The organism is Streptomyces sp. NPDC091272 (genome assembly GCF_044757485.1).
GTDB lineage: Bacteria > Actinomycetota > Actinomycetes > Streptomycetales > Streptomycetaceae > Streptomyces.
On the sequence record NZ_JBIVVC010000013.1, the window covers coordinates 171,313 to 226,155 of the forward strand.

Genomic DNA, 54,843 nt, shown 5'->3' on the forward strand with positions numbered 1-54,843 from the left:
CCATCTGCGGCCGGCCCCGGTCGGTGCGTACCCGGCCGGCGAATCACCGCTGGGAGTACGGCAGTTGATCGGCGACGTGTGGGAGTGGACGTCGAGCGACCTGCTGCCCTACCCGGGGTTCGCCCCGTTCCCGTACCGCGAGTACTCGGAAGTCTTCTTCGGCCCCGGGCACAAGGTGTTGCGCGGCGGCTCCTTCGGCGTCGACCAGGTGGCGTGCCGGGGCACGTTCCGCAACTGGGACCTGCCGGTGCGACGGCAGATCTTCGCCGGCTTCCGCACCGCACGGGACGCCGCGGCGGGTGAGCTCTGATGTGCCGTCACCTTGCTTACCTCGGGCCCGAATCGGCGGTGCACGACATCCTCGTCGAGCCCCCGCGCGGGCTCTACCGCCAGGCCTGGGCGCCCCGGCTGCAGAAGTACGGCACGGTCAACGCGGACGGCTTCGGTGTCGGCTGGTACGCCGGAGGAGATCCGGTGCCCGCCCGTTACCGGCGCAGCGGCCCGATGTGGGCGGACGCCAACTTCGCCGATCTGGCCCGCGTCGTTCGGTCGGGGGCGCTGCTCGCGGCCGTACGGGACGCCACCGAGGCGGGCGCCGACGGGGAGGCGGCGGCGGCGCCGTTCACCTCGGGTCCCTGGCTGTTCAGCCACAACGGGGCGCTGCCCGGCTGGCCCGCCTCGCTGGCCGGGCTCGCCGCCGCCCTGCCCGCGGCGGAACTGCTGGCCCTGGAGGCACGCTGCGACTCCGCCCTGGTGTGGGCGCTGGTCCTGCACCGGCTGCGGGCGGGCGACGAACCGGGGCAGGCCCTCGCCGACACCGTCCGGGACGTGGCGCGGGCCGCTCCGGGCGGCCGGCTCAACCTGCTGCTGACCGACGGCACGACCGTCATCGCGACCGCCTGGGGCGACACCCTGTGGTACCTGGCCGGGCCGGACCGCCGCACGGTCGTCGCATCCGAGCCGTACGACGACGATCCGCTCTGGGTCGAGGTCCCGGACCGCACCCTGCTCACCGCCACCCGTACCGATGTCCTGCTGACCCCGCTCAAGGAGCCCGCCGCGTGAGCCCGTACCTCGTGACCCGCACCCTTCCGGTGAACGCCACCGACGCCGACCTGCGCACCGATGTGCTCCAGGGGCTCGGCCGGGACACCAAGTCGCTGCCGCCCAAGTGGTTCTACGACGCGCGCGGCAGCGAGCTGTTCGAGGAGATCACCAGGCTCCCCGAGTACTACCCGACCCGTGCGGAGCGGGAGATCCTGCTCGCGCGCGCGGGCGAGATCGCCGCCGCGAGCCGGGCGGGCACCCTGGTGGAGCTGGGCTCGGGCTCCTCGGAGAAGACCAGGATCCTCCTGGACGCCCTGCCGGACCTGCACAGCTACGTGCCGGTGGACGTCAGTGAGAGCGCGCTCCAACTGGCCGCCGAGGGGCTGCTGGCGGAGCGTCCCGCGCTCTCCGTGCATGCGCTGATAGCCGACTTCACCCGTGGGCTGGCACTGCCCGGCACGCCGGGTCCCCGGCTCGTGGCCTTCCTGGGCGGCACGCTCGGCAATCTGCTTCCCGACGAGCGCGCGGTGTTCCTGAAGTCGGTGCGCTCGATGCTCTCGCCGGGCGACGCGCTGCTGCTCGGCACGGACCTGGTGAAGGACGAGGACACGCTCGTCGCGGCGTACGACGACGCGGCCGGGGTGACGGCGGCCTTCAACAAGAACGTGCTGGCGGTGGTGAACCGTGAACTGGACGCGGACTTCGACCCGGACGACTTCACGCACGTGGCGCACTGGAACGTTGAGCGCGAGTGGATCGAGATGCGGTTGCGGGCCCGCTCCGCGCTGACGGTGAAGGTGCGGGAGCTGGACCTCGCGGTCTCCTTCGCCGCGGGTGAGGAGCTGCGCACCGAGGTGTCCGCGAAGTTCCGAAAGGAGGGCATACGCAGCGAACTGGCCGCTGCTGACCTGGAGTTGGGTCACTGGTGGACGGACGAGGCGGGCCGGTTCGCGCTGTCGTTGTCCACCCCCGTCTAGGACGCCCGAGCTCCCGGTGAGCCGGGGCGGGCGCGTGCCGCCCGCCCCGGCCTACTCCTCTTCCTCCCGGCCGATCCGCTGCAGGACCGCGGTGATCGCGGCCGAGGCGCTCTTCGCGGCGTCGGAGGGCTCGGCGCCGTTCAGCACCTTGGTCATGTACTTCTTGATCGGGTTGTCGGCCTCGACGTCCCCCCACTTCGGCGAGGCGGGCGTGGCCCGGCCCTCCACGGCGCCCTTCGCCATGGCGGCCACACCTTCCTCGCCCGCCACCGCCGAGGCCAGACTGCCCTTGTTGGGTACGTAGTTCATGGTGCGGGCGAGGTCGGTCTGCCACTTCTCGCCCGCCAGCGCCTGCACCACGTCGAGCGCCGCGCGACGCGCGTCCGTACGCTCGGGAACCACCAGGTCGGAGCCTCCGATGAAGACGGCTCCCGGCTTGTCCGCGCTCTTGCCGGGGAGCGGGAAGAAGCCGAGCTTGCCGCGCAGTGCCGGGTTCTTCTGCTCGACGAGCTTCGCGGTGCCGGGGGTGGAGATGATCTGTGCGATGTCTCCCTTGGCGAACATGTCCGCCTGCGGGGGCTTCTGTTCGTCCGCGTCCCGGGGCCCGCGGCCGAGCCCTTGCAACTCCTTGTAGAAGTCCATGCCCTTGAGCGCGGCCCCGGTGTGCAGCGCGCCGCTCCACTTGCCGCCGGCGTCGACGGCGAGGTCGCCGCCCTCGTCCCAGATGAAGCCCGACAGCGTGTACCAGTCCTGGCCGGCGAGGTAGATGCCCTGGTTGCCTTCGGTGTTGAGCGTGCGGGTGACGTCCAGCCACTCGGCGCGGTCGCGCGGCGGGGCCTTCACCCCGGCCTGCTCGAAGAGGTCCTTGCGGTAGATGACCACGCGGTTGGCGGCGTACCACGGAATGCCGAACTGCGCGTTGTTGATCCGCCCCGGCTCGGCCAGGCCGGGCAGCCAGTCGTCTCCGCCGAGGTCGCGGACCGACTCCAGGGTGAGGTTCTGCAGCCCGCCACCGTCGGCGTACTGGGCGACCAGGGTGTTGCCGACCTCGATGACGTCCGGCGGACTGTCGCTGTCGAGGGCCTTGGTGACCTTGGGGCCGATGCCGCTCCACGGCTGGATCTGGATGTCCAGCCGGGTGCCGGCGTGCTCACGCTCGAACTCCTCCGTGAACCGCTTCAGGAACTCCGGCGAGGCACTGTCCTGCATCAGCCAGACCGTCACGGTCCTCGACTTCGGCTCGGAGGAGGAGCCGGGCAGCATCCCGCAGCCGGCGAGCAGCGCTCCGGTGGAAGCACACACGATGGACACGGCTATGAAGCGTTTCTGCACATAGTTCACGGATCAAGAAATTGGCATGGACCAATCGGCGGGTCAAGGGGTTGAGAAGCATCCGGTGCGGGAATTGTGCGGGCGCCACCGCGTTGAAACCTCTGTGAGCACAGCAATCGCACAGACCCGGTTTTCCGTCCTGGACCGTTCCCGCACCCGCGAGGGGCACGACGGCCCGCAGGCGCTGCGCGACTCGGTACGCCTGGCGCAGCAGATCGAAGCGCTGGGCTACCACCGCTTCTGGGTCTCCGAGCACCACAGCGTGCCCGGGGTGGCCGGATCCGCCCCGACGGTACTGGCGGCCGCCGTCGCCGCGGCGACCTCCACGATCCGGGTGGGCACCGGCGGAGTGATGCTGCCCAACCACCAACCCCTGGTGGTGGCTGAGCAGTTCGGGGTGCTCGAAGCGCTGTTCCCCGGCCGGATCGACATGGGGCTCGGCCGCTCGGTGGGCTTCACCGACGGGGTGCGCAAGGCGCTCGGGCGGGACAAGGACGACGCCGACCGCTTCGCGGAGCAGCTGGCGGAGCTGCTGCTCCGGTTCACCGGCGGCGGCCCCGTGCACGCCTACCCGGCGGAGGGACTGCGGGTGCCGCCGTTCGTGCTGGCGACCGGCGAGGGCGCCGGGATCGCGGCCGCGGCCGGTCTGCCGGTGGTGGTCGGCGACCTGCGCGGCCGGGAGAAGCTGTTCGACGTGGTGGAGCGCTACCGCGCGCGGTTCCGCCCGTCCGTGTGGGCACAGGAGCCGTACGTGGTGCTCGCCGGGACGGTGGCGGTCGCCGAGAGCGAGGAGGCCGCCCGGCGGCTGCTGGTCCCGGAGGCCTGGTCGATGGCCCGTTCCCGCACCCACGGCACCTTCCCGCCGCTCTCCCCGGCCGAGGACATCGAGCGGCTGGCCGCCCCGGGCGGCTCCATGAGCGACAAGGAGCGGGGCCTCTACGAGAGCGGACTGCTCGGCCATGTCCACGGCACGGCCGAGCAGGTCGAGACGGCCCTCACCGAGGTGATCGAGGCCACCGGCGCGGACGAGGTGCTGGTCACGACCAGTACGTACGACCGAGTGGGCCTCCTTGACTCCCACCGCCGACTGGCGGACCTGGTCGACCGCGCCCGGCGGGCCACACCCGCGCACGCCTAGAATCGGAGTGTTTGTCCGGTGGCGGCGACCTCCTGCCCCGCCGTCGTCCCCGTTCGTACGGAGTCCCCGATGCAGAGCCCCCACGATGGTTACGTCCGTGTCCGGGGCGCCCGCGAGCACAACCTCCGCAACGTCGACGTGGACGTCCCGCGTGACGCCCTCGTGGTGTTCACCGGCGTCTCAGGCTCCGGGAAGTCCTCGCTCGCCTTCGGCACGATCTACGCGGAGGCGCAACGCCGCTACTTCGAGTCGGTCGCGCCGTACGCCCGTCGGCTGATCCACCAGGTCGGCGCCCCGCGGGTCACGGAGATCACCGGTCTACCTCCCGCCGTCTCCCTCGAACAACGCAGGTCGGCGCCGTCCTCCCGGTCGTCCGTGGGGACGGTCACCACCCTCTCGAACTCGCTGCGGATGCTCTTCTCGCGCGCGGGCACCTATCCGGCGGGCGCCGAGCGCCTGGACTCGGACGCGTTCTCCTCGAACACCGCAGCCGGGGCCTGCCCCGAGTGCCACGGACTGGGCCGCGTGCACGGCACCAGCGAGGAACTGCTCGTACCGGATCCTTCGCTGTCGATCCGCGACGGCGCGATCGTCGCCTGGCCGGGCGCCTGGCAGGGCAAGAACCTCCGTGACGTGCTGGACGCGCTGGGGTACGACGTGGACCGGCCGTGGCGGGAGCTGGCACAGGAGGACCGCCACTGGATCCTGTTCACGGACGAGCAGCCGGTGGTCACCGTGCACCCCGTCCGCGACGCGGGCCGCATCCAACGCCCCTACCAGGGCACGTACATGAGCGCCCGCCGGTACGTCCTGCACACCTTCGCCGACACCAAGAGCCAGTCCCTGCGCACCAGGGCCGAGCGCTTCCTGACCAGCTCGCCGTGCCCGGCGTGCGGCGGCAGCAGGCTGCGTCCCGAATCCCTCGCGGTCACCTTCGCCGGCCGTACGATCGCGGAGCTGGCGGCGCTGCCCCTGGCCGAACTCGCGGAAGTCCTCGCGGCCCACGAGGGCGGCACGACCGCCCGTGTCCTCACCGACGACCTGCGCGCCCGCATCGCCGTCGTCACCGAACTCGGCCTCGGCTACCTCGGTCTGGACCGCACCACGCCCACGCTCTCCGCCGGGGAGCTGCAACGCCTGCGGCTGGCAACCCAGTTGAGGTCGGGGCTGTTCGGCGTCGTCTACGTCCTGGACGAGCCGTCGGCCGGCCTCCACCCGGCGGACGCCGAGGCCCTGCTGGTGGTGCTCGACCGGCTGAAGGCGGCCGGCAACTCGGTCTTCGTCGTGGAGCACCACCTCGACGTCGTACGCCGCGCCGACTGGCTCGTGGACGTCGGCCCGGCGGCTGGCGAGCACGGCGGGCAGGTGTTGCACAGCGGGCCTCCCGCAGCACTCGCCGAGGTCCCGGAGTCCGTCACGCGCCGCTTCCTCCTCGACCGGCAGCCGCCGCCCCCGCGCACCGTACGCGAGCCGTCCGGCTGGCTGAAGCTCGGACCGGTGACGCGGCACAACCTGCACGGCCTCCAGGCGGAGCTGCCGTTTGGCGCCCTCACCGCGGTGACCGGTGTGTCGGGCTCGGGGAAGTCCACCCTCGCCGGACAGATCACCGACGAACTCCCGGGCGTGCAGCGGCTTGTGACGGTCGACCAGAAACCGATCGGGCGCACTCCGCGCTCCAACCTGGCGACCTACACCGGACTTTTCGATGTCGTGCGCAAGCTGTTCACCGAGGAACGGGAGTCCAGGGCGCGCGGGTACAAGGCGGGCCGGTTCTCCTTCAATGTGAAGGGCGGGCGCTGCGAGACCTGCCAGGGCGAGGGGTTCGTCTCGGTGGAACTGCTCTTTCTGCCCAGTACCTACGCGCCCTGCCCGGACTGCCACGGCGCCCGCTACAACCCGCGCACGCTCCAGGTCACGCACCGGGGGCTGAACATCGCGGAGGTGCTGGACCTGACGGTGGAGGCCGCGGCTGACTTCTTCGCCGGCTCCCCCGCCGCCGCCCGCAGCCTGCACGCGCTGCTGGAGGTGGGGCTCGGGTACCTGCGCCTCGGTCAGCCCGCGACCGAGCTGTCGGGCGGCGAGGCCCAGCGCATCAAGCTGGCCTCGGAGCTGCAGCGGTCCACGACCCGGCGCGGGCACACCCTGTACGTGCTCGACGAGCCGACCACCGGCCTGCACCCGGCGGACGCGGAGGTCCTGATGCGCCAGCTGCACGGGCTCGTCGACGCCGGGAACACGGTGGTCGTCGTGGAGCACGACATGGCGGTCGTGGCGGGCGCGGACTGGGTGCTCGACCTCGGCCCCGGCGGCGGGGCCGAGGGTGGCCGGATCGTGGCGGCGGGCCCGCCGCGCGAGGTGGCCAGGTCCGGGCGCAGCAGAACCGCGCCTTACCTGGCCAAGGAGTTCGCCCCCGCTCCCGCTAGGCCTGCTGCTGCGGCTCGATGAACTGGGCGTCGATCTGGATCTTCACCACGTCACCGAGCATCGCGTCGGCCGCCCCGAAGTTCAGGCCGAAGTCACTGCGCCGGATCTGCCCCTGGGCCTCGAACCCGGCGTGCTTGCCGCCGAACGGGGTGTCCACCACCCCGCCGAACTCCACGTCGAACGAGACGTTCGCGGTGACGTCCCCGATCGTCAGCTCGCCCTCCAGGGTCCACTCCTCCCCCTCCCCGTGAGCACCCGTGGAGCGGAAGGTCATCGTCGGGCGCTTCTCCACGTCCAGCAGGTCGGACGCCCGGACGTGGGCGTCACGCGCCTCGTTGCCGGTGTCGATCGAGGTGAGGGCGACGGTCGCGTGCACCGAGCTCTGCGCGAGCGTCGTGCCGACGACCAGCGCGGACTCCACCTCGGCGAACCGGCCCCGCACCTTGGAGATACCGAGGTGACGGATGGTGAAGGCGACGGAGGAGTGATGGGTGTCGAGTTCCCAGCGGCCCGGGGTCAGGGGGAGAGGGAGGGTGGCGGTGGTGGTCTGTGCGTCAGTGGTCATGTACCCAACCTGAGGCCGGCGGCCCTCCGGAGGAAGACCGGCCCGATGGTGGTAGTGGGAGGGACACCATCCGGCAGCGGGCGGAGGGTTACGATCCGGGGGTGAGCGACAACGAGCTGGGGGCCTTCCTGCGTGCCCGCAGGGAAGCGGTGACACCCTCCGAGGTCGGGCTTCCCGAGGGCCCGCGCCGACGCACCCCGGGGCTGCGCCGCTCCGAGCTGGCCACGCTCGCCGGCATCAGTGTCGAGTACCTCACTCGGCTCGAACAGGGCCGTGACCGCAATCCGTCCCCGCAGGTCCTGGCCGCTCTCGCCGACACCCTGCGGCTCTCCGGGGAGACCCGTCTCCACCTGGGCCGGCTGCTGAAGCACGCCAACGACCACAAGCTCCTGTGCCCGGCCGCGGAGACGCCGGTCCGCCAGGTGCGCCCCACGGTGCAGGCGCTCCTGGACCGGCTCGACCCCGCACCGGCCGTCCTGCTGAACCGGCTGAGCGAGGTCGTCGCCTGCACCTCGGGCTACGAACGTCTGTCCGGCCCGGTGGGGCTGCTCGACGGCGTCCGGCCGAGTCTGCTGCGTTACGTCTTCACCGATCCGCGCGCCCACGAGACCTATCCCGACTGGGGCCGGGTCGCCGACACGCAGTTCGGCATGATCGGTTTCGATCTGGGCCGCGACGACCCCCATGTCTCCCGTCTCGCCGACGAGCTGGTGGTGACCGCGGGAGCCGAGTTCACGGACCGGCTCGCCGCCCCGCCCCGGCTGCCGGTGCGCAGCGGGCTCGAACGCTTCGTCCACCCGGAGTCGGGCGAGCTGCGCCTGGCGTACGAGACCTTGGACCTGCCGGACGCCGACGGCCAGCGGCTGCTGGTGCACCTGCCATCCGACGAGTCGACGGCGGCGGCCCTGGACCGGCTCACCGGGCGCAGGCCGGGTGCCCTGCGCGCGGTGAACGACTGACGGCGCCGCCGCCGAGGACGTCCGGGCCCTCGCCCGGAGCACTCACCGCCGCCGGGGGGCGCTACCGCCGCGACTTCCTGTTCGCCCGCAGCCACTCCTTGTTCATGGCCGCGATGGACGGCAGCGGAATCCCCTTCGGGCAGGCGGTGGCGCACTCCCCGGTGAGGGTGCAGCCGCCGAAGCCCTCGTCGTCCATCTGCGCGACCATGTCCAGGACCCGGCTCTCGCGCTCGGGTGCGCCCTGCGGCAGCACGTTGAGGTGGTTGACCTTCGCCGAGGTGAACAGCATCGCCGAGCCGTTCGGGCAGGCGGCGACGCACGCCCCGCAGCCGATGCACTCGGCGTGCTCGAAGGCGAAGTCGGCGTCGGCCTTGGGCACCGGTGCGGCGTGGGCCTCGGGCGCGGCACCGGTCGGCACGCTCACGTAACCGCCGGCCTGGATGATCCGGTCGAAGGAGGACCGGTCCACGACCAGGTCCTTGACGACGGGGAACGCCGCGGCGCGCCACGGCTCGACGTCGATGGTGTCGCCGTCGGAGAAGGACCGCATGTGGAGCTGGCAGGTGGTGGTGCGCTCGGGGCCGTGCGCGTCACCGTTGATGACGAGCGAGCAGGCACCGCAGATGCCTTCGCGGCAGTCGTGGTCGAAGGCGACGGGGTCCTCGCCCGAGAGGATGAGTTCCTCGTTGAGGGTGTCGAGCATCTCCAGGAACGACATGTCGGCCGAGATGCCGTCGATGTCGTAACTGGCCATCGCCCCGGGGGTGTTCGGATTCTTCTGGCGCCAGACGCGCAGGGTGAGCCTCATGCGTAGCTCCGCTGGGTGGGGTGGACGTACTCGAAGACGAGGTCTTCCTTGTGCAGGACGGGCGGCCCCGGGGTGTACTCCCAGGCGGCGGCGTACGAGAAGCGCTCGTCGTCGCGGGCCGCCTCCCCCTCCGGGGTCTGGGACTCCTCGCGGAAGTGCCCGCCGCAGGACTCCTCCCGGTGCAGCGCGTCGAGGCACATCAGCTCGGCGAGCTCCAGGTAGTCGACGACGCGGTTGGCCTTCTCCAGCGACTGGTTGAACTCCTCGCCGGTGCCGGGCACCTTGATCCGCCGCCAGAACTCCGCGCGGATCTCCGGAATCCTGCCGAGTGCCTTGCGCAGGCCCTCCTCGGTCCGCGCCATCCCGCAGAACTCCCACATCAGCTCGCCGAGTTCGCGGTGGAAGGAGTCGGGGGTGCGGTCGCCGTCGACGGCCAGGAGCCGCTCGACGCGTTCCTGGGTCTCCCGTACGACAGCGGTGGCGGCCGGGTGGGAGGCGTCCACGGGTTCCTGGTGGGCGTGCCGGGCGAGGTAGTCGTTGATGGTGGACGGCAGCACGAAGTACCCGTCGGCCAGCCCCTGCATCAGAGCGGAGGCACCGAGCCGGTTCGCGCCGTGGTCGGAGAAGTTGGCCTCGCCGATCGCGAAAAGTCCGGGGACGGTGGTCTGGAGGTCGTAGTCGACCCAGAGGCCGCCCATCGTGTAGTGCACGGCCGGGTAGATCCGCATCGGCGTCGCGTACGGGTCCTCCGCGGTGATCCGCGCGTACATGTCGAAGAGGTTGCCGTACTTCTCCTCGACGGCCTTGCGGCCCATCCGGGCGATGGCGTCGGCGAAGTCCAGGTAGACCCCCTGGCCGCCGGGGCCCACTCCCCTGCCCTCGTCACAGACGTTCTTGGCGGCGCGGGAGGCGATGTCGCGGGGCACGAGGTTGCCGAAGGAGGGGTAGATGCGCTCCAGGTAGTAGTCGCGCTCGTCCTCGGGGATCTCGCCGGCGGGGCGCCGGTCGCCCTGGGCCTTGGGCACCCAGATGCGGCCGTCGTTGCGCAGCGACTCACTCATCAGGGTCAGCTTGGACTGGTGCTCGCCGGTGCGCGGGATGCAGGTGGGGTGGATCTGGGTGAAGCACGGGTTGGCGAACCAGGCGCCGCGCCGGTGCGCCCGCCAGATCGCGGTGGCGTTGGAGTTCATGGCGTTCGTCGACAGGTAGAAGACGTTGCCGTAGCCGCCGGTGGCCAGGACCACGGCGTCCGCGAAGTAGCTGTCGATCCGGCCGGTGATCAGGTCGCGGGCGACGATCCCGCGGGCCTTGCCGTCCACCACGATCAGGTCGAGCATCTCGGTGCGCGGGTGCATCTCCACCGTGCCCGCGGCGATCTGCCGCGACAGCGCCTGGTACGCGCCGAGCAGCAACTGCTGCCCGGTCTGGCCGCGCGCGTAGAAGGTCCGGGAGACCTGGACGCCGCCGAACGAGCGGGTGTCGAGGAGGCCGCCGTACTCGCGGGCGAAGGGGACCCCCTGGGCGACGCACTGGTCGATGATCTCGACGGAGATCTGGGCGAGCCGGTGCACGTTGGACTCGCGGGCCCGGAAGTCGCCGCCCTTGACGGTGTCGTAGAAGAGGCGGTGCACGGAGTCGCCGTCGTTGCGGTAGTTCTTGGCGGCGTTGATGCCGCCCTGCGCGGCGATGGAGTGGGCCCGGCGCGGCGAGTCCTGGTAGCAGAACTGGACGACGTGGTAGCCCTGTTCGGCGAGGGTGGCGCCCGCCGCCCCGCCCGCGAGTCCGGTACCGACGACGATGACGGTGTGCTTGCGGCGGTTGGCCGGGTTGACCAGCTTCGCCTCGAAGCGCCGGGTGTCCCAGCGCTCGGCGACCGGCCCGGCCGGGGCCTTCGTGTCGGAGAGCGGGTCCCCGGCGGAGTAGTCGACGTACGAAGAGGTCATGTGTCAGCCCACCAATCCGGTCATGACGGCGACCGGCACGGAGAGGAAGCCCACGGTCAGCACGAGGGCGAGGAGGTTCGCGAGCACCTTCAGCGCGCGCTCTCGGGCGGCGTTGCCCACGCCGAGCGTCTGGGCGGCGCTCCAGAAGCCGTGCCTGACGTGCAGGCCGACGGCGAGCATGGCCACGACGTAGATGACGTTGCCGTACCAGGTGGAGAAGGTGGCCACGACGTTCTCGTACGGATGCCCGGACTGTGCGTGCGTGTTGACGGTCAGGGTCGTCAGGTCGAGCAGGTGCCACACGATGAAGAGCAGCAGGATGACGCCGCCCCAGCGCATGGTCCGGGTCGCGTAGCTCGCGCGCCTGCGCCGGTGGGCGTACCCGACGGGCCTGGCCCGGATGTCGCGGCGGCTGAGCTGGTAGGCGGCCACTCCGTGCCCGACGACCGCGGCGAGCAGCAGCACCCGGACGATCCACAGCGCCCACTCGTGGTGCAGGACGGGGGCGCCCATGGTGCGCAGCCAGTGCGCGTAGCCGTTGAACTCCTCCGTACCGAAGAAGATCTTCAGGTTGCCGATCATGTGGGCGACGAGATAGCCGAGCATGATCAGCCCGCTGACGGCCATCACGGTCTTCTTGCCGACGGTCGACCCCCAGAAGGTGGGGCGCCTCGTGGGCGGTTTTCGGGAGGGCGCGGTGTCCTGCCGCGATGCCAGAGCCATGGATCAAGACGCTAGGGCCGAAGGACCCCAGTGGTCCAAGACATGGTGCGGCTCATCTCCATAGGGAAAATCTATCGAAGCACCTAGACTGGGTTCATGCAGTTCCAGCAGCTCCGCTATTTCGTGGCCGTCGCCGGGTCGAGACACTTCACCCGGGCCGCCGAGGAGCTGCACGTGGCGCAGCCCTCGCTCTCCCAGCAGATCCGGTCGCTGGAGCGGGAGCTGGGGGCGGACCTCTTCACCAGGGCCCGGGGCAACATCGCGCTGACCGACGCGGGAGAGGCACTCCTGCCGCTCGCCCGGCGCATCCTCGCGGACATGGACACCGCCCGCCACGAGGTGCAGGAGCTGGCGCAGCTGCGCCGGGGCCGGGTCCGCCTCGGCGCGACACCGAGTGTGTGCACGGGCCTGCTGCCCGATCTGCTGCGCGCCTTCCACGACGCCCACCCGGGGATCCAGCTCCTCGTCGAGGAGGGCGGCTCGCACGACCTCGTACGGGAACTGGCGCGCGGCGCCCTGGACCTGGCCCTCGTCGTCCTGCCGCTGCCCTCTCCCTCCCCCGCGCTCACCACGGTGGAGCTGCTGCACGAGGACCTGGTGGTGGTGTCGTCCCCCGCCGCCCGCGCGCCCCGCGGGCCGGTGCGCATCGCGGATCTGCGGGACGAGCCGATGGTGATGTTCCGGCACGGCTACGACCTGCGGGAGCTGACCGTCGGCGCGTGCCGTGCGGAGGGCTTCGAGCCGGTCTTCACGGTGGAGGGCGGCGAGCTGGACGCGGTGCTCGGGTTCGTACGCGCGGGGCTCGGCCTGGCCGTCGTACCGCGGATGGTGGCCGAAAGGGCCGGGACCGGCCTGCGGGTGACCCCGCTGGCCAGGCCGGGCCTGCACCGCACGATCGCACTGGCGCACCGGAGCGACGTGGCGCCGACCCGTGCGGCCAGGGAGCTGCAACGGGTGCTGCTGAGCCGGCCCGGCTGACCCTCGCGGGCCGGCCGGGCGGACATCAGGCCGGGGTCACGGACCTGGTACGCGGGCGTCAGACCGCGTCGGTGAGCACCAGGGAGTGGATGCGGTCCGGGGCGCCCGGACGGGCGTAGTACCAGCCCTGCGCCGTGTCACAGCCCAGCTCCCGCAGCCGGTCGGCCTGGGCGCCGGTCTCCACGCCCTCCACGGTGACGGCCAGCTCCAGGCTGTGGGCGAGCGAGACGATCCCCTCGACGATCTTGAGGTCGACGGGGTCCGCCGGGTGCCGCTGCATGCTCTGGGTGAAGGAGCGGTCCAGTTTCAGCACGCTCACCGGGAGGCGGCGCAGGTTGGCGAGGTTGGAGTACCCCGTGCCGAAGTCGTCCAGGGCGATGTCGACGCCCATCTCGGCGAGCTGACGCAGCGGTTTCAGCAGGTCCTCGTCGGCCCCTATCAGCGCGGACTCGGTCACCTCCAGGCACAGCGCGCCCGGCGCGAGACCGGCGCGCTCCAGCACCTCGACGGTGTCGGCGACCAGGCCGGGGTGGTGCAGCTGGGTGGGCGAGAGGTTGACGTTGATCCGCAGCGGTCCGCCGTCGGCGTGCTTCTCCTGCCAGAACTTGGCCTGGGTCACGGACTCCTGGAGGACCCACCGGCCGAGCGGCACGATCAGCCCGGTGTGCTCGGCGAGCGGGATGAACCGGTCAGGGCCGAGTACGCCGTGCTGCGGGTGGCTCCACCGGACGAGGGCCTCGGCGCCGTGCACGCTGCCGTCACCGAGGTGCACCAGGGGCTGGTACTCGATGAAGAACTCGCCGCGCTCCAGGGCGGCGGGCAGCGCGTGGGTGAGGCCGTGCCGGGTGATGGCGCGGGCGTCGGCCTCGTCGTCGGCGAACTCGAAGCGGTTGCCGCCGGCGGACTTGGCGCGGTACATGGTGATGTCGGCGCTGCGCAGCACGTCCGCGGGGCCGCGCTCGCCCGCCGGGCCCTCCACGATGCCGATGGAGCCGCGCACGGTGATCTCGCGGCCCTCCAGGTGGATCGGGGTGGCCAGCGCGGACAGGATCCGGCCGGCCAGGTCGTCGACCTCGCGACGGGTGTCGGGTCCGGTGGTCAGGGCCACGAACTCGTCGCCGCCCAGCCGGGCCACCATCTCGCCGGGGGCGGTCGCACAGCTCTGCAGCCGGTCGGCGACCTCCACCAGCAGGCGGTCGCCCGCCGAGTGCCCGAGGCTGTCGTTGACGGCCTTGAAGCCGTCCAGGTCGAGGTAGCAGAGGCCGAAGCGGGGGGCGCCGCCCACCGCCAGGGCCTTCTCCAGCCGTTCGAAGAACAGGGTGCGGTTGGGCAGTCCGGTGAGCGCGTCGTGGGTGGCTTCGTAGCGCAGACGCAGATTGAGCAGCCGGCGTTCGGTGGTGTCCTCCATGAGGGCCAGCTGGTACTGGGGGCGCCCCTGCGCGTCACGCAGCAGGGACACCGTGAGGTTGGTCCACAGGACGGTGCCGTCGCCGCGGTAGAAGGCCTTCTCGCAGCGGTAGTGGTCGCGTTCGCCGCGCACCAGTTCCCCGTACATCCGCCATACCTGGTCGGTGTCCTCGGGGTGCCCCCAGTCGCTGACCTTGCGGCCGCGCACCTGGGCGTCGAGGCCGCCGAACATGCGGGTCAGCGTCTCGTTGATCTCAAGGATCGTGCCGTCGAGCGCGGCGATGCCGATGCCGACGGCGGCACCCTCGAAGACCGCGCGGAAGCGCTCCTCGGTGGCGTGCAGTGCCTGCTGGGCCTCGCTGCGGGCGGTCAGTGCGGAGCGGGCGATGGCTTCCTGCTCGCTCAAGGTGCGCTCGCGCAGCGCCTGCGCGAAGCCGGCGGCGATGCCGTGCTGGAGCCTGGCGCAGCGGGCCCGGTTCTCCTCGGCGCCGGCCGGGGAGCCGTCATCGGCGCCGCAGTAGAGGACGAGGTACGAGTCGACCACGCCGAGGGTACGGACGAGGGCGTCGGGGTCGGTGCAGTGCGCGCCGACGAGCGCCGCGCCGATCTCGTGCGCGGGCGCCGCGTCGAACGGCCGCCGGTGCAGGGCGGCGCCGAGCCGCCGGGCGAGCGGCAGGAGGAGCAGCTCGAACTCGGGCCGGGTCAGGGAGGTGGCGGTGGCCGGGAAGATGGCCCGGCTCCAGATCGTGGCGAACCGCCGCAGCCGGTCCTCCGGCCCGTCGGGCACGGGACCGTCCTGGGCGGGGGCGTCCTGGGCGGGGGTCTGCCGCGCGGGGGCACCGTGGCCGGGGACGTGAGTCGCGGGGACGTGCGGCGCGGGGGCGCCACGGCCGGGCGCTTGCGGCGCGGGGACATGCGGTCCGGGGGCGCCACGGCCGGGGACGTGCGACGCGGGGACGTGCGGTCCGGGGACATGCGGCAGGGGCTGGTCCCTGGCCTGGGCCGCCGCACCCCGCGGCGGGGGCTGGATTCGGGGCAGGGCTGTGCCCGGCCGGTCGTCGGAGCTCGGGTCGCGCTCCCCGTCCGGTGCCTGCTCCTGGGCGCTCACGCCTTGCGCCCCACCCCTGCGAAGCCCGCGAACGCATACGGGTCCTCCTGCGCCACCGGGGTCTCGGGCCGCCAGTCGGCCATCGGCACGAGGCCGGGCGCCACCATCTCGTACCCCTCGAAGAACCGCTCGACCTCGGGGTGCGAGCGCATGACCAGCGGGTTCTTGATCTTCTGGTAGACGTCGACGGCGCCGCCCGCCCGCTCCTCGGTGACCGGGACGCCCTCGTACGAGGCGTGGGTGACGATCAGCAGGCTGCCGGGTGCCATCGCGTCACGCAGGGTGGCGACGGCGGCCTGCGGATTGTCGGCGTCCTCGATGAAGTGCAGCACGGCGACCAGCAGGAGCGCCACCGGCCTTTCCAGGTCCAGGAGTTGGCCCAGCTGGGGGTGGGCCAGGATCTCGCCCGGCTTGCGGAGGTCCGCGGAGACGACGGTGGTCAGTTCGTTGCCGTCGAGCACCGCCTGGCTGTGCGCCACGGCCACCGGGTCGTGGTCGACGTACACCACGCGCGCCCCGGGATCGGCGCCCTGGGCGACCTCGTGGACGTTGCCGAAGGTGGGGATGCCGGAGCCTATGTCGAGGAACTGGGTGATCCCCTCGGACACGGCGTGCCGCACGGCCCTGCGCATGAACGCCCGGTTCGCCTGCATGACCTTGGGCAGGCCCGGCATGAATTCCATCGCCCGGCGGGCGGCCTCCCTGTCGACCTCGAAGTTGTGCGAACCGCCCAGGTAGAAGTCGTAGATGCGGGACACACTCGGCATCGAGATGTCGATGCCGGGCGGGGCCCAGGCGGGACGCTCCATCAATGTCTCCAACAAGTCGCCACGACGGGAGCGGGCACGGCTGATCACCGCGCCCGGTTGTTCGAGCCGAGGCTACTGACCTGCCGCCAGCAGGGCGAGCGAAAACGGAAATTTGCCGTCCGTTCTCGGTCACACCCCGATGGCATGTGCGCCCCTGACGCACCCGCGGGGTGTCACCGGGGTGCGCCCACGAGTTTGCCCTGCGGGGACACGGCATACCAAGTCCCGCCCATACCTTGCCCGTTGGTCTCTCCCGGCACACTGTCACCCGAGAAGGTGTAGAGGGGCCAGCAGTCGATCGTCTGCTGCCTGACGCCGTCGGGGCGGTCGAGGACGACGAAGCCCTTACGGAGGATCCCCTCGGTGTCGTTCTTCGCCACGGGGGCGACGGCCGGCCACTTCGCCAGACAGTCGCCGGTACAGGCGGACCTCATGGGCCAGGCGGAGTCCTTCTTGAACCGGTAGACCGTGCGGCCCTTGCCGTCGACGACGATCTCGCCCAGTTCCGGGTCCTTGCGCACGGACATTCCCGGCAGACCCGCGGGAGAGGCCGGAGCGACGGCTCCGGGGGCCGGGGAAGCCTGCCCCGGAGCGGCCTGCGCCGCCGCGCCGGCCTTCTGGCCGTCGGGGGCGGACGCATACCAAGTGCCGCCCACTCCCTGACCGTTGAGCTCTCCTGATTTGGTGTCCTTGGCGAACCGGTAGACGGGCCGGCCGCCGAGCGTGAGCTGCTTGCTGCCGTCGCTCCGGGTCACCGAACCGACCACGGAGGCAGCCGTCCCGGGGGCGGGAGCGGCACCCTCGGCGGGCACCGCGGGCCAGGCCTTCGCACAGTCGCCGTCGCAATTCGAACGAGGCGGCGCGGCCGTGTCCTTGTCGAACCGGTAGAGGGTCATGCCGGCGCTGTCGGTGACGACCTCGCCGAGCTGCGCGGTGTTCCTGACGACGAGTTGCCCGGCCTTCTTCGGCGTGTCCGCCACGTCGTCGCCGTAGCCGTCGCCGCTGCCGTACCCGTCACCCGCGGCCGGGGCGGCGGCCCCGGCGGCCCGGGACCCGGCGGAGCCGTCTCCGTCGTCCTGACCGCACGCCGTCGTCAGTGCCAGCACTGCCGCCGCCGTCACCGCGAGCGAACCATTACGCCAGGTGCTCATGTCGTCTCCTGTTTCCCGGGAGGGGTGTCCGAAGGGCTACGCGCGACGCCGGAACGCGTCGCTCACGGCACTGGGTACGTGCGCGCCGCGCCCCGGTGTTCAACGTCCCGGGAAAAAGTTCACTCGACCAATTGCGCCGGTCCCGAACGCAAATTCGTGAAAGACCCATCCATCAGGCGAATCCCATACTTCTTTCGCGTGCCGCTCGTTGAGCAGATTCATGATGCCCCTCGTGCACGGATCACGCCGGACGTCCCGTCCGCTCCTCGTTCGACTGCTGTCCTCGGCCGCCCTCTGCTGGCTCCTCGCCGGTTCCGGGCCTGCTGTCGCTGACAGCTGTGCGTACGCGTCCACGGGCCAGGGCGGCGAGTCGGCCGCGGTGGCGGTGGCAGGCGGCGACCTCGCCGACTGCTGGCCGAAGCCCACGCCGACCCCGCCACCGCCCCCGAAACCCCCGCCGCCACCACCACCGCCTCCGCCACCACCGCCCCCGCCGAATCCGCCACCACCGGGCCCGAAGCCTCCGGCGCCTCCGCCGAAGCCGAAACCGCCTGCGCCCAAGCCCCCGGCGCCTGCCCCGCCGAGGCCTGCGCCACCGGCGCCCGCGCCGCCCGCTGCCGCCCGGCCCGCCCCCGTACCGCCTGCCCCGGAGCCCGTGCGGCCGGAGGCGCCACCACCGCCACCCGTACCCGCGCCACCGGCGCCGGCCGCGCCCACCCCGACGGCGCGGCCGGCGCCCGGCCCGCCCCGGGCCGTGGCGCTGCCCACCTATCGCAAACCGGCCCGCAAACCCCCCAAGGGCCGGACCTCGATGCTCACTCTCACGCTCATGATCACAGCGCCCGCGGTCTTCGCCGTCGCGGTTCTGCGCCCCCGCTCCTCACGCTGAGCGGGTCCATCGACGGAGGTTCCCTTGTCGGAATGGCTTGTTCTGACCATCGCGATGGCTGCTGCCTGCGCTGTCGTACTCACCATCGTGATCATCAACAACCGCCGCATCGGCGATGACGACGATCCGAGCGAAACGCCTGACGTCCTCGAATACATGACGATGATGATCGGCGTGATCTACGCGATCGTCCTCGGTCTCGCCATCGCCGGTGTCTGGGAGGGCCGTGGCGCGGCCCAGGAGTCCGTGCGTCAGGAGGCCCAGGCCCTGCACGAGGTCAGCGCCCGCTCCGAGGTCTACCCCGCCGAGGTCCGCGCCCGTGTCCGCGCCGACATCGACGCGTACGTCAGCTTCGTCGTGGACACGGAGTGGCAGCACATGGCCGACAACGGCGAGGTGACCGAACGCGGTGACGAACTCCTCGCCAAGGTCCGCCAGGACGTCACCCTCTACGCCCCCGCGACGGACCTGGAGGGCCAGGCGTACCAGCCCCTCGTCGACCAGGTGGCCGCCGCCGACGACGCCCGCAACCAACGTGCCCAGAACACCGAGGCCACCATGCCGCCGGTCGTCTGGTTCGGCCTGGTCACCGGCGCGCTGATCACCGTGGGCCTGATCTTCACCCTGCAAATCCGGCGCACGCCGCGGGAGTTGCTGCTCGCCGGTCTCTTCAGCGTGATGATCGCGTTCCTGCTCTTCCTCATCTGGGACCTGGACGCGCCCTTCGGCCACGGCATCGCCGCGACCCCGGACCCGTTCGTCGACATGTTCCCGGGAACCGGCTGACAGGGGACGCTCGGGACGGCACACCGCTCGTCGGGCAGGGCGTCAGCCGGTGAACCGGCGCCCTGCGGTGTCCCGTCCCGGCGCTCCGCCGCGTCACTCCCGTCCGCGACCGAGCGTCCGCAGGTGGTCCAGCACCGCGTTCCGGCCGTCCGCCCCGGTGATCATCGACACGTGGTTGTCGGGGCGGACCAGGACCAGCGCGTCACCCTCGACGCCGTACGCCGTCCTGGCGTGGCCGCCCTCGTCCCGCAGGCCGCCGTGCGGGCCGGCGTCCACCGCGAACGCGCGTACCGTCCCGGCCGCCTGGTCGGCGACCTCCTTCAGCGACGCGGCTCCCTCCTCGCCGAAGCCGAGGAGGGTGAAGTGCGGTCCTGCGAACGCTTCGAAGAGACGCAGTGGGGCGCCGGTCGCCGTGTCGACGCACGGTGCGTCCGGTGCCCGGTCACCCGCGTGGAGCGTGCTTGAGGTGCCCGTGCCCCGCACGGCGAGCGAGCTCCAGCGGTAACCGGGGCCGAGGGCGTTGGTCTCCTCGGTCATACCCGCGTCCAGGCCGCCGCCGGGCAGCTTGATCGCCTCCATGACCGCGTCGAGCCGAGCCGACGACGCGTCCAGGGTCCAGACGGCGACGGGCAGACGTTCCTCCTCGTAGGTGCCGAGGAGCCCCTCGCCCGCCTGCCCCGAGAGGACGGCGCCGAGTTTCCAGCCCAGGTTGAAGGCGTCCTGGATCCCGGTGTTCATACCCAGGCCGCCCGCGATCGGGTGGACGTGCGCGGCGTCGCCCGCGAGGAGGACGCGGCCGTCGCGGAAGCGGTCGGCCATCCGCACGTTGACGCGATAGGTGGTCAGCAGCGCCGCGTCGGTGAGGCGGAGGCCGGGGACGCGGGCATGCCGGTCGAACAGCCGCTGGAAGCTTTCCCGGGACGGGGGCACGGGGTCGCCGTCGGCGTCGAACTCGGGTCCCGCCTGGAACCACCACCGGTCGTCGGTGCCCGGGATCGGACAGAGCAGCACGGCGCCGTCCTCGTCGAACCACTGGTGCCAGCGGTCGCGGGCGAGGGGCTCGGCGCTCTGCACGGCGCGCGCTCCGGTGCTCCGGGGAGGGACGTCGTCCGGGACCTCCTGCGAGGTCCGCTCCAGCTGGACGTCGCCGTTGACCATGAGCTGGGTTTCGTGCGTGACGCCCTCGAAGGTGACACCCATCAGCTTGCGGACCGTACTGCGGCCACCGTCGCAGCCGACCAGGTAGCGCGCCTCGACGAGGGCGCCCCCGGCGGTCCGGGCGAGGACCCGGTCGTCGTGCTGTTCGTACGAGACGATCTCCGTGCCCAGCTCCACGTGCACGCCGTACCCGGCCAGCCGGGTCCGCAGGATCTCCTCCAGCCGCCACTGCGGCAGGAGCCGGCCCCGGTCGTAAGGGGCGGCGGGGGTCGGCCGCAGCGTTTCGTACGGGTCGGTGTCGGCGACCGCCACCCCGTCGCGGTACTTGCGCATGGGCAGCGGGGCGCAGCCGGCGGCGAGCACCTCACCTACGACGCCGAGGTCCTCCAGCACTTCGAGACTGCGCGGGTTGGGGCCCTTGGCCCGTGAACTCCGCGGGAAATCGGGAGACTTGTCGACGATCCGGACGTCGGCGCCGTGGCGGGCGAGGGCACAGGCGAGTGTCAGCCCGGTGGGTCCGGATCCCACGATCAGCACATCGGTCATGTCTGCTCCTTGTTCGTGTCCCGGTATCCCGGTTGAGTCTCGACCCCATGACGAAAACACAACCATGACTCAAACACAACTGAGTAACAGTATTTCGATGCGTGACGCCCCGCGCCTGCCCGAAGCGGGGCCGGGGCCGACCGGGCGACATCCGTGCCCCATTCGCCCGACTGTGATCGCGGCCCCCGCCCGGCGCTCCTAGCGTTCAGGCCATCGAGGCGCATTTCTGACACACGAGTGGAAACCGTTCCGCCGCTGCTCCTCGGGGACCCGGAGGACTCACCATGCGCGCGACACGGCTCGCATCCACCTCGGCAGCGACCGCCCTCTCCTTCGCCGCGCTGACCTGCGCACTCGCCCCCACCGCGGCGGCGGACGGCGACAACACCACGAGGGTCGGCGGCGCGTACGGGTTCACCGTGACACCGCCCACCGTCGCAGCGGGCAGCCAGGTCACGCTCACCGCGGCCGGATGCCCCGGCGCGGCCACGATCGCCTCCGGGGCCTTCGACACGGTGCTCGTCCCCGCCGGGAGGCCCGGCCGGGCGACCGTCGGCTGGAACGCCAAGCCGGGCGCCCAGTACGACGTGGCCTTCACCTGCAACGGCGCCAAGGGGTCCGCCCCGCTGACCGTCGCGGCCGCCACCAACGAGCCGACCACCAGTTCGACCTCCCTGCCGCCCCGGCCCCCCGCCCCCGCCCCCACCCGGTCGCCCTCCCCCTCCGTCTCCCCCACGGCCACCGCCACCGCGCCCCCCTCGCCGGCCACCTCCGCCTCCCCCGCCCGCGGGGTGCGCGGTGGCACCGGCGGCAGCATCGGCAGCATGGACAGCGCCGAGGTCGCCGGCGGGGCCGGCCTCGTCCTGCTCGCCGCCGGCGGCTCCTACTTCGCACTGCGGCGCCGGGCGGCGGCCAGGCGCCCGCACTGAGACCGCCGTGGGGCCGGGAGCACGTCCCGGCCCACGCACACACGCCGGTGGGCCCGAGTCCTGTGCAGGGACTCGGGCCCACCGGCGTTCCGTCACCAGGCGCGGCGCGCGGTGCGCGTCCGCCCCGGGTGCGGGTCAGGCGTTGTCGGTGGCGCCCGTACGGCGGCGGCGGGCCACGAAGATCGCGCCACCGAGGGCCGCCGAGGCCACCAGGCCCGCGCCGACCGCCACGTCAGTGTCGCTGGGGCCCAGCGAACCGCCGAGCCCGCCGTGTGCGCCGCGGCCCGAGAGGACGGTGAACTGGTGGGTGGCCACCGTCGGGTTGTCGCTGCACTTCACCGCGAGGTTGTAGTGCCCCGGGGTGGCGTGGTCGTAGATCCGGGCCGACGCGTACCCCCTCGACCCCGCCGAGAGGCTGGCCTGCGCGAAGGCGTTGGACGTCACCGTGCCGCCGTGGCCGCAGCCCGTGGCGGCGATGGAGATCGTGCTGCCCTGGTGGACCGAGTAGGGGTTGACCGTGACGTTGCTGGGGCCGTTGGTGGCGTATGCCGCCGGGGCGGCGAATCCGACGGCGGCGCAGGCGACAGCGGTCGCCGCGTAGGCGCGTGAAGCACGCATCGTAGAACCTCCATGGGAAGACGCTCCGGAGCGGTGCCCCGGGAAATTCGACGAGTACGTCTCCCATGACGAACCCTCACTTCGCGGTGTGATTAACGCATTTCGCACTGCGCCGGACCGGTGACGTAACGCCCCGTTCCAGTGACGTCCCGCACCCTTCGACCTGACGGCCCGACAGCTGACATGGCGTCAGCGACGTTGCGTGCCGCCACCCGTTCGCCCTTCGCACCTCGCCGCGTCGGCGCCGGGCGCTTAGCGTCCTTAACCGAGGGGCGGATCCGTGCACGGCGGGCGGGCGGGGCGCGACGAAGGGAGCAGCAACATGGGGCAGGAATGGCGCGGCGCGCACCCGAGAAGGCGTGCACCGTGGGGTGCCCTGGCGCTGGCGATGCTCACCGGGCTCGCTCTGCTGCGCAACGGCAGTGACGTCGGTTTCGGGCCGCCGCAGCCGGCCGCGGCGGCCGCCCGGGAGAGCGGCTCCGGCGCGACGGCCGGACAACGGCCCGCCGTGGCGCCGCTGCCGTACGCCCCCGCGGCCCGTGTGCGCATCCCGGCCGTCGAGATCGACGCTCCCGTGGTGGACGTGGGGCTCGACCAGGAGGGCTGGATCGAGGCCCCGCCCCCGCAGGACGCCAATCTGGCCGGCTGGTACCAGAACGGCATCGCACCCGGCCAGAACGGCACGTCGGTGGTCGTGGGGCACGTCGACAACGACGCGGGGCCCGCCGTCTTCTTCGGCCTCGGCTCGGTGCGGAAGGGCCAGCGGGTGGAGGTGCAGCGCTACGACGGGCGCAGCGCGATCTTCGAGGTGTACGGCGTGGAGGTGTACGCCAAGGACGACTTCCCGGGCGCCCGGGTGTACGGCGGCACCGGACGCCCGGAGCTCCGGGTGATCACCTGCGGCGGCGGCTACTCGAAGGACCGCGGGTACGCGGGGAACGTGGTGGTCTTCGCCCGGCTCGTGGCCACGCGCTAGAGACCTCGGCCCGGCCGCGCACCGGAACCCGGCCGCCTGCCCGTGTCCCGCCGGGGCCGGCCCGGCCGCTCACCCGCACCCGCCGCCGGGGCCGGCCCGGCCGCTCACCGGAACCCGCCGCCGGGTCGCGTCAGGCGTGCGGGACGGTGAGCCGGTAGCCCTGGTCGAGGAGTTCGGGGAGGTAGGTGCGCAGCGCGCTGACCGTGCCCGACCGGTTGCCGCCGGCGTCGTGCGAGAGGACGACGACACCCTCGCCCGCCCCGGCGCGCACCCGGCGGACGATGGCGGAGGGGCCCGGTTCGGTCCAGTCGAGGGTGTCGACGGTCCAGCCGAGCGGCTCCATCCCCAGGTCCGCGCCGATCTCGAAGGACGCCCGGTTCCAGGCCCCGTAGGGCGCCCGGTACCACCGGGGCGCCTCGCGCACCGCCTTCTCCACCACGTCGCTGGTGCGCTCCAGCTGGGAGCGGATGCGGGAGCGGGAGAGCTTGGGCATCAGCGGGTGGTCCCAGGAGTGGTTGCCGATGACGTGCCCGTCGTCGATCATCTCGCGCAGCAGGTCCTGGTTGTCGACGGCCATCTCGCCGCAGACGAAGAACATCGCGCGCACTCCGTGCCGGCGCAGCGTCTTCAGGATGTCCGGGGTGTAGTGGGGGTCGGGCCCGTCGTCGAAGGTGAGGACCATGGTGCGGCCCTGTTCGTCCATCCGCAGGAAGGGCTTGCTCCGCACCGGCGGGCGCGCGGGTCTGAGTCTCGGCGGGGCGTACGCGGTCATGGGCCGCAGCCGGTACGCGGACGGCTTGAGCCGGGCGGCGGCCTTGGGCGGGCCTGCGGCGGGCCGGGGTTCGCCAGGAGCGGGCGGCCCCGGTGTCCCGGCCGGGTCGGCGGTCAGTACGTGCACGCCTGCGACGGCTCCGACACAGGCGGCGAGGCGCAGCACGGCGCGGCGGCCCCGGAAGGACTGCTGATCTTCTTTCATGACTAATGCCTCGCACGCCGTCGCGTGCGAGGCATCCATCCACTCCGGGCACCGGCTCCGATTGCACCCGTTGGAACCACCGGGCGGTCGTTCCGGCGCCCCCGCGCACCGTCCGGGGCGGGCCCTCAGCGGCGCACCAGCGGGAACGGCAGGGTCTCCCGGATGGTGCGGCCGGTGAGGAACATGACCAGCCGGTCCACCCCGATGCCCAGGCCCCCGGTGGGCGGCATCGCGTATTCCAGCGCGTCGAGGAAGTCCTCGTCGACCTCCATGGCCTCCGGGTCGCCCCCCGCGGCCAGCAGCGACTGCGCCACGAGGCGGCGGCGCTGCTCGACCGGGTCGGTCAACTCCGAGTAGGCGGTGCCCAGTTCGGTACCGAAGGCGACCAGGTCCCAGCGTTCGGCCAGGCGCGGGTCGCTGCGGTGCTGGCGGGTCAGCGGGGAGACGTCGGTGGGGAAGTCCTTGTAGAAGGCGGGCAGCGTGGTGCGTTCCTCCACCAGGCGTTCGTACATCTCCAGGACGAGGTCGCCGCGGGTCTTCTCCGGGGTGTGCGGGACGCCCGCACGGTCGCAGAGCCGGCGCAGCACCGGCTCCTCGGTGTCCGCGTCCACCTCATCGCCGAGGGCTTCGGAGACCGCCCCGTAGACCGTCCTGACCGGCCAGATCCCGGAGATGTCGTGCTCGACGACCTTGCCGTCGCTGTCCGTCTTGCGGGCGATCGGGGACCCGAACGCGGCGGTGGCCGCGCCCTGGATGAGCTCGCGGGTGAGGTCGAGCATCACGTCGTAGTCGGCGTACGCCTGGTAGGCCTCCAGCATGGTGAACTCGGGATTGTGCTTGTAGGAGACGCCTTCGTTGCGGAAGGTGCGGCCCATCTCGAAGACCTTCTCCATGCCGCCGACGCAGAGCCGCTTGAGGTAGAGCTCGGGCGCGATGCGCAGGTGGAGGTCGAGGTCGTAGGCGTTGATGTGGGTGGTGAAGGGGCGGGCGTTGGCGCCGCCGTGGATCTGCTGGAGCATCGGCGTCTCCACCTCCAGGTAGCCGCGTTCCAGGAGGCCCTGACGCAGCCCCTGGAGCACCGCGGAGCGCGAGCGGACGACCTCGCGGGCGTCGGGGCTGGCCACCAGGTCGACATAGCGGCGGCGCACCTTCGCCTCCGGGTCGGTGAGGCCGAGGCGCTTGTCGGGCAGCGGGCGCAGGCACTTGCCGGTGAGCTGCCAGCCGGTGGCGAACAGGGTCAGCTCGCCGAGGTCGGTGCTGCCGATCTCGCCGGTGACGGAGACCAGGTCGCCGAGGTCCACGTCGGTGGTGAACCGGTCGAGCGTGCCGCGGCCCGAGCCGTCGCGGGTGAAGGCGATCTGGAGGTCGCCCGACCAGTCGCGCAGGTCGGCGAAGACGACTCCGCCGAGGTCGCGGACGACCATGACACGGCCGGAGACGGTGGCCTGCTCGCCGGTACGGGTCCCGGGGTCGGCCGTCGGGTGGGCGGCGCGGATCGCGGCGAGGGTGTGCGTGGCCGCGGGCACACCCACGGGGTAGGGATCAACGCCCTCGGCGCGCAGCCGCTCCAGCTTGCGGTGCCGGATGCGGACCTGTTCGGGCAGGTGCGCGGTCGGGTCGGGGTGCGCGCCGCCGGCGGGGCCGACCAGGCCGAGCGCCTCGATGGGCGGCAGCCCCGCGGTGCTCGCCGGATTGGTGAAAGTACGGCGCGGTGAGTGCCCGCGGCCCCACATCTTGCGCAGGCTGGGCACGGCGACGAAGCCTTCGGCGATGCCGGACGCCAACGAGACCCTGGCCAGGGACCCGGCGTCGCCGTAGCACAGGAAGCGGGGGTACCAGGCGGGCCGGTACTTGACGTTGGAGCGGTAGAGGGCTTCGAGCTGCCACCACTTGGAGAAGAAGAGGAGCAGCCTGCGCCACAGCCGCAGCACCGGCCCCGCGCCGATGCGGGCCCCCTCTTCGAAGGCGGAGCGGAAGACCGCGAAGTTCAGAGAGATGCGGCGGATGCCCAGCTTGGGGACCTGCGCGCAGATCTCGGCGACCATGTACTCCATGACGCCGTTGGGCGCCTGGCGGTCGCGGCGCATCAGGTCGAGGGAGATGCCGTCCTTGCCCCAGGGGACGAAGGACAGCAGTGCGATCAGCGTGCCCTGGGCGTCGAAGGCCTCGACGAGGAGGCAGTCACCGTCCTCGGGGTCGCCGAGCCGGTCGAGCGCCATGGAGAAGCCGCGCTCGGTCTCGGTGCCGCGCCAGGCGTCGGCGCGGTCGATGATCTGCTCCATCTCGGCGTCGGAGAGCGTGGAGTGGCGGCGGATGCGGGTGGTGGCGCCGGTGCGGCGCACCCGGTTGACGGCCTGGCGGGTGACCCGCATGTCGCGGCCGTCGAGGTCGAAGGAGGCCACGTCGAGGATGGCCTCGTCGCCGAGCTGCATGGCGCTGAGCCCGGCGCGGACGAACGCGGTGGCGCCCTCCTCGGAGGCGCCCATGACGGCCGGCGCCCACGCGTACCGTCTGGCCATCGCCAGCCAGGCGTCGATGGCCTGCTGCCAGGCCTCGCGGTCCCCGACCGGGTCGCCCGACGCCAGACAGACACCGGCCTCCACCCGGTAGGTGACGGCGGCCCGGCCGCTGGGTGCGAAGACGACGGCCTTGTCGCGACGGGTGGCGAAGTAGCCGAGCGAGTCCTGCGCGCCGTACGCCCCGAGCAGGGCGCGGATACGAGGCTCCTCGTCGCCGTGCAGGGAGGATTCCATGCGCTGCGAGCGGAACAGTGTGGCGGCGGCTGCCAGCAGCGCGAGCGCGCCGAACAGGCCGAACAGGAAGTAGAGGGCGCGCGGCCCGTGCCCGTCGAACTCGCCGTAGAGCACACCGCCGAAGATCCGGACGATCACCCAGGGCACCCGGTCCGCCGCGACGAGGGTCCCCGGGAAGAGCGAGATCAGCCCCCAGCCGACCAGCACGGCTGCCGCCAGCCCCGCCACCAGCACACCCAGCGCCCGGGGCACCGCCCCGTGCCGGGACGCCGCGTAGAACTCCTTGCGGGCCAGCACCAGAACCACCAGGGCGGCGACGCACACCACCGTGGACGCCAGCGCCTCCCAGTCCTGCAGGACGATGTAGAGGACGTCACCGGCAAGCAAGAGGATCAGATAGCCGACCACCAGCCACCAGGCGACCTTCTTGCGCGCGCCGACCGCGGCGGCGAGCAGGAAGAAGAAGACGGCGTACGCCAGGTTCGCGCTCACCGGGACGGTGAGGAACTCCAGCAGCCGGGTGAACGGCCGGAGCAGTCTGCGCAGTGGCTGACTGATCGCGAGCAGGGCGCAGTACAGACCGAGCAGGCCGAAGAAGGCCGCGAATCCGTCGGGCACCCGGCTGAGGAAGCGGTTGCGGCTGGTGGGAGTCTCCTCCACGCTGACACTCATGGAGGGCACTCTAGGGAGCCGGAGGGCCGGATGCCTCTCGGGGCATACCGCCTTCACCTGCGTGTGGGCGTCTTTTCGGCCCGGCCGTGGCTCGTTTCGGCACACCCGCGGCACGGGATAACCTCCGCTTTGTGACCGAACAGCCCGAACAGCAGCGCCACACTTTCGAACGCGGTACCGACGGCCCCAAGGTGATCGTCGCCGGACTGGACGGTTCCCCTTCGTCCCTGCGCGCGGCGGCCTACGCGGGAGGCCTCGCCAGGCGGCAGAACGCGCTGCTCGCCCTCGTCTATGTGCAGCCGCTGATCCCGTCGGGCGCGGCGCTCGGCGCCCCGGTCGCCGGGACCACCGAGGAGATCGCCGAGGATCTGATCGCGGAGATACGGCAGGCGGTGGCGCGGGTGAAGGGGATCTTCGACGTCAGGTGGGAGTTCCACACCTTCCGGGGCGATCCGTACAACGGTCTCGTCACGGCGGCGGACGAGCTGACGGCCGACGCGGTCGTGGTGGGCGCCTCGGAGTCGGCGGGGCACCGGTTCGTGGGTTCGGTCGCGGTACGGCTGGTGAAGGCGGGACGGTGGCCGGTCACGGTGGTGCCGTGACCGGCCGGACGGCCGGGAGTGGGCGGGGGCCTTCACCGGTAGGGGGTGTCAACGCCCCATCGTGAGACCGGCCTTCGCGGCTCCCCTGCTGAGGACGACATCGCGGATGTGCTCGCGGACGCCTCCGTAACCCCTGCCCTGCGCGCCGAGGTTGACGACCCGGTTCGTCTCGGGGTCGAAGAACTGCGGCACGAACTCCGCCTTGCTCACCTCCCACCGCCCGCCGGGGGCGGCCGGCGGCGCGAAGGTGAAACGGCCGATGCTGCTCATGTTGCCGCGCTCGTCCACGGCCCCGTCATGGTTGAACATCGTGCCGGCGATCTGGTCGCCCATGCCGTAGACGACGTACGTCCCGTTGACCTTCTCGTAGGCCTGCGGGACATGGGCGTGCGTGCCCAGGATCAGGTCGATGTCCGGGCGTCCGGCGGTGGCCGAGGCGGTGAGTGCGCGGCCGAGGGAGAGCTGCTGCTCGTCCGGCTCGTCCTGCCACTCCGTACCCCAGTGCAGCGAGACGACGACCACGTCGGCGCCGGCCTTCCGGGCCGCGCGGGCGTCGGCGACGATCTTCCGGCGGTCGATCAGGTTGACCGCCCAGGGCTGGCCGTCGGGCAGCGGGTAGTCGTTGGTGCCGTACGTGTAGGCGAGTTGGGCGACCTTGGCGGTGCCCGCCTTGAGCAGGGCCGGACGGGCGGCCTCCTGCGCGGTACGGGCCGACCCCGCGTGCGCCAGGCCTGCCTTGTCGAAGGCGGCAAGGGTGCGGCGGATGCCGTCGGCGCCCGCGTCCAGGGTGTGGTTGGAGGCGGTGGAACAGGAGTCGTAGCCGGTGGCCTTCAGCCCGGCGGCGACCTGCGGCGGCGAGACGAACGCCGGGTAGCCGGTGTAGGGGCCGTCCGCGTCGCCGTAGACGGTCTCCATGTGGCAGATCGCCAGGTCCGCCTTGGACACGACGGACCTGACACCCGCGAGCATCGGCGCGAAGTCGTAGCCGTCGCCGCCCGCGTCGGCGGAGCTCTGCCTGATGATCGAATCGTGCGGGAGCACATCGCCCGAGGCGACCAGCGTGAAGCTCCGCCGCGGGGCCCCGGGCGCGCCCGGCCGGGGAGCGGTGGCCACCGGGGCACCGGTTTCCCCGGCGCCGGACTGTGGGGCTGTGTGCTGCTGGGCGCCCGCTTCGTGGGCGATCCGGCCGGCCGGCTCCCGCTGCCCGCCGTCCGTCCGGTCCTGACCCGCCGTGCAGGCGGTGGCGGCACCTAGCAGGAGCGCGGCCAACGCCACCGTTCCGTACCTCTGCGGGCTCACAGTTCGCTTCGTCATCCGACCGGCTTCCCTCGCGGTGAAGACTCTCCGCCGGAGAATCTCGGGTGGAAATGTCTCGAACACGCACTGGACATGCGCATGGAGAATCCATCCGGGCGGGACGGCGAAGTCAAGAACATTTGTCATAAATGCATACGAGCTCGCCCGAACGGCCGCTCGCTCCCTTCGGTCGGAGCGACCGTTCGTCGTGCCACTCGTCGCGCCGCCCGACCGTTCGTCGCACGCACGGGCCGCCCGTTCGCTCGCCGTGCACCACCTGTCGGCGGATCCGGGCACGGACGGTTATCTTCGCCCCTGAGCTCGGCCCGCCTGTGACCGCCGTCACTCCCGGGCCGACCCGCCTTCCGCCTTCCGCCCTCCCTGCTCTCCCGCCCCCTCGTCCTGCCCTCCCGCCCTCCCGCCCGAAGGAGCGTCAACGGTGACCACCTCCCTGCCCCTCGCCCCCCGCACCGACGAACGCGCCCTGGCCGCGCTCCAGCACGAGCACGGCTCCGCCCTCTTCGGCTTCCTGCTCGGTCTCACCTACGGCGACCGGCAGCGCGCCGAGGACCTGGTGCAGGAGACGCTGGTACGGGCCTGGCAGCACCCGGAGGCCCTCTCCAGCGCACACGACTCGATGCGGCCCTGGCTGTTCACCGTCGGCCGCAGGCTCGCGATCGACGCCCGCAGGGCGCGCAGGGCCCGGCCCAGCGAGGTCGCCGCGGAGGCGCTCACCCACTCGGCACTGCCCGACGACCACGCCGAGCGCTCGGTCACCGAGCTCGACGTCCGCCAGGCGGTGCAGACGCTGCGCACCGAGCACCGAGAGGTACTCGTGCAGGTGTACTTCAAGGGACGTTCGGTGGCCGAGGCGTCAACAGCGCTCGGCATTCCGGAGGGAACGGTGAAATCCCGTACCTACTACGCACTGCGGGCACTGCGCGGAGTGCTCCCGGGGTACGAGTCGGCCGCCTGAGCCGTACGCGTCCTGAGTCACACGCGCACCGCCGGTACACCCCTTCCCCCCGCGCCCCGTTGAGGTCGCGACGATTTCGAAAGCACGGCGTCAAGTTCAGTAAAGTGGCCCCGCCAAACCCCCCGCAGCGTGAAAGCTCTTCGCCGGGGACACCCGTCCGGAGTCCCGCATACCGGAAGCACGACCGGAGAAGGTGGAATGCTGTGCTGCCCGAGAGCGCCAATGGCACCGGTGGAAGCAGTCTTGCCGTACCCATGGCATGGCTGTACGCCGAGTACATCGCCGACGAGCTGCTGCGTACCGGGCAGTTGATCCCGCCCGGCACGCTGGAGTTCCGCGCCGGGCGGGAGGCCCTCGCGCTGACCGTCTACCTGTCGGACTCGACGGACGAGCTGTCCGGGGTCGGGGTGATCTCCCAGCTCGACGAGTGGCTCTCGCTGACCGCCTACGGACACCCCTGGGAGCAGTGGGTACGGGAGCGCTTCGCCGCCCGCCCCGACGCGCCGGGCCCCGACCTGGAGCTTGCCAGGGCCTCCTGGCGGTGGCTGGAGTCGACGGAACTCCTGGCGACGGACCTGGCGGGGACGGGGGTCGAGGGCGGCGCGGGTACGCCCGGTGCGATCGGCCCGGACGCGGTGGACCGGGTCGACGAGAGCGCACGGGTCTGGCTGCCGGCCTGGCAGCTCGGGCTTCCGCTGGGACACCTCTCCGTACACCTCTTCTGACCCGCCCCTGGCGGACCGGATCACGGGGTGGGGCCGGGCGGCCCGGCGCGGTCAGCTCGGGGCGCGGGACGAACTGCGCCCGGCCCCGCGGTACTCAACTCGTGGCGCGGGGTGAACTGTGCACTCCCGCGCGGTACTTGGGGATCCGCACGGTGATCTTCATGCCCGCGCCGATCCCCGTCTCGATGACCATTCCGTAGTCGTCGCCGTACACCTGGCGCAGCCGCTCGTCGACGTTGGAGAGGCCGATGCCGGAGGCGGTCGGCTCCTGTCCCGCGAGGATGCGGCGCAGCCGGTCCGGATCCATGCCGACGCCGTCGTCCTCGATGGTGACGATCGCCTCGGCGCCCGCGTCCTGCGCGGCGAGGGTGATCCGGCAGTCCTCGCGGGAGTCCTCCAGGCCGTGTTTGACGGCGTTCTCGACGAGGGGTTGCAGACAGAGGAAGGGCAGGGCGACGGGCAGTACCTCGGGGGCGATCTGGAGGGTCACCTTGAGCCGTTCGCCGAAGCGGGCGCCGGCGAGCGCCAAGTACTGCTCGATGCAGCGCAGTTCGTCGGCCAGCTCGGTGAAGTCACCGTGCCTGCGGAACGAGTAGCGCGTGAAGTCCGCGAACTCAAGCAGCAGTTCCCTGGCCCGCTCGGGGTCGGTGCGTACGAACGAGGCGATGGCCGCCAGGGAGTTGAAGATGAAGTGCGGGGAGATCTGGGCGCGCAGGGCGCGGATCTCCGCCTCGACGATCCGGGTCCTGGAGCGGTCCAGCTCGGCAAGTTCCAGCTGTACGGAGACCCAGCGGGCGACCTCGGTCGCCGCGCGCACGAGGACGGCGGACTCACGGGAGCCGTAGGCGACGAGGGCGCCGAGCACTCCTTCCTCTCCGGTGAGGGGGGCGATGACCGCCCAGCGCAGCGGGCAGTCGGGGTCCGCGCAGTCGATGTGGAGGCTCTGGCTACGGCCCGAGCCGAGCATCTCCGCGACCTTCAGCATCACCTTTTCCTTGTGGTGGCCCGCGCCGGGGCCGTCCCAGGCGAGGACGGTGTCGCGGTCGGTGAGGCAGAGGGTCTCGGTACCGAGGAGCGAGCGCAGCCGGCGGGCGGCCTTGCGGGCAGTGTCCTCGGTGAGTCCGGCCCGCAGCGGGGGCGCGGCGAGGGAGGCCGCGTGCAGGGTGAGGAAGGTGGCGCGCTCGACGGGGGTACCGAGGTCGAGGTTCTTCTCGCTGCGGCGGGCGGTGAACCGGCCCAGAGCAGTGCCCGCGGCGAGGAGCAGTGCTCCGGCGGCGGCGAGAGCGGCGATCTCCATGGTGGTCACTGTTCACCGCCGGGAGCGGCGCACTGGACGGGGATCACCGCACACCTCCGAGAGCACTGCTCCGATTCGTGATCACCGTTCGTCAACTCCACTCGGTTTTTCGGTCAGTTCCTCCGGGAGATGCAGCCGTGCCAGGGTCGCGGCCGTGCCCGGCGGGATCCGGTCGGAGGTCGCGAGGGACACCAGGACCATCGTCAGGAAACCGAGCGGTACGGACCAGACCGCGGGCCACGCCAGCAAGGTGTGTGCCCAGCCGCCCGCCGGGAACCCGGCCCGGGTCGCCAGCACGGCGGCCAGCGCCGCCCCTCCCCCGACGACCAGTCCGGCGACGGCCCCCGGCGGGGTGAGTCCCCGCCACCAGATGCCCAGGACGAGCAGCGGGCAGAACGAGGAGGCGGAGACCGCGAAGGCGAGTCCGACCGCGTCGGCGACCGGCACGTTCGCGGTGACGGTGCTGATGACCAGCGGCACCACCACCGCGAGGAGCGTGGCCAGTCTGAAGTGCCGTACGCCCCGTGCGGGCAGAACGTCCTGGCTGAGCACCCCGGCCACCGACATCGTCAGCCCGGACGCGGTGGACAGGAACGCCGCGAAGGCGCCGCCCGCGAGCAGCGCCCCCAGCAGGTCGCCGCCGACCCCGCCGATCAGCCGTTCGGGCAGGACGAGCACCGCGGCGTCGGCGTCCCCGGTGAGGGCGAGTTCGGGCGCGTAGATGCGGCCGAGCACCCCGTACACCGGTGGCAGCAGGTAGAAGGCGCCGATGAGGCCGAGGACCACGAGGGTGGTGCGCCGGGCGGTGGTCCCGTTCGGACTGGTGTAGAAGCGGACGGCGACGTGCGGCAGCCCCATGGTGCCGAGGAAGGTGGCGACGATCAGTCCGTAGGTGGCGTAGAGGGGGTGCTCGGCACGGCTGTCGGCGAGCGGCTGGGACCAGGTGGAGGCGCCGGCTGCCCGGTCGTCGCGCTTCTCCGGGACCTCGGCCCCGGCCGGGAAGCGGAGCGTGGTGCCGCCCGCGACGCGGTGGGCGCCGGGTGCCAGGCGCAGCACCTGGTTCTCGTGACGGCGGTCGTCGACCGTGCCCGAGACGGTCAGGGTGAGCGTGCGGTCGAGTTCGATGCGTACGGTCTCCTGGAACCGCACCGACGTGTGCTCCCGGAAGGTGGCGGGCGCGTCGAAGCGGGCCCGCGGTGCGTCGTCCCCGAACCAGGCACCGGCCAGGAACAGGGCCGGCACGAGCAGCGCGGTCAGCTTCAGCCAGTACTGGAATGCCTGTACGAAGGTGATGCTGCGCATCCCGCCGGCGGCGACGGCCCCGGTCACGACGACCGCGACGACCAGCCCGCCGACCCACTCCGGTGCTCCGGTGAGGATTTCCAGGGTCAGCCCCGCACCTTGGAGCTGGGGCAGCAGGTAGAGCCAGCCGATGCCCACGACGAAGAGGCTCGCCAACCGCCTCACCTGCGGGGATTCCAGACGTGCCTCGGCGAAGTCGGAGAGGGTGTACGCCCCGGAACGGCGCAGCGGTGCGGCGACCAGGAGCAGCAGGACGAGGTATCCGGCGGTGTAGCCGACGGGGTACCAGAGCATCTCGGGGCCCTGCAGCAGGACCAGTCCCGCGACACCGAGGAAGGAGGCGGCGGACAGGTACTCGCCACTGATCGCGGCGGCGTTGAGGCGGGGTCCGACGGTCCGCGAGGCGACGTAGAAGTCGGAGGTGGTTCGGGATATGCGCAGGCCGAGGGCGCCTATGAGGAGGGTGCTCAGGACGACGACGGTGACGGCCGCGACGGCGTAGGCGTGGTTCACGGGCGTGACCGGCGGGGCTGCGGGCTCCGGTGGGGGCGCCCTTGCCGGCTCCGTTGCCGTATCGGGATCTGGATCTGGCAGGGGAACTGGAGCGGGGGCTGGATCTCAGGCATGGAGGGTCCGTCAGCGGCCTTCCACGAGCCCGCGGAAGTCGCGCTCGTTCCGCTCGGCCCGGCGCACGTACCACCGGGCGATGAGCCACATGACGGGGTAGACGACGACGCCGAGCGCCACCCACACGTACGGGCCCGGTGTGCGCGTCTGCCCGGTCAGTACGCGCGGCAGCAGGAAGAGCAGCGGCAGCGCGCCCACCAGCAGCGCGAGCGCCCCGAGTCCGAGCAGGGCGGTACGCAACTGACTGCGCATGAGGGAGCGGACGTAGGTGGCGCCGAGGGTGGTCTGCTCGCTGATCTCGGACCTGGCGGGCGCGTGCCCGGGTACGCGCCCCTTGGGGTTGCCCCGGGGTACACCGGTCACGGTCTCGCGACGGGGGCGCGGGGCTGCGGGCATGGGGGCGGGCTCCGGAGGTGTCGTGGGGCGTGGCGACCGGTACGGAGGCTGGAGTCTACGCGTGGCGCCGCGCGTCGTTCAGGGCGATCTCCAGTTCCACGTACGACTCCTCCGCCCGCCGGAACGCCACCTCCAGGGCGGCGGCCGTGCGGGGGGTCGCGAAGGGCTGTGCGGACTCCTGGACCTCGTACAGGACGTCGGCCCAGCGGCCGGCCGCGCTCTTGATGCGGCGCAGGAGCGCGTCGAGCTCATCAGGTGCGGCCGGACGGATGCCGGGCAGCTCCCTGAGCTCCGCGAGCAGCGCTTCTACTTCGGACATCCGGCTCCCTCACCCTGTGGTCGAGGGTCAGAGTAGGCGCGGACCTGGGTCCGGAGGCGGCCGGGCCGGGCGCCGGTCGCCCTGCGGCTGCGCTTCGGCGCCGAACGGCGCGGCGGGAGCGCCGGGCGGTCGCTCCGCCGGGTCTTCAGCGGCGGCCGGCCTGGCGCATCAGCAGGTCCCGCAGCTCGCGTGCGTGGCGGCGGCTCACGACGAGTTCGGCGTCGGCGACCCGCACTGTCGTCGTCCCGCCGTCGAGTCGGAGCTCCTCGATGCGGCCGAGGGCGACGAGGTGACGGCGGTGTATGCGGACGAAGCCCCTGGAGGCCCAGCGCTCCTCCAGGGTGGAGAGCGGTATGCGCACCAGGTGGCCGGTACCGGAACCGGCGGTGCCGGGCGCGTTGGCGGTGACCGTGTGCAGACGCGCGTAGTCGCCGTGTGCCTCGACGTAGGCGATGTCCGCGATGGGGACGAAGCGGGTGATGCCACCGAGCTCCACGGGAATCTGGTCCTGGGGCGCGGCTGCCTGGCCGGTGGCCGGCCCCTTGCCCGGCTGGGCGTCCCGGGAGGTCGTGGCCCCCTCGGCGGCCCGGCGCACGGCTTCGGCGAGGCGCTCGCGGCGCACCGGCTTGAGGACGTAGTCGACGGCCTTGAGGTCGAACGCCTGGACGGCGAAGCCCTCGTGGGCGGTGACGAACACGATCATCGGCGGGCGGGCGAACCCGGCCAGCAGCCGGGCGAGGTCCAGGCCGGTGAGGCCCGCCATGTGGATGTCGAGGAAGACGACGTCGATGGCGTCGTCGCCGTCAGGGCCCGCGTCGAGGGCCCGGTTGATCCGCAGGAGGGCCTCGGTGGCATCCGTGGCCCCTTCGGCGCTGCGGATCCGGGGGTCGGCGCGCAGCAGGTAGAGGAGCTCCTCCAGGGCGGGCATTTCGTCGTCGACGGCGAGTACGCGCAGCATGGGGACACGGTACGGGCACGGGGCCGGAGGGCGCAGGGCCGGTCGGACCGGACCGGCGACGGACCCCGCCGCGAACCGGACCGAACCCCCGGCGCGAGCCGTGCCGTACCGAGCCACGAACCGGACCGGAGTTCGAACCGGACCCCGCCACGAACTCAGCGGCGTCCACCGTCCCGTGCCGGAACGATGAACTCGCACCACAGCGCCTTGCCCGCACCCCGCGACTCCACGCCCCAGACGTCCGCCAGCAGGTCCACCAGCAGCAGTCCGCGCCCGGACTGGGCCGAGTCGGCCGCCTCCCGACGGCGGGGCAGCGCACTGGAGGAGTCCGCCACCTCGACGCGCAGCCTGCGCTCGGGCGCGGTGAGGATCCGTACGGTGAGCACCGCTCCCCCGTCGGTGTGCATGAGCGCGTTCACCATGAGTTCGTCGGCGACGAGTTCGATCTCGTCGCCACGGGACTCCGCGCCCCAGGCCCGTACCGCCGCCCGGATCATCTGGCGGGCCGAGGACAGCGCCTCCGGGTCGTTCGGCGCGACGTGCTGCTGGAGCCTGCTGCCGCCCCTGGGCGCGTCCGCTGCGCGGCGGCGCAGGAGGAGCAGCGCCACGTCGTCCCCTGCGTCGCGTCCGTCGACCGTCGCGCAGAGCCGGTCGGCGAGCTGCTGGATGTCCTGAGGGCCCTCCTGCACCTGCTCGACGAGGGCCCGCACCCCGTCGTCGAGATCCGTGCCGGGGCGCTCCACCAGGCCGTCGGTGTAGAGCAGCAGCATCTGGCCGGGGTCCAGCTCCCGCGTGGTGACCGGGTACTGGAGCCGGCCGAACTCCGCCGAGAGGCCCAGCGGCAGCCCGCCCTCCACCGGGACCCGGCGGCACGAGCCGTCGGTGAGCCGCAGCAGCGGGTCCATGTGACCGGCCCGTACCAGCTGGACGACGCCGGTGGTGAGGTCGATCTCGGCGTAGGTGCAGGTGGCGAAGCGGTCGGTGTCGAGTTCGTGGAGGAAGCCCGAGGCACGGGCCATCACGGTGGCGGGGGTGTGCCCCTCCGTCGCGTACGCGCGCAGCACGATCCGCAGCTGACCCATCACAGCCGCCGCGTGCGTGTCGTGTCCCTGTACGTCGCCGATGACGGCGCCCACCCGGCCACCGGGCAGCGGGATCACGTCGTACCAGTCGCCGCCGACGTCCTGCCCGTCGCGCGCCGAGCGGTAGCGGACGGCGACGCTCACACCGGGGATGCTGGGCACGCGGCGCGGCAGCATCGCCTGCTGGAGGCTTTCGGCGAGGTCCTTCTCGCGTTCGTAGAGCATGGCCCGCTGGACGCTCTGGGCGACGCTGCTGCCCAGTGCGATGAGCAGGTTCCGCTCGTCGGAGTCGAATTCGGTGCGGCCGCTGTAGAGCAGCCCCAGCGCGCCGATCGGGCGGGCCTGTGCGATCAGCGGCAGATATGCCGCCGAGGTGACGCCGAACCCCCGGACGTGCGCCCACAGGCGGGGGTAGGAGGCCGCGAACTCGTCGGCCGAGGCGATGAAGCGGGGCGTCAGCGTGCGCACCACCTCACTCATCGGGAAGGCGGGATCGTCGATGCGGGTGTACCGGGTGCCGGGCATGAACTCGGGTCCCTCGGCCACCACGTGGATGCGGCCCGCCTCGACGAGTCCCAGTACCAGGGAGGAGGATTCGAAGCTGCCGAGGTCGTGGATGTCCCTGAGCACGTCGATGACGTCACGGACGCTGCGGGCGTGCGCGAGGGCCGCCGTGGTGTCGGCGACCACGCCGGTGCCGCCCCTGCCGTGCGTGTCGTACTCGCTGCGGGCGGTGAGGTCCTCGATCTCCTGCGTGGCGTCGCGGACGACACCGATGATCCGGTACGGGCGCCCGGCGGCGTCCCGGCGGATGCTGCCCTGGGTGTGGGTCCAGCACAGCGAGCCGTCACGGCGGCGGGCCCTGAAGTAGCCGCCGTAAGAGGTTCCGCCGCTCTTGAGCGCCTGTGAGACGACGCTGTCCAGCCGCTCGCCCTCGCCCGTCGCCACCCGGTCTGCCAGGGTGGTCGGGCTGCCGTCGTACTCCTCGGGCAACAGGTCGAACACCTCAAGGGCGGAGGCGTCCAGGTGCAGGTGCGACTGGTCGAGGTCCCAGTCGAAGATGCCCATCCGGTTGAGCGCCAGGCTCAGCGCGGGCGGGGCTGGCCAGTCGCTGCCCTGGCCGGCGCCGGTCGGCGGGTCGGGCGGGAGCTCAGCCACCGTCCGGCCCGGTCGGCGTGACGGACGGCCCAGGTGGCGGGACCGGCGCGGCGGCGCTCCACCCGGTGGTGTCCACGTCCAGGGGGGTGCCGGGCGTCGGGTCGCAGGCGCCGCGCAAGGTGCTGCCCGCAGGCGCCCGCCCCCGGTCCAGGATGGTGCGGCGGCGCAAGGATGACTGCACGCGGCTCTCCCGTCCTCGTCCCTAAGGCGATTTGTCGATGCAATCCATTCCTGACGTTTCTTCCTCTATGTCTGACGCACTTCTATGTCTGCCGCACTTCGGGGGCGCCCGCAAGTGGACAGGGCCCGGTGGCATCCGCGGCGGTCGCGGTGCACCGCACCGCAGCGGTCGCAGTTGCACCGCCCTCGACGCCCGCTCCCGCGCCGGGCACAGTGACCCGCATGACCGACGCCATCACCCCCTCGACCACCACCGCCGACGCCCTCGGCAACACCGCCACGGCGGCCGACGTCGCCGCTGCCGTACGCGCGGGACGTCTCACCCCGCGTGAGGCCGTTGCCGCCTCTCTCGCCCGTATCGACGCTCTCGACTCCCGGGTCGGGGCCTTCCGCACCGTGCGCGGGGCCAGAGCCCTCGCCGAGGCGGACGCGCTCGCGGACCGCCCCGGCCTCGACCGGCTGCCGCTCGCGGGGGTGCCGCTGGCGGTCAAGGACAACCTTCCGGTGCGCGGCGAGTCCACCCGCGTCGGCTCGGCCGCCACCTCCACGGCGGTCGCGGACACGGACCACGAGACGGTGGCCCGGCTGCGGGCGGCCGGCGCCGTGGTCGTCGGCCTCACGCACGTCCCGGAACTGTGCGTGTTCGGTACGACGGAGGGGGTGCACGGCACCTCCCGCAATCCGTGGGACCTGTCGCGCTCCGCGGGCGGCTCGTCCGGAGGCAGCGCGGCGGCCGTCGCGGCCGGGATGGTGCCGATCGCGCTCGGCAACGACGGCATGGGCTCGTTGCGGATACCCGCCGCGAACTGCGGGGTGATCGGTCTCAAGCCGGGTCACGGCCGGGTGCCCGCCGGGATCGGCGACGGCGACTGGTACGGCATGGCGGAGAACGGCCCGCTCACCACGACCGCCGAGGACGCCCGCCTGATGTTCGCCGTCCTCGCGGGCGAGGAGCCGCCCGAGGACCTGCCTGCCACCGCGGGTCTGCGTATCGCGGCCTCCGCGCGCTCCCCGCTCGCCGGGATTGCGGTCACCCGCCCCTACGCGGACGCCGTCCGCGCCACCGCCCGCCTGCTCGTGGACGCCGGGCACGAGGTCCGCCACGACGACCCGCCGTACCCGCTTTCCCTGTCGGGCGCCCTGCTGGCCCGCTGGACGGCGGGCACCGCGAAGGACGCGGCCGGCCTGGACCCGGGGCTGCTCGCCCCGCGCACCCGTCGGCACGCCGCCGCGGGGCGCCTCCTCGCCCGCACACCGCTGCTGCGTACCGACCACCGGGCACTGCTGCGGGAGCGGCTCGGCCCGTTCTTCGAGCGGTACGACGTCCTGGTGATGCCTGCGCTGGCCAGGCGCGGCCCGGCCGCCGCGCCGTGGCACGAGCGCGGCTGGCTGGCCAACGTCCTCACCAACACGGCGTACGCGCCGACCACGCCGCCGTGGAACCTGGCCGGCTGGCCCGCGCTGACCCTCCCGCTCGGCACGCTGCCGGATTCAGGTGCGCCCTGCGCCGTACAGCTGGTGACACGGCCCGGCGGCGAGTACCTGCTGCTGGCCCTCGCCGCCCGTGTCGAGGCGCTGAAACCGTGGGAGCGCACTGCCGCCGGGGCGCTCGCCCGCTGAAGGGACCCGCCGCGGGAGCGGGTGCCCCGCTCCCGCGGCGGTCCAAGGGGCCCCCGGAGGCCCCGGACGGCCCGCCCCTCACAGCATTTCCGGCCGCACCCACCCCTTGCCCAGTACGTGCGCGTCGAAGAAGTTCAGCACCGTCTCGTACCAGAGCGCGGAGTGGTTCGGCTTCAGCACCCAGTGGTTCTCGTCCGGGAAGTACAGGAACTTCGCCGGGACCTCGAACCGCTGGAGGTCCTGGAAGAGCGCCATTCCCTGCCCCACCGGCACCCGGTAGTCCTTCGCCCCGTGCACCACCAGCATCGGGGTGCGCACCCGGTCCACGCCCAGCATCGGCGAGTTCGCCTCGTAGCGTTCGGGTTGGGTCACCCGGTCGCCGAAGATCCGGCGGAAGAACGGCGCCGCGTCGGTGTCGCCCTGGAACGCGCTCAGGTCCCACAGTCCGGCGTGCGAGACGATGCCCTTGAACCGGTCCGTACTGGTGGCGACCCGGTTGGCCATGTACCCGCCGTACGAACCGCCGGCCAGCCCGGTGCGCGTCCCGTCGACGTCCGGACGTGCCTCGGTGACGTCGGTGAGGGCCATCAGGTCCCGGTAGGGCCGACCGCCCCACTGACCCCAGCCCCGCTCGTGCATCTGCTGCCCGTAGCCGGTGGAGAGGGCGGGGTCGGGCAGCAGCACGGCGTAGCCGCGGGCAACGAAGGGCCACGGGTTCCAGCGCCAGGTCCAGGCGTTCCAGGACGACTGCGGTCCGCCGTGCACGAACACGAGCAGCGGCGCCGGGGCGTCCGCCGACGCGCCTTCCGGCACGGCGAGCCAGCCCCGCAGCGGGAATCCGTCGTCACCCTCGGCCCGTACCTCGGTCAGGTTGCCGGGCAGGGCGCCGATACCGCCCGGCGCCTTGAGCGCGGCCGGGCGCTGCTCCGTGCCCGTCGCGGCCAGGCGCACCGGGACCGGCGCCGCGTCGATGTCGCCGCGCAGTGCGTAGAGCGTCGCCGCGTCCGGGGAGACCCGCACCGAGCTGTACGCACCGGATGCGGTGAGCCGGGTGACGGAACCGTCGGGGTCGCGGCGGAAGACCGGCGCGTGGCCGAGTTCGTCGGCGGTGAACCACAGCGTCTCGTCACCCTCGACCGGCGAAACGACGGCGCCCGTCGGCCAGTTGTCGAAGCCGGGCAGGAGGTCGGTCACCGCACCGTCCGCGACGTCGATCCGCACGAGGGTGAGGTCGTACGGGGTCTCGTACGTCTCCCGCAGCTCCCGCACACAGACCAGGGAGCGTCCGTCGGCGCTGAACACCGGCCCGAAGTGGCTGTACGCGACGTCGTCGACGACGTGCAGTACGTCGCCGGTGGCCGCGTCCGCGATCACCAGCGACTCGCGGTTGTCGTCGGGTACGTCGCCGATGACGAAGCGGACGTACGCGACGCGGGAGCCGTCGGGTGACAGCGCCGTGTCGGCGTCGTCGCGGGGGCCGAGGCCGCCCGCGTCGACGGTGGTCGCCGCGTCCCCGGTGCCTCGGACGAAGGTGTGCAGTTCGGCGGGGCCGAGGTCGTGGTCCCAGTACCGGGTCGGGCCCGCCTCGTAGAGGACCGCGGTGACCTTGCTGTCCGCCCGGTCCTTCGCCAGCTTGGCGTGTGCCTCGGCGTCCGCCGCGCCGGGCAGCAGACCGCCCGCGTAGGCGAGGGTGCCCGCGCGGGCCGCGAGGGCGTATCCGGCGATGCCGCCGGGGTGGCGGGCGACCTGGCGTGCCTCGCCGCGCTCGGGCAGGGCCCACAGGGTGGCGCCGTCCTCGCCGTCGCTCTTGCGCGCACCGGGGTCCGTGTTGTCGCGGCCTGACACGAAGAAGAGGGTTCCGTCGGCGGCGAACGCGGGCGCGGACTCGCCCTTGGCGGACCGGGTCAGCCGCTGCGGCTCGCGGTCACCGGCCGGGTCGATGTCCCAGAGCCCGGAGACGTACGCGGTGCCTTCGCCGTCGAGGGTCTGGACCGCGGCCACCAGACGGCTGCCGTCGGGTGAGAGGGCGAGGCCGTTCACGCGCGGCGTGGCAAGGAAGGCGGACAGGTCGTGGAATGCGGTGGGGCCGCTGGAGGGAGCTGACATGCGGATCATCCTGCACACGAGCACGCTCCCGGTACCAGGTAATTCGCTCTCGGCTCACCGGTGGCGGGGTGCGTCCGCCCCTCGCCCCTCCTCTTCCCCGGGTGGCGCCGGCGGTTGTAGCTTCGCCTGGTCGCAACCGCACGCCCGGGGAGGAGATCCGTGGAAATCGAGATCGTGGGACGGGCCTTGACGACACTGCCCGAGGACGACGACCACCCGTACCGCACCGGCCCGTGGCGCCCCCAGAGCACCGAGTGGCGGGCCGACGGTCTTGAGGTCGTCGGCGAGATCCCGGCCGACCTCGACGGCGTCCACCTGCGCAACACCGAGAACCCGGTCCATCCGGCGACCCAGCTCTACCATCCGTTCGACGGCGACGGCATGGTGCACGTGGTCGGCTTCCGGGACGGAAAGGCCTTCTACCGCAACAAGTTCGTGCGTACGGACGGCTTCGTCGCCGAGCAGGAGGCGGGCGAGTCCCTGTGGGCGGGCATCGCCGAACGCCCCTCCGTGGCCAAGCGCGAGCACGGCTGGGGCGCCAGGACCCGGATGAAGGACGCCTCAAGCACCGACGTCGTCGTCCACGCGGGCCAGGCGCTGACCAGCTTCTGGCAGTGCGGCGACCTCTACCGGCTCGACCCGCTCACCCTGGAGACCGTCGGCACCTCCCCGTGGGCGCCCGCCTGGGGAGTCTCCGCACACACCAAGGTCGACGAGCGGACCGGCGAGCTCCTCTTCTTCTCGTACGCCACCGAGGCCCCCTACCTGCGTTACGGCGTGGTGGGTCCCGACAACCGGCTCAAACACCTCACCGACATCCCGCTCCCGGGGCCGCGGCTGCCCCACGACATGGCGTTCACCGAGAACTACGCGGTACTGAACGACTTTCCGCTGTTCTGGGACCAGGAACTGATCCGCCGTGGCAAGTACGCCTCCCGCTTCCACCCGGAGCTGCCCAGCCGGTTCGCGGTCGTGCCACGCCTCGGCTCGGAGGTCCGCTGGTTCGAGGCCGACCCCACCTACGTACTGCACTTCACCAACGCTTACGAGGACGGCGACGAGATCGTCCTCGACGGTTTCCGGCAGGGCTGTCCGGAGCCCCCGGACCCGCGCGGCGACGGCGTGTATCAGCGGATGTTCCGCTTCCTGGCGCTGGAGCGGCTGCGGACGACGCTGTGGCGATGGCGGCTCAACCTGACCACTGGCCGGGTGAAGGAGGAGCAACTCAGCGAGCGGTACACGGAGTTCGGCGTGATCAGTCCGACGGCCGCCACCCGCCCCTACCGCTACGCGTACGCGGCGACACAGCGGCCCGGCTGGTTCCTGATGGACGGGATCGTCAAGCACGACCTGCTCACGGGCGCCCAGGAGCACTACCCGTACGGCGAGGGCGTGTTCGGGAGCGAGGCTACGCTCGTCCCGCGTGCCGGCGGGACGGCGGAGGACGACTGCTACCTGCTCACGCTGACGACCGACATGAACGAGGACCGCTCCGAGTGCCTGGTCCTCGACGCGGCGCGGCTGTCCGACGGGCCCCTCGCCCGGGTCCGGCTGCCGGAACGGATCTCCAGCGGTACGCACGCGACCTGGGCGCCGGGCTCGTCGCTGCCGGGGTGGCGCGGCTGACCGAGCGTGGCCGAAGGGATGGCCGGTTCTGGTCGTCCCGAGCGGCCGGGCGCTGCCCTCCGCGGGAAAAGCGGCCGGGTGGCGGAAGGGGAAAAGCAGCCAGGTGGCGAAAAGCCGACAGCCGTGCCCCCTGACGGATCAGGGGGCACGGCTCGCCAGAAACCTTCACGCGTGCGGCTCAGTCGACGCCGGGCAGGATGTGCGGCTCAGTCGACGCCGGGCAGGATGTGCGGCTCCGCCAGGTCTTCCTCGTACCCGGCGAGCCGGATCGGCGCCGACCTGGCCCACACTTCCAGGCTGCCGAGCTCCTCGGGCTTGGTCGCCTTGCCGTCGGCGCCGGCCCGGTAGGTCGTCGTCCGTGCTGTGGACCTTCGCTGGTCCTGGGTCGTCTTTGGTGTCACCGCGCACTCCCTTGTGTCGCGTAACCCGCCGGACGCGTCAGTGGCGTCCGCTGCCGGACCGCCGGGCGCCCGAAGGGCGAGAAGGAAAGGACTCTTCGGTCGCGGTGGCGCCGGTGTTTCTCGGTCGGAAGCGGCCCCGGTGATGGGCCTTCCCGTACGGACCGAGGGTGTCTCTCTGTCCGTGACGAACAGACTACCCATGTGAGCGCTCCCGCGCTCGATGGATTTCGTCGACTTTCGGCCCCGCCGCACGGTCCGGCCCGGTCACCGTGTGCTCCTGCGGCGGTGGACCGTTGCCCCACCCGCCCCGGGCCCTCCCCGTGGTCACGGGCGGCCCGGGGGCCCCGCTCCTACCAGTTGGCGGGGGCGTAGTCCTTGAGGAAGACCCCGTAGAGGTCTTCGCCTGTCTCGCCCCGCACCACCGGGTCGTACACCCGGGCCGCGCCGTCGACCAGGTCGAGCGGTGCGTGGAAGCCCTCCTCGGCGAGACGCAGCTTGTCGAAGTGCGGGCGCTCGTCGGTGATCCAGCCGGTGTCGACGGAGGTCATCAGGATGCCGTCGGTCTGGAACATCTCCTGGGCGCTGGTCCGCGTCACCATGTTCATGGCGGCCTTGGCCGCGTTGGTGTTGGGGTGGCCCGCGCCCTTGTAGCCACGTCCGAACACGCCTTCCATGGCGGAGACGTTGACGACGTGGGCACGCCCGCTCGCCGCCTTCCGCGCGGCGTCGGCCATCGCCGGCCGCAGTTGGCTGATCAGGATGAACGGCGAGGTGTAGTTGCACAGCTGGGTCTCGAGGAGCTCCACCGGGGAGATCTGCTCGATGGTCTGCACCCAGGTGTTGGTGTCGACCACGTCGGGCACGAGGCCGCCCGCGTCGATGGCGCTGCCGTCCCGGTGGCGCTCGACGCTGGCGTTGCCCGCGACCAGGGCCAGGTCGGCGACCTGCTGCGCGTCCAGTCCGCTGACGCCGAGCGGCAGGGCGGCGAGGCCGTCGACCGCTCCGGAGTTGAACGCGCCGATCACCTGGTGGGCGGGCAGCTCTCCGGCGGGCAGCGGCGCGCTCTCGCCCTCGACCAGGGCCGCGTACGCGGAGGGCAGCCGGCGCACGGTCTGCGTGGCGTTGTTGATCAGGATGTCCAGCGGGCCGGCCTCAGCGACCCGTGCGGCCAGCTCGACGGCCTGCGCGGGGTCGCGCAGGTCGATGCCCACGACCTCAAGACGGTGCAGCCAGTCCGCCGAGTCCTCCATCGCCTTGAAACGGCGGATGGCATCCTTGGGGAAGCGGGTGGTGACGGTGGTGTGTGCGCCGTCCCGCAGCAGCCGCAGCGCGATGTACATGCCGATCTTGGCGCGCCCGCCGGTGAGCAGGGCACGCTTGCCGCCGAGGTCGGCGCGCACCTCGCGCTTGGCGCGGTTCTGCGCGGCGCAGGGCTGGCAGAGCTGGTGGTAGAAGTAGTCGACCTCGACGTAGCGGGTCTTGCAGATGTAGCAGGAACGGGGCCGCTGGAGTATTCCGGCGATCTTGCCCGTCTCGGTGCCCGACGACGGCAGCAGCCCCTCGGTCTCGTCGTCGATGCGCACGGCGGAGCCGGTGGCGGTGGCCTCGGTGACCGCCTTGTCATTGGCGGTCTTGGCCGCCCGCCGGTCTTGGCGGCGGCGCTGCTTCACGGTGCGGTAGATCCCGGCGGTGGCCCGGCGGATCGTGATCGCGTCGGGGTGGTCGACGTCGAGCCCGTCGAGTTCCGCGAGCACGGCGAGGCACAGCGCCATGCGCTCCGGGTCGATGCCGGGGCCGTGTTCCACGGGCTCCACGGGGCTGTCCTCTGTCACCGTCATCGCCGCTGCCGTCTCTCGTTCACGTGTCGATTGCCGAGGCGCCCCGGCGCACGCCGAAGTCCCCAAAAGGGGAATCGTACGGAGCCGGGGGCGACTGCGACAAACCACGAGGTGGACGGACACACAGAGTGAGGGCGCGGATTGCGGGGGCGGGCCCCGATCGGCGAGGTCCTTGGGTCCCCTACGACACCACCTGCCCCTTGCCCAGGGCGATCACCCCGTTCTTCGAGACTGTGTAGAGCTCGGCGTCCCGTTCCGGGTTGACGCCGATGGTCGCCCCCGGCGGTACGTCGACGTTCTTGTCGAGTATCGCGCCGCGCACGACCGCGCCCCGGCCCACCCGCACGTTGTCGTGCAGTACGGAGCCCTGGACGACCGCTCCGGGTTCGACGACCACCCCGGGCGAGAGCACGGACCCGGTGACCTGCCCGCTGATCACGCAGCCCGGTCCGACGACGGACTCACTCGCGATGCCCGCGGAGCAGAAGCGGGCGGGCGGCAGCTGCCCGAAATGGGTGTAGATCGGCCAGCGCTTGTTGTAGAGGTTGAACTCCGGCTGCTCGGCGACGAGGTCCATGTGGGCGTCGTAGTAGGTGTCGAGGGTGCCGACGTCCCGCCAGTAACCGTGGTCCTGCGCGGTCTCGCCGGGGACGTGGTTGTCGTCGAAGTCGTAGACCATGGCGGCGCCCTGCTCGGTGAGCCGCGGAAGGATGCTGCCACCCATGTCGTGCACCGAGCTCTCGTCCTCGGCGTCCCTGAGCAGCGCGTCCACCAGCACCTTCGTGGTGAAGATGTAGTTACCCATGGAGGCGAAGACACGGCGGGGATCGCCGGGCAGGCCCGGTGGGTCGGTGGGCTTCTCCAGGAATCGCTCGACGCGGGTTCCGTCCGAGGCAGGTGTGATGATCCCGAAGGACGACGCCTCGCTGCGCGGCACGCGTATCCCGGCGACGGTGACCCCCGCGCCGCTCTCGATGTGCTGCTGGAGCATCTGCCGGGGGTCCATCCGGTAGACGTGGTCGGCGCCGAACACCGCGATGAAGTCGGGCTGTTCGTCGTGCACCAGGTTGAGCGACTGGAGGATGGCGTCGGCGCTTCCCAGGTACCAGCGCGGGCCGAGCCGCTGCTGGGCGGGTACCGGCGTGACGTAGTTGCCCAGCAGGCTGGACATCCGCCAGGTGGTGGTGACGTGCCGGTCCAGCGAATGCGACTTGTACTGCGTGAGGACGCAGTTGCGCATGATGTCGCCGTTGACGAGGTTCGACAGGACGAAGTCCACCAGGCGGTACGTACCGCCGAACACCACCGCCGGTTTCGCCCGGTCGGCGGTGAGCGGCATCAACCGCTTGCCCTCCCCGCCCGCCAGTACGATCCCGAGCACCGAAGGTCCACCGCGCACAGCCGCCCCCAAGGTTCAACCAGCAAGGTTCACTTGACCAACTCCGCGTACACGTCGGCGGTGCGCCGTGCCACGGTGTCCCACCCGAACTCCTGTACTGCACGTACCCGCCCTGCCGTACCCATGCGCCGCGCGGCCTCCGGTTCGTCGAGCACCCGGTTCAGGGCCTCGGTGAGGGCGTCCTCGAACTCCTCCGGATGCCTGTCCGCGCGCTTCTTCTCGTACGGTACGAGAAGCCCGGTGCTGCCGTCGTCGACGACTTCGGGGATGCCGCCGACCGAGGAGGCGACGACGGCGGTGCCGCACGCCATGGCCTCCAGGTTGACGATGCCCAGCGGCTCGTACACCGACGGGCACGCGAACACGGCGGCGTGGCTGAGGAGTTGCACCACGTCCGGCCTCGGCAGCATCTCCGGGATCCAGAAGACACCGTCCCTGACCCGCTCCAGTTCGTCGACCAGCTCCCGGAACTCCCGTCCGATCTCCGGGGTGTCGGGGGCGCCGGCGCAGAGCACGAGCTGTGCGGCCGGGTCGAGGGCGCGGGCGGCGCGCAGCAGGTGCGGGACGCCCTTCTGGCGGGTGATGCGGCCGACGAACAGGACGTAGGGGCGCTCAAGGTCGATCCCGATCCGCTCCAGCACGTCCGTGCCCTCGTCCGGCCGGTAGAGGGAGGTGTCGATGCCGTTGTGCACGACGTGCACCTTCGCCGGGTCGAGCGCCGGGTAGCAGTCGAGGATGTCGGTGCGCATGCCCCGGGAGACGGCGATGACGGCGTCCGCGGACTCCACCGCGGTCCGCTCGGCCCAGCTGGAGAGCGCATAGCCGCCCCCGAGCTGTTCGGCCTTCCAGGGGCGCAGCGGCTCCAGCGAGTGACAGGTCATCACATGCGGTATGCCGTACAGGAGTTTGGCGAAGTGCCCGGCCAGGTTGGCGTACCAGGTGTGCGAGTGGACGAGGTCACGGCCGTCGAGCGCGGCGGCCATGGAGAGGTCGACGGAGAAGGTGCGCAGCGCGTCGTTGGCCTCCGCGAGAGCGGCGGCGGGAAGGTGGCGCGTCACCTCACCCCCGCTGTGCGCCCCCTCTCCCCAGCAGTGCACCTGGAGATCGGTCAGCGCCCGCAACTCCCGCGCAAGGAACTCCACATGGACACCGGCGCCTCCGTAGACGTCCGGCGGATACTCTCGGGTGAGCAGGGCCACTTTCACTTGATGATGGTCACCCAGATCCGCTCTGCGCGGAAGACCGCAACGGGGCACTGTCGAAAACACAGTCGCCACACAGCCCGCCGGCCGGGCAACGGTAGTACAGACAGCAGCTGTTGCGACGGAACGCCCCGGCCTTGAGCGCACCCGTGGACTTCAGCTCGGGGAGGGCGAACAGCTCGTGCGCGATCGTGGCGGCCCGCCTCCCCACCTCGGGGCGGTCCATGTCCCGCGCCCAGAGCCGGAGTTGGCTCACGGCGGCGGCGAGCGCCGACCCGGCGTTCCCCCACAGCAGCTGAGACGAGATGTTCCCGTCCCGCCGGAAGGCCTCCGCCAGGGGTACGAGGTGGCCCTGGAGGACCGTCGTGCGGAGAGTGGCGGCGCTCACCCGCAGTTCCCGTACCGGCGCCACCAGCAGCAGGTCGTCGGGCGCGCTGCCGTCCGGGTCCCAGAGCAGCCCCTCGGCAGCGAGGTCGGGCACGGCGTCGTACAGGGCGGCGGACCCGAGCGCCACCGACCAGAGCCGGGCCACTATGCCGAGGTGCGCGATCGAGGCGGCGACCCGGCGCTCGGGGGCACGCAGTCTGGCGGCGACCTTGTCGATGCGGAACGCCAGCGGGGCCGTGTCCCCGTCGTAGACCCGGGAGAGCGGAACATGGGCGCCGGCCGACAGTTCCGCCTGCCGCGGCGTCCGTAGCGCGAAGAAGCCGTTCACCGAAGACAGCTCAGCAAGATCCACCCTGTCCGCCCCCTCGTCACCGGAACCCGAACCGTACGTCGGTCCGGGTGCTCACCATACCCCTGTGGGGTATGAGCTCCTCAACCGGGTCCCGATCTGTTCCACCCGCCGAACAGCACATCCGAATGTCCCTCCGGGCCACGCGGCATCCGGCGTACCGCACCGGCTGTACCCGCGTACTGCGTCGGCAGTACTCCGCGATGCGTGCTTGCGGACGACGACGTGAAGGCCGGAACGAGTCATCGTGGAGTCATGAGTGCTCTCGCCCTGTCCGTGCTCCTCGCCCTGGTCTCCGCCGTCGCGTACGCGGTCGGTGCGATCCTCCAGGAGCGCGTCGCAGCCGCCGACCCGGCCCACCGCTACGCTCCGGTGCGGCGCCCCGCCTGGTGGGCCGCCACGGCATTGAACGGCGCCGGGGCGCTGCTGCACGTCGGCGCTCTGGTGTACGGCCCGCTGAGCCTGGTCCAGCCGCTGGGTGCACTGACGATCGTGTTCGCGCTGCCGATCGCCGCCGTGTTCGTGCACCGCAGGGCCGGCGCGGTCGCCTGGCGCGGCGCCCTGATGGCCACGGCGGGCCTCGCGGGGCTGCTGTCGCTGACCGGGGCGGCGGACAGCGTGTCACTGACCGACGGCGAGGAGCTGCTGGTGGCGGGCGCCACCGCGGCCACCGTCGCCGTGCTGTTCGCGGCTGCCCGGCTGACTCACCTGGCCGTCGTACGGTCCGTGCTCCTGGCCGGGGCGGCCGGGGTGGCGTTCGGGGTGGCCTCGGTCTTCGTCAAGTCCCTCGCGGTGGGCTGGGGCGCGCACGGCCCGGCGGGCCAGTGGGAGGCGGTACCCGCGGTCGCGGTGTTCGCGACCGCGGGGGTACTGCTGTCGCAGGCCTCCTACCGTGGCGCCGGCCTGACCGCCCCGCTGGCCACGGTGACCGTGGTGAACCCGGCGGTCGCCTCCGCCGTAGGCCTCACCCTCTTCGGGGAGTCCTTCCGGTACGGCCCGGTGGGCGCACTCGTCGCCCTGGGCGCGGGCCTGCTCGCCGTGGCGGGTCTGCTCCTGCTGACGACCGACCACGCACAGACTGAACAGGTCCGGGGGCGGGAGCGACAAGGAGAACAGATTCCGGCGGGGCCCCGCCCCGGTCTTCCTGTGCAGCAGAAGCCCCCGTCGCGGTGGCGCCGGGGGCGTGCGGCGCCGGTCCGTGACGCCGGGTCGGGCAAGGCCGAGGACCCCTCGGGTCAGACGGTCGCCCCGCCCGCCCTCAGATAGGCGACCGGGTCGACGTCGGAGCCGAATCCCGGACCGGTCCGCACCTCGAAGTGCAGGTGGGGCCCGGTGCTGTTGCCCGTCGACCCGGACCGCCCGATGCGCTGCCCCACGTCGACCTTCTGGCCCTCCCGGACCGTGAGCGCCGACAGGTGCGCGTACTGGGTGTACTTGCCGTCCGCGTGCCGGAGCACCACCTGGTAGCCGTACGAGCCCGCGTACCCGGCGGAGACGACGCTGCCAGGACCGACGGCCTTCACGGACGTACCCGTGGGCACCGGGAAGTCGACGCCGGTGTGATAGCCCTTCGACCAGGACGAGCCCGCCGCGCGGTAGGGGGTGCTGAAGCCCGAGTCCACCGGCGCACTCAGCCCGGACTTGCGGGTGGTGCGCGAGGAGACCGTCTCGGTCCTGGTCTTCTTCTCTGCGGCCTTCGGCGCGGCCTGCTTCTTGCTCTCGCTCTTCTTGGCGCTCTCGGCGGCGTCCTTGTCTACGGCCTTGCGCGCTTCCTTGTTGTCGGTCTTGCGCGCGTCCTTGCTGTCGGCCTTGTCCGTGCCGGGTGCCGGACGGGCGCGGTCCGGCGCGGCCGGCCCAGCGATGCGTACCAGCAGACGCTGGCCGGGCCGGATGACGTCCGGGTCGCCGCCGATGACCTCGCGGTTGCTCTCGTACAGCCGCTGCCAGCCGCCGCCGACCCGCTCGGCCTCGGCGATGCCGGAGAGGGTGTCACCGCCGACAACGGTGTACGTGTCCTTCTTGCCGACCGGCGCAGGGGCGGGGGCGGACGCGGGGCCGGTCCTGGGCGGGGGCGTCTTCTTCGCAGGCGGCGCCGGGTCCTTCTTCTTGGGCGGCGCGGGGGTCTTGCTCGTCTGCGGCGCGGGAGTCTTGCGCTGCTGGGTGGTGATGGTGATGTCGGGTGCGTCCGCACCGCGCACCAAGCCGGCCTTCACGGAGCAGACCGGCCAGGCGGTCGGCCCCTGCCCCTTCAGCACTCTCTCCGCGACCGCGATCTGCTCGTCCTTGGTCGCCAGGTCGGCGCGCGGCGCGTGGGCCTGGCCGCCGTACGCCTGCCAGGTGGACTGGCGGAACTGGAGGCCGCCGTAGTACCCGTTCCCGGTGTTGATCTTCCAGTTGCCGGTCGACTCGCATGCGGCGACCTTCTCCCAGATGTCCACGGGAGCCGCGGCGGCGGAGCCGGAGGCGACGAGGGGGAGGGCGATACCGACGCCACCCGCCGCCGCCGTCAGTGAGGCGTTGTTGATGCGGCTGGGCTGATACCGCCGGTGACGACCAGTTGAGGCCATGTCTCGCTTCCTCCACTCGCACTTCTCGACACGTCGCAATCGGCAAAAGTACGGGCATGGTGCGGACCATGACAAGGGCATGAACTCACCTCACCCGGACGGGAGTTGAACCGGAACGGAAATTCTCCGGCCACGCCCGCCAGCCCACACCCGCACTGACGAGGGCGAGAGCCACCAGCCCCGCGCTCACCCACAGCGGTGAACGGAACCCGAGCCCCGCGCCGAGGGCGACACCCCCGGCCCACGGCCCGACGGCCGCGCCGACGTTGAACGCGGCGGTGGCGAACCCACCGCCCAGCGTGGGCGCGCCCACGGCCGCGTACAGCGCCTGCGAGATGAGGGTCGAGCCGACCGCGAACGACAGCGCCCCCTGTACGAGGACGAGCAGGACGGCCGCCACCGGGTGCGCCGCCGTGCAGGCGAACAGCACCCATCCGACGAGCAGGGCCACCCCTCCGCCTGCCAGCAGCGGAACGGGCCGCGTGTCGGCGATCCGTCCACCCACCGCGACGCCTGCGAAGGAACCCAGTCCGAACAGCGCCAACATGGCGGGCACCCACATGTCATCGACCCCGGTGACCCGGGTGACGACGGAGGCGAGATAGGTGAAGGAGCAGAAGGTGGCCCCGTTCACCAGCGCCCCCAGCAGAAGCGTCAGCAGCAACCGTGGGCTGCGCAGTGCCCGCAGTTCGCCCCGCACGCCACCCCCGGCCGCGACGGTCTCGTGCGGCCGGCCCTTCACCACAGGACCCCGCCCGCCGGGGACGGAGTGCAGAACGCCGACGACCGCGGGCACCGCCAGGAGTGCCACGGCCCAGAACGCGGCGCGCCAGCCCCAGAGCTGGCCGAGCCACGCCCCGGCGGGCACACCCGCCACACAGGCGAGGGTGACTCCGCCGAGAAGCACGGAGGTGGCTCGCCCCTTGGCCTCCGGCGCGACCATGTCGGTGGCGGCCACGAGGGCGACCGCGAGGAAGCCGGCGCTGGCCAGCGCCCCGACGACCCGGGTGCCGAGCAGCACGGCGAAGCTCCCGGTGAGCGCGCCCACGACGTGGACGCCGAGGAAGACGAGCAGGAACGCGAGCAGCGCGCCGCGTCGGGACCAACGCAGGCCCAGGATCGCCATGAGCGGCGCCCCCACGACCATTCCGACGGCGAACGCCGAGGTCAGCGACCCGGCGACCGGCAGGGACACACCCAGGCCCCTGGCGATCCCGGGCCCCAGCCCGGACAGCATGAATTCAGAGGTGCCCTGCGCAAAGACGGCGAGCGCGAGCAGATGGAGAGCGAACGGCACAGCAGACCCCACAACGACGTCGTGATGAGACACAGCCTTGACGACGCCGGTGGTCCGGTGGCGGGCAACGCTCGCAGGGGTCGCGGAACAAACCACGCGACCACGCGGAGAAGCCACCGGACGACCGGTGGCTAGAGTCTTGACGCCTCGGGACTGGACACGGGGCCACGGTAGTGAGGCGGCTCCTGCGGGTCCATCGGTTTTTCTCAACAGCGCGGCTGCCGTGCCGCCAACCGGAACGGGAGCCACGCAGTAGCCGGGAGCGCACGGCATGGCAGGCGCCCTTCCTGCACGGACGTATCCGCACGGGTCCGCACGGCACGGCACGGCACGGCACGGCACGGGGATCTTGCACGGATGTAAACGGCACAGCAGGGGGCCCTGTACGAACGTGTCCGTACAGGGCCCCCATGCAGTCGTCACCGCGCCCGCTGCTCGCTCAGGTCAACGGCCCCGGCGCCGGCTCGGGAGCCGGGTCCGGGCCGGGCCCCGGGGGCACCGGGTCCGGCAGCGGCCCCGGCGGGACAGGGTCCGGCGCCGGGCCGGGCGGTACCGGCGTAGGCCCCGGCAGGGGGCCGGGGAGCGGCCCCGGGTCCGGCCCGGTCGGCCCGGGGGACGGCGTCGGCGCGGGCGGTACGGGATCGGGATTCGGCTGGGTCATGCCTGATCGACCTCCAGAGTTTCGGAGTCTGGTCGAAGTGCGGATCAACCCCACTCTCTCCCGGAGCGGCTGCCCACGCCCGCCGAGTCCACACCCCGGCACCCGCCGCCGTCCGCGGGGTCAGCCGGCGGCCGCCAGAGGGTTCCTGAGCTGTCCGGCGGTGTCCGGGACGGGTTCGGCCAGGTCGTCCCCCGTCCCCACGATGCGGTTGCCCTCCCCCACGTGCACCACGCGTGGCGCGAACCCACGCGCCTCGGCATCGTCGATCTGGGCGTAACTGATGAGGATCACCAGGTCTCCGGGGTGGACGAGGTGGGCTGCCGCGCCGTTGATCCCGATCACTCCCGTCCCGCGTTCTCCCTCGATGACGTACGTCTCCAACCGGGCCCCGTTGGTGATGTCGACGATGTGCACAAGCTCGCCGGCCAGCAGATCGGCGGCTTCCATGAGCTCGGCATCGACGGTGACGGATCCGACGTAGTGCAGATCGGCCTGGGTCACGGTGGCCCGGTGGATTTTCGACTTGAACATCGTGCGCAGCACAGAGTCACACTCCAGCGTGAAATGGGTCGCGCCCCACGACAGTGGGTACGCGCCGACGCGGGCCAGGCTATCGGAACCGTAGAACGCGCAGAAGCCCCGAAGCGCGGAGATGGCCCCCGAAGGCAGCGGAGAGGGCCTCAGAATGCCCCGGACATGGTCCCCGAACGCAAAAATGCCCCGTACCGGTTATCCCGGTACGGGGCACTCTCACAATAATTGTTCGGCGGCGTCCTACTCTCCCACAGGGTCCCCCCTGC

General features: G+C 72.1%; 45 protein-coding genes (1 of these 45 only partly in view). 16 read left to right on the forward strand and 29 right to left on the reverse strand.

Going from position 1 to position 54,843, the window contains the following annotated elements:
• The 3 genes in view from egtB to egtD are tightly spaced (each overlapping or abutting the next) and all read left to right on the forward strand, a layout consistent with a single transcriptional unit that may run on beyond the window.
• Positions 1-310: the final stretch of an ergothioneine biosynthesis protein EgtB gene (gene egtB, locus ACIQM4_RS29645; RefSeq protein WP_401597860.1), read on the forward strand. 1,034 nt of this gene lie to the left of the window's left edge; only the last 310 of its 1,344 coding nucleotides appear in the window; the start codon falls outside the window, past its left edge; the stop codon is at positions 308-310.
• Entirely contained in the window at positions 310-1,065 is a 756-nt protein-coding gene (gene egtC / locus ACIQM4_RS29650; protein ID WP_401597863.1) for an ergothioneine biosynthesis protein EgtC, read from the forward strand. Before egtB ends, egtC begins: the two co-directional genes overlap by 1 nt.
• On the forward strand, positions 1,062-2,024 hold the full coding sequence (egtD, locus tag ACIQM4_RS29655) for an L-histidine N(alpha)-methyltransferase (RefSeq protein WP_401597865.1): 963 nt from the start codon (positions 1,062-1,064) through the stop codon (positions 2,022-2,024). The genes egtC and egtD overlap by 4 nt, the downstream gene beginning before the upstream one ends.
• A gap of 51 nt (positions 2,025-2,075) precedes the next feature.
• On the opposite strand, the gene ACIQM4_RS29660 is transcribed toward egtD, so the two are convergent.
• On the reverse strand, positions 2,076-3,356 hold the full coding sequence (locus tag ACIQM4_RS29660) for an extracellular solute-binding protein (RefSeq protein ID WP_401597996.1): 1,281 nt from the start codon (positions 3,354-3,356) through the stop codon (positions 2,076-2,078).
• A gap of 103 nt (positions 3,357-3,459) precedes the next feature.
• Between ACIQM4_RS29660 and ACIQM4_RS29665 the strand changes: the two genes are divergently transcribed.
• Together ACIQM4_RS29665 and ACIQM4_RS29670 are read left to right on the forward strand one after the other, a co-directional pair.
• The gene (locus ACIQM4_RS29665) at positions 3,460-4,494 is read left to right on the forward strand and encodes an MsnO8 family LLM class oxidoreductase (RefSeq protein WP_401597868.1); all 1,035 of its coding nucleotides are present in this window, start codon (positions 3,460-3,462) and stop codon (positions 4,492-4,494) included.
• Positions 4,495-4,563: 69 nt separating this feature from the next.
• Positions 4,564-6,939 (forward strand): ATP-binding cassette domain-containing protein, encoded by a 2,376-nt coding sequence (locus ACIQM4_RS29670; protein ID WP_401597870.1) that lies wholly within the window; start codon positions 4,564-4,566, stop codon positions 6,937-6,939.
• On the opposite strand, the gene ACIQM4_RS29675 is transcribed toward ACIQM4_RS29670, so the two are convergent.
• Positions 6,914-7,483: a YceI family protein gene (locus tag ACIQM4_RS29675; RefSeq protein ID WP_401597872.1), complete on the reverse strand. Its 570-nt coding sequence runs from the start codon at positions 7,481-7,483 to the stop codon at positions 6,914-6,916. The two genes, ACIQM4_RS29670 and ACIQM4_RS29675, sit on opposite strands and share 26 nt — an antisense overlap.
• Positions 7,484-7,584: 101 nt before the next feature.
• Between ACIQM4_RS29675 and ACIQM4_RS29680 the strand changes: the two genes are divergently transcribed.
• Entirely contained in the window at positions 7,585-8,442 is an 858-nt protein-coding gene (locus ACIQM4_RS29680) for a helix-turn-helix transcriptional regulator (RefSeq protein ID WP_401597875.1), read from the forward strand.
• Between the two features lie 61 nt (positions 8,443-8,503).
• Here the strand turns inward: ACIQM4_RS29680 and ACIQM4_RS29685 are convergent, their stop codons facing one another.
• From ACIQM4_RS29685 to ACIQM4_RS29695, 3 genes are read right to left on the reverse strand one after another with little or no spacing between them, the layout of a single operon-like run.
• Positions 8,504-9,250, reverse strand: a complete 747-nt coding sequence (locus ACIQM4_RS29685; RefSeq protein ID WP_401597878.1) for a succinate dehydrogenase/fumarate reductase iron-sulfur subunit — start codon at positions 9,248-9,250, stop codon at positions 8,504-8,506.
• Positions 9,247-11,193 carry a fumarate reductase/succinate dehydrogenase flavoprotein subunit gene (locus ACIQM4_RS29690; protein WP_401597881.1) on the reverse strand — a complete coding sequence of 649 codons (1,947 nt, stop codon included), beginning with the start codon at positions 11,191-11,193 and terminating at the stop codon, positions 9,247-9,249. The genes ACIQM4_RS29685 and ACIQM4_RS29690 overlap by 4 nt, the downstream gene beginning before the upstream one ends.
• 3 nt (positions 11,194-11,196) lie before the next feature.
• A complete protein-coding gene (locus ACIQM4_RS29695; protein ID WP_401597884.1) occupies positions 11,197-11,916 on the reverse strand; it encodes a succinate dehydrogenase cytochrome b subunit in 720 nt (239 codons plus the stop codon).
• Positions 11,917-12,012: 96 nt separating this feature from the next.
• On the opposite strand from ACIQM4_RS29695, the gene ACIQM4_RS29700 reads away from it, so the two are divergent.
• Positions 12,013-12,894 carry a LysR family transcriptional regulator gene (locus tag ACIQM4_RS29700; protein WP_401597887.1) on the forward strand — a complete coding sequence of 294 codons (882 nt, stop codon included), beginning with the start codon at positions 12,013-12,015 and terminating at the stop codon, positions 12,892-12,894.
• Positions 12,895-12,952: 58 nt separating this feature from the next.
• On the opposite strand, the gene ACIQM4_RS29705 is transcribed toward ACIQM4_RS29700, so the two are convergent.
• The 3 genes from ACIQM4_RS29705 to ACIQM4_RS29715 all read right to left on the reverse strand — a co-directional run bounded on the left by ACIQM4_RS29705 (position 12,953) and on the right by ACIQM4_RS29715 (position 17,369).
• Positions 12,953-15,088, reverse strand: a complete 2,136-nt coding sequence (locus tag ACIQM4_RS29705; RefSeq protein WP_401597889.1) for a putative bifunctional diguanylate cyclase/phosphodiesterase — start codon at positions 15,086-15,088, stop codon at positions 12,953-12,955.
• A gap of 317 nt (positions 15,089-15,405) precedes the next feature.
• A complete protein-coding gene (locus ACIQM4_RS29710; RefSeq protein WP_401597892.1) occupies positions 15,406-16,218 on the reverse strand; it encodes an SAM-dependent methyltransferase in 813 nt (270 codons plus the stop codon).
• A gap of 173 nt (positions 16,219-16,391) precedes the next feature.
• Entirely contained in the window at positions 16,392-17,369 is a 978-nt protein-coding gene (locus tag ACIQM4_RS29715; RefSeq protein ID WP_401597895.1) for an SCO0930 family lipoprotein, read from the reverse strand.
• A 913-nt stretch (positions 17,370-18,282) separates the two neighbouring features.
• Here ACIQM4_RS29715 and ACIQM4_RS29720 point away from each other — a divergent pair.
• Entirely contained in the window at positions 18,283-19,044 is a 762-nt protein-coding gene (locus ACIQM4_RS29720) for a DUF4239 domain-containing protein (protein ID WP_401597897.1), read from the forward strand.
• 93 nt (positions 19,045-19,137) lie between these two features.
• On the opposite strand, the gene ACIQM4_RS29725 is transcribed toward ACIQM4_RS29720, so the two are convergent.
• The gene (locus ACIQM4_RS29725; protein WP_401597899.1) at positions 19,138-20,748 is read right to left on the reverse strand and encodes an FAD-dependent monooxygenase; all 1,611 of its coding nucleotides are present in this window, start codon (positions 20,746-20,748) and stop codon (positions 19,138-19,140) included.
• A 284-nt stretch (positions 20,749-21,032) separates the two neighbouring features.
• Here ACIQM4_RS29725 and ACIQM4_RS29730 point away from each other — a divergent pair, with 284 nt between their 5' ends.
• The gene (locus tag ACIQM4_RS29730) at positions 21,033-21,677 is read left to right on the forward strand and encodes a hypothetical protein (protein ID WP_401597902.1); all 645 of its coding nucleotides are present in this window, start codon (positions 21,033-21,035) and stop codon (positions 21,675-21,677) included.
• A gap of 135 nt (positions 21,678-21,812) precedes the next feature.
• Here the strand turns inward: ACIQM4_RS29730 and ACIQM4_RS29735 are convergent, their stop codons facing one another.
• Complete coding sequence (locus ACIQM4_RS29735) at positions 21,813-22,295, reverse strand: hypothetical protein (RefSeq protein WP_401597904.1); 483 nt, start codon at positions 22,293-22,295, stop codon at positions 21,813-21,815.
• A gap of 322 nt (positions 22,296-22,617) precedes the next feature.
• Here ACIQM4_RS29735 and ACIQM4_RS29740 point away from each other — a divergent pair, with 322 nt between their 5' ends.
• Complete coding sequence (locus ACIQM4_RS29740; protein WP_401597906.1) at positions 22,618-23,271, forward strand: class F sortase; 654 nt, start codon at positions 22,618-22,620, stop codon at positions 23,269-23,271.
• A 130-nt stretch (positions 23,272-23,401) separates the two neighbouring features.
• Here ACIQM4_RS29740 and ACIQM4_RS29745 read toward each other — a convergent pair whose 3' ends face one another.
• Entirely contained in the window at positions 23,402-24,247 is an 846-nt protein-coding gene (locus tag ACIQM4_RS29745) for a polysaccharide deacetylase family protein (RefSeq protein ID WP_401597908.1), read from the reverse strand.
• A gap of 125 nt (positions 24,248-24,372) precedes the next feature.
• On the reverse strand, positions 24,373-27,672 hold the full coding sequence (lysX, locus tag ACIQM4_RS29750; protein WP_401597910.1) for a bifunctional lysylphosphatidylglycerol synthetase/lysine--tRNA ligase LysX: 3,300 nt from the start codon (positions 27,670-27,672) through the stop codon (positions 24,373-24,375).
• Positions 27,673-27,803: 131 nt separating this feature from the next.
• Between lysX and ACIQM4_RS29755 the strand changes: the two genes are divergently transcribed.
• The gene (locus tag ACIQM4_RS29755; RefSeq protein WP_401597912.1) at positions 27,804-28,274 is read left to right on the forward strand and encodes a universal stress protein; all 471 of its coding nucleotides are present in this window, start codon (positions 27,804-27,806) and stop codon (positions 28,272-28,274) included.
• A 48-nt stretch (positions 28,275-28,322) separates the two neighbouring features.
• On the opposite strand, the gene ACIQM4_RS29760 is transcribed toward ACIQM4_RS29755, so the two are convergent.
• Positions 28,323-29,588, reverse strand: a complete 1,266-nt coding sequence (locus ACIQM4_RS29760) for a CapA family protein (protein WP_401597914.1) — start codon at positions 29,586-29,588, stop codon at positions 28,323-28,325.
• Positions 29,589-30,021: 433 nt separating this feature from the next.
• On the opposite strand from ACIQM4_RS29760, the gene ACIQM4_RS29765 reads away from it, so the two are divergent.
• Positions 30,022-30,546: a sigma-70 family RNA polymerase sigma factor gene (locus ACIQM4_RS29765; RefSeq protein WP_401597999.1), complete on the forward strand. Its 525-nt coding sequence runs from the start codon at positions 30,022-30,024 to the stop codon at positions 30,544-30,546.
• A gap of 254 nt (positions 30,547-30,800) precedes the next feature.
• Entirely contained in the window at positions 30,801-31,271 is a 471-nt protein-coding gene (locus tag ACIQM4_RS29770) for a hypothetical protein (RefSeq protein WP_401597916.1), read from the forward strand.
• A gap of 94 nt (positions 31,272-31,365) precedes the next feature.
• Here ACIQM4_RS29770 and ACIQM4_RS29775 read toward each other — a convergent pair whose 3' ends face one another.
• The 7 genes from ACIQM4_RS29775 to ACIQM4_RS29805 form a co-directional block, all read right to left on the reverse strand.
• The gene (locus ACIQM4_RS29775) at positions 31,366-32,568 is read right to left on the reverse strand and encodes a sensor histidine kinase (protein WP_401597919.1); all 1,203 of its coding nucleotides are present in this window, start codon (positions 32,566-32,568) and stop codon (positions 31,366-31,368) included.
• Positions 32,569-32,649: 81 nt separating this feature from the next.
• Positions 32,650-34,383, reverse strand: a complete 1,734-nt coding sequence (locus tag ACIQM4_RS29780; protein ID WP_401597922.1) for a cation acetate symporter — start codon at positions 34,381-34,383, stop codon at positions 32,650-32,652.
• Positions 34,384-34,506: 123 nt separating this feature from the next.
• Entirely contained in the window at positions 34,507-34,893 is a 387-nt protein-coding gene (locus tag ACIQM4_RS29785; protein WP_401597925.1) for a hypothetical protein, read from the reverse strand.
• A 55-nt stretch (positions 34,894-34,948) separates the two neighbouring features.
• Positions 34,949-35,212, reverse strand: a complete 264-nt coding sequence (locus ACIQM4_RS29790) for a hypothetical protein (RefSeq protein ID WP_401597928.1) — start codon at positions 35,210-35,212, stop codon at positions 34,949-34,951.
• 145 nt (positions 35,213-35,357) lie between these two features.
• A complete protein-coding gene (locus ACIQM4_RS29795; RefSeq protein ID WP_401597931.1) occupies positions 35,358-36,170 on the reverse strand; it encodes a LytR/AlgR family response regulator transcription factor in 813 nt (270 codons plus the stop codon).
• A gap of 155 nt (positions 36,171-36,325) precedes the next feature.
• The gene (locus tag ACIQM4_RS29800) at positions 36,326-38,410 is read right to left on the reverse strand and encodes a SpoIIE family protein phosphatase (protein ID WP_401597933.1); all 2,085 of its coding nucleotides are present in this window, start codon (positions 38,408-38,410) and stop codon (positions 36,326-36,328) included.
• Positions 38,403-38,591 carry a hypothetical protein gene (locus ACIQM4_RS29805; protein WP_401597936.1) on the reverse strand — a complete coding sequence of 63 codons (189 nt, stop codon included), beginning with the start codon at positions 38,589-38,591 and terminating at the stop codon, positions 38,403-38,405. Before ACIQM4_RS29805 ends, ACIQM4_RS29800 begins: the two co-directional genes overlap by 8 nt.
• Positions 38,592-38,812: 221 nt before the next feature.
• Between ACIQM4_RS29805 and ACIQM4_RS29810 the strand changes: the two genes are divergently transcribed.
• The gene (locus tag ACIQM4_RS29810; protein ID WP_401597939.1) at positions 38,813-40,210 is read left to right on the forward strand and encodes an amidase; all 1,398 of its coding nucleotides are present in this window, start codon (positions 38,813-38,815) and stop codon (positions 40,208-40,210) included.
• A 78-nt stretch (positions 40,211-40,288) separates the two neighbouring features.
• Here the strand turns inward: ACIQM4_RS29810 and ACIQM4_RS29815 are convergent, their stop codons facing one another.
• Positions 40,289-42,316 carry a S9 family peptidase gene (locus tag ACIQM4_RS29815; protein ID WP_401597942.1) on the reverse strand — a complete coding sequence of 676 codons (2,028 nt, stop codon included), beginning with the start codon at positions 42,314-42,316 and terminating at the stop codon, positions 40,289-40,291.
• A gap of 159 nt (positions 42,317-42,475) precedes the next feature.
• Between ACIQM4_RS29815 and ACIQM4_RS29820 the strand changes: the two genes are divergently transcribed.
• Positions 42,476-43,942, forward strand: coding sequence for a carotenoid oxygenase family protein (locus ACIQM4_RS29820; protein ID WP_401597945.1), 1,467 nt, complete (start codon positions 42,476-42,478; stop codon positions 43,940-43,942).
• A gap of 206 nt (positions 43,943-44,148) precedes the next feature.
• Here ACIQM4_RS29820 and ACIQM4_RS29825 read toward each other — a convergent pair whose 3' ends face one another.
• The 5 genes from ACIQM4_RS29825 to ACIQM4_RS29845 form a co-directional block, all read right to left on the reverse strand.
• On the reverse strand, positions 44,149-44,343 hold the full coding sequence (locus tag ACIQM4_RS29825; protein ID WP_401597948.1) for a hypothetical protein: 195 nt from the start codon (positions 44,341-44,343) through the stop codon (positions 44,149-44,151).
• Positions 44,344-44,693: 350 nt separating this feature from the next.
• Complete coding sequence (locus tag ACIQM4_RS29830; protein ID WP_401597951.1) at positions 44,694-46,181, reverse strand: SDR family NAD(P)-dependent oxidoreductase; 1,488 nt, start codon at positions 46,179-46,181, stop codon at positions 44,694-44,696.
• Positions 46,182-46,362: 181 nt separating this feature from the next.
• Positions 46,363-47,562, reverse strand: a complete 1,200-nt coding sequence (gene glgC / locus ACIQM4_RS29835) for a glucose-1-phosphate adenylyltransferase (RefSeq protein ID WP_401597953.1) — start codon at positions 47,560-47,562, stop codon at positions 46,363-46,365.
• 47 nt (positions 47,563-47,609) lie between these two features.
• Positions 47,610-48,785, reverse strand: a complete 1,176-nt coding sequence (glgA, locus tag ACIQM4_RS29840) for a glycogen synthase (RefSeq protein ID WP_401597956.1) — start codon at positions 48,783-48,785, stop codon at positions 47,610-47,612.
• A 10-nt stretch (positions 48,786-48,795) separates the two neighbouring features.
• On the reverse strand, positions 48,796-49,521 hold the full coding sequence (locus ACIQM4_RS29845) for a (2Fe-2S)-binding protein (protein WP_401597959.1): 726 nt from the start codon (positions 49,519-49,521) through the stop codon (positions 48,796-48,798).
• A 252-nt stretch (positions 49,522-49,773) separates the two neighbouring features.
• Between ACIQM4_RS29845 and ACIQM4_RS29850 the strand changes: the two genes are divergently transcribed.
• Entirely contained in the window at positions 49,774-50,784 is a 1,011-nt protein-coding gene (locus ACIQM4_RS29850) for a DMT family transporter (RefSeq protein WP_401597961.1), read from the forward strand.
• Here the strand turns inward: ACIQM4_RS29850 and ACIQM4_RS29855 are convergent.
• The 3 genes from ACIQM4_RS29855 to panD all read right to left on the reverse strand — a co-directional run bounded on the left by ACIQM4_RS29855 (position 50,754) and on the right by panD (position 54,586).
• On the reverse strand, positions 50,754-52,085 hold the full coding sequence (locus tag ACIQM4_RS29855; RefSeq protein WP_401597963.1) for a transglycosylase family protein: 1,332 nt from the start codon (positions 52,083-52,085) through the stop codon (positions 50,754-50,756). The two genes, ACIQM4_RS29850 and ACIQM4_RS29855, sit on opposite strands and share 31 nt — an antisense overlap.
• Positions 52,086-52,170: 85 nt before the next feature.
• Positions 52,171-53,382, reverse strand: coding sequence for a Cmx/CmrA family chloramphenicol efflux MFS transporter (locus tag ACIQM4_RS29860; RefSeq protein WP_401597965.1), 1,212 nt, complete (start codon positions 53,380-53,382; stop codon positions 52,171-52,173).
• 781 nt (positions 53,383-54,163) lie between these two features.
• Positions 54,164-54,586, reverse strand: a complete 423-nt coding sequence (panD, locus tag ACIQM4_RS29865) for an aspartate 1-decarboxylase (RefSeq protein WP_401597968.1) — start codon at positions 54,584-54,586, stop codon at positions 54,164-54,166.
• Positions 54,587-54,843: the final 257 nt, after the last annotated feature.

Excerpts from the sequence above, each read along its gene's own strand:
- egtC (WP_401597863.1), top strand. The coding sequence starts at position 310 with ATGTGCCGTCACCTTGCTTACCTCGGGCCCGAATCGGCGGTGCACGAC.
- ACIQM4_RS29725 (WP_401597899.1), bottom strand. The coding sequence starts at position 20,748 with ATGACCGATGTGCTGATCGTGGGATCCGGACCCACCGGGCTGACACTC.
- ACIQM4_RS29855 (WP_401597963.1), bottom strand. The coding sequence starts at position 52,085 with ATGGCCTCAACTGGTCGTCACCGGCGGTATCAGCCCAGCCGCATCAAC.
- ACIQM4_RS29700 (WP_401597887.1), top strand. The coding sequence starts at position 12,013 with ATGCAGTTCCAGCAGCTCCGCTATTTCGTGGCCGTCGCCGGGTCGAGA.
- ACIQM4_RS29790 (WP_401597928.1), bottom strand. The coding sequence starts at position 35,212 with ATGTCCGAAGTAGAAGCGCTGCTCGCGGAGCTCAGGGAGCTGCCCGGC.
- ACIQM4_RS29735 (WP_401597904.1), bottom strand. The coding sequence starts at position 22,295 with ATGCGTGCTTCACGCGCCTACGCGGCGACCGCTGTCGCCTGCGCCGCC.
- ACIQM4_RS29715 (WP_401597895.1), bottom strand. The coding sequence starts at position 17,369 with ATGAGCACCTGGCGTAATGGTTCGCTCGCGGTGACGGCGGCGGCAGTG.
- ACIQM4_RS29810 (WP_401597939.1), top strand. The coding sequence starts at position 38,813 with ATGACCGACGCCATCACCCCCTCGACCACCACCGCCGACGCCCTCGGC.
- ACIQM4_RS29770 (WP_401597916.1), top strand. The coding sequence starts at position 30,801 with ATGGCATGGCTGTACGCCGAGTACATCGCCGACGAGCTGCTGCGTACC.
- ACIQM4_RS29670 (WP_401597870.1), top strand. The coding sequence starts at position 4,564 with ATGCAGAGCCCCCACGATGGTTACGTCCGTGTCCGGGGCGCCCGCGAG.
- ACIQM4_RS29745 (WP_401597908.1), bottom strand. The coding sequence starts at position 24,247 with ATGAAAGAAGATCAGCAGTCCTTCCGGGGCCGCCGCGCCGTGCTGCGC.
- ACIQM4_RS29785 (WP_401597925.1), bottom strand. The coding sequence starts at position 34,893 with ATGCCCGCAGCCCCGCGCCCCCGTCGCGAGACCGTGACCGGTGTACCC.
- ACIQM4_RS29690 (WP_401597881.1), bottom strand. The coding sequence starts at position 11,193 with ATGACCTCTTCGTACGTCGACTACTCCGCCGGGGACCCGCTCTCCGAC.
- ACIQM4_RS29830 (WP_401597951.1), bottom strand. The coding sequence starts at position 46,181 with ATGACGGTGACAGAGGACAGCCCCGTGGAGCCCGTGGAACACGGCCCC.
- lysX (WP_401597910.1), bottom strand. The coding sequence starts at position 27,672 with ATGAGTGTCAGCGTGGAGGAGACTCCCACCAGCCGCAACCGCTTCCTC.
- ACIQM4_RS29795 (WP_401597931.1), bottom strand. The coding sequence starts at position 36,170 with ATGCTGCGCGTACTCGCCGTCGACGACGAAATGCCCGCCCTGGAGGAG.
- ACIQM4_RS29850 (WP_401597961.1), top strand. The coding sequence starts at position 49,774 with ATGAGTGCTCTCGCCCTGTCCGTGCTCCTCGCCCTGGTCTCCGCCGTC.
- ACIQM4_RS29685 (WP_401597878.1), bottom strand. The coding sequence starts at position 9,250 with ATGAGGCTCACCCTGCGCGTCTGGCGCCAGAAGAATCCGAACACCCCC.
- ACIQM4_RS29760 (WP_401597914.1), bottom strand. The coding sequence starts at position 29,588 with ATGACGAAGCGAACTGTGAGCCCGCAGAGGTACGGAACGGTGGCGTTG.
- ACIQM4_RS29710 (WP_401597892.1), bottom strand. The coding sequence starts at position 16,218 with ATGGAGCGTCCCGCCTGGGCCCCGCCCGGCATCGACATCTCGATGCCG.
- ACIQM4_RS29775 (WP_401597919.1), bottom strand. The coding sequence starts at position 32,568 with ATGGAGATCGCCGCTCTCGCCGCCGCCGGAGCACTGCTCCTCGCCGCG.
- ACIQM4_RS29740 (WP_401597906.1), top strand. The coding sequence starts at position 22,618 with ATGGGGCAGGAATGGCGCGGCGCGCACCCGAGAAGGCGTGCACCGTGG.
- ACIQM4_RS29695 (WP_401597884.1), bottom strand. The coding sequence starts at position 11,916 with ATGGCTCTGGCATCGCGGCAGGACACCGCGCCCTCCCGAAAACCGCCC.
- ACIQM4_RS29815 (WP_401597942.1), bottom strand. The coding sequence starts at position 42,316 with ATGTCAGCTCCCTCCAGCGGCCCCACCGCATTCCACGACCTGTCCGCC.
- ACIQM4_RS29730 (WP_401597902.1), top strand. The coding sequence starts at position 21,033 with ATGCGCGCGACACGGCTCGCATCCACCTCGGCAGCGACCGCCCTCTCC.
- ACIQM4_RS29675 (WP_401597872.1), bottom strand. The coding sequence starts at position 7,483 with ATGACCACTGACGCACAGACCACCACCGCCACCCTCCCTCTCCCCCTG.